Origin of the sequence: Pseudomonas brassicacearum subsp. brassicacearum (assembly GCF_008801605.1) — a bacterium.
Classification (GTDB): Bacteria; Pseudomonadota; Gammaproteobacteria; order Pseudomonadales; family Pseudomonadaceae; genus Aquipseudomonas; species Aquipseudomonas brassicacearum.
Window position 1 is genome coordinate 114854 of the sequence record NZ_VZPJ01000010.1, and the last position, 56320, is coordinate 171173.

At 61.6% G+C, this 56320-nt stretch carries 56 protein-coding genes (1 of these 56 only partly in view); 11 read left to right on the forward strand and 45 right to left on the reverse strand.

From position 1 onward, the window contains the following. Positions 1 to 343: 343 nt before the first annotated feature. Positions 344 to 1270: a GGDEF domain-containing protein gene (locus F7R20_RS21795; protein WP_003199217.1), complete on the forward strand. Its 927-nt coding sequence runs from the start codon at positions 344 to 346 to the stop codon at positions 1268 to 1270. Between the two features lie 139 nt (positions 1271 to 1409). On the opposite strand, the gene F7R20_RS21800 is transcribed toward F7R20_RS21795, so the two are convergent. The 7 genes from F7R20_RS21800 to F7R20_RS21830 all read right to left on the reverse strand — a co-directional run bounded on the left by F7R20_RS21800 (position 1410) and on the right by F7R20_RS21830 (position 9402). Next, positions 1410 to 2180: a TenA family transcriptional regulator gene (locus F7R20_RS21800; RefSeq protein WP_209311709.1), complete on the reverse strand. Its 771-nt coding sequence runs from the start codon at positions 2178 to 2180 to the stop codon at positions 1410 to 1412. 77 nt (positions 2181 to 2257) lie between these two features. Further along, on the reverse strand, positions 2258 to 4717 hold the full coding sequence (locus F7R20_RS21805; protein WP_003199213.1) for an EAL domain-containing protein: 2460 nt from the start codon (positions 4715 to 4717) through the stop codon (positions 2258 to 2260). Positions 4718 to 4907: 190 nt separating this feature from the next. Then, positions 4908 to 6734 (reverse strand): ABC transporter ATP-binding protein, encoded by a 1827-nt coding sequence (locus F7R20_RS21810; RefSeq protein ID WP_003199211.1) that lies wholly within the window; start codon positions 6732 to 6734, stop codon positions 4908 to 4910. Beyond that, positions 6727 to 7329 (reverse strand): DsbA family protein, encoded by a 603-nt coding sequence (locus tag F7R20_RS21815; RefSeq protein ID WP_172436066.1) that lies wholly within the window; start codon positions 7327 to 7329, stop codon positions 6727 to 6729. Before F7R20_RS21815 ends, F7R20_RS21810 begins: the two co-directional genes overlap by 8 nt. Before the next feature lie 36 nt (positions 7330 to 7365). Then, complete coding sequence (gene trhO, locus F7R20_RS21820) at positions 7366 to 8307, reverse strand: oxygen-dependent tRNA uridine(34) hydroxylase TrhO (RefSeq protein ID WP_003199207.1); 942 nt, start codon at positions 8305 to 8307, stop codon at positions 7366 to 7368. Between the two features lie 255 nt (positions 8308 to 8562). Then, positions 8563 to 8862: a BolA family protein gene (locus F7R20_RS21825; protein WP_003199206.1), complete on the reverse strand. Its 300-nt coding sequence runs from the start codon at positions 8860 to 8862 to the stop codon at positions 8563 to 8565. A gap of 12 nt (positions 8863 to 8874) precedes the next feature. Then, complete coding sequence (locus tag F7R20_RS21830) at positions 8875 to 9402, reverse strand: DUF2059 domain-containing protein (protein ID WP_003199204.1); 528 nt, start codon at positions 9400 to 9402, stop codon at positions 8875 to 8877. 191 nt (positions 9403 to 9593) lie between these two features. On the opposite strand from F7R20_RS21830, the gene F7R20_RS21835 reads away from it, so the two are divergent. Then, positions 9594 to 10988, forward strand: coding sequence for a class II fumarate hydratase (locus F7R20_RS21835; RefSeq protein WP_003199203.1), 1395 nt, complete (start codon positions 9594 to 9596; stop codon positions 10986 to 10988). Between the two features lie 93 nt (positions 10989 to 11081). On the opposite strand, the gene F7R20_RS21840 is transcribed toward F7R20_RS21835, so the two are convergent. Beyond that, on the reverse strand, positions 11082 to 12032 hold the full coding sequence (locus F7R20_RS21840; protein ID WP_003199201.1) for a DMT family transporter: 951 nt from the start codon (positions 12030 to 12032) through the stop codon (positions 11082 to 11084). Between the two features lie 190 nt (positions 12033 to 12222). On the opposite strand from F7R20_RS21840, the gene F7R20_RS21845 reads away from it, so the two are divergent. Then, positions 12223 to 12420 carry a DUF6316 family protein gene (locus F7R20_RS21845; RefSeq protein ID WP_003199200.1) on the forward strand — a complete coding sequence of 66 codons (198 nt, stop codon included), beginning with the start codon at positions 12223 to 12225 and terminating at the stop codon, positions 12418 to 12420. A 175-nt stretch (positions 12421 to 12595) separates the two neighbouring features. Here F7R20_RS21845 and F7R20_RS21850 read toward each other — a convergent pair whose 3' ends face one another. Both F7R20_RS21850 and pap read right to left on the reverse strand, forming a co-directional pair. Further along, on the reverse strand, positions 12596 to 13780 hold the full coding sequence (locus F7R20_RS21850) for a thiolase family protein (protein ID WP_003199198.1): 1185 nt from the start codon (positions 13778 to 13780) through the stop codon (positions 12596 to 12598). 103 nt (positions 13781 to 13883) lie between these two features. Continuing rightward, entirely contained in the window at positions 13884 to 15401 is a 1518-nt protein-coding gene (pap, locus tag F7R20_RS21855; RefSeq protein WP_003199196.1) for a polyphosphate:AMP phosphotransferase, read from the reverse strand. 150 nt (positions 15402 to 15551) lie between these two features. Here pap and mnmC point away from each other — a divergent pair, with 150 nt between their 5' ends. From mnmC to F7R20_RS21880, 5 genes are all read left to right on the forward strand, one after another. Continuing rightward, complete coding sequence (mnmC, locus tag F7R20_RS21860) at positions 15552 to 17534, forward strand: bifunctional tRNA (5-methylaminomethyl-2-thiouridine)(34)-methyltransferase MnmD/FAD-dependent 5-carboxymethylaminomethyl-2-thiouridine(34) oxidoreductase MnmC (RefSeq protein WP_003199194.1); 1983 nt, start codon at positions 15552 to 15554, stop codon at positions 17532 to 17534. Positions 17535 to 17817: 283 nt separating this feature from the next. Then, complete coding sequence (locus F7R20_RS21865) at positions 17818 to 19590, forward strand: N-acetylglutaminylglutamine amidotransferase (protein ID WP_003199192.1); 1773 nt, start codon at positions 17818 to 17820, stop codon at positions 19588 to 19590. A 3-nt stretch (positions 19591 to 19593) separates the two neighbouring features. Continuing rightward, positions 19594 to 21339: an N-acetylglutaminylglutamine synthetase gene (ngg, locus tag F7R20_RS21870; protein WP_003199190.1), complete on the forward strand. Its 1746-nt coding sequence runs from the start codon at positions 19594 to 19596 to the stop codon at positions 21337 to 21339. A gap of 201 nt (positions 21340 to 21540) precedes the next feature. Next, positions 21541 to 22731, forward strand: coding sequence for an osmoprotectant NAGGN system M42 family peptidase (locus F7R20_RS21875; RefSeq protein ID WP_003199188.1), 1191 nt, complete (start codon positions 21541 to 21543; stop codon positions 22729 to 22731). Positions 22732 to 22907: 176 nt separating this feature from the next. Continuing rightward, positions 22908 to 23135, forward strand: a complete 228-nt coding sequence (locus tag F7R20_RS21880) for a YheU family protein (protein ID WP_003199186.1) — start codon at positions 22908 to 22910, stop codon at positions 23133 to 23135. Here the strand turns inward: F7R20_RS21880 and csrA are convergent. The 3 genes from csrA to F7R20_RS21895 form a co-directional block, all read right to left on the reverse strand. Then, on the reverse strand, positions 23124 to 23324 hold the full coding sequence (csrA, locus tag F7R20_RS21885) for a carbon storage regulator CsrA (protein WP_003199177.1): 201 nt from the start codon (positions 23322 to 23324) through the stop codon (positions 23124 to 23126). The two genes, F7R20_RS21880 and csrA, sit on opposite strands and share 12 nt — an antisense overlap. Positions 23325 to 23474: 150 nt before the next feature. After that, positions 23475 to 23807: a YnfA family protein gene (locus F7R20_RS21890; RefSeq protein WP_003199175.1), complete on the reverse strand. Its 333-nt coding sequence runs from the start codon at positions 23805 to 23807 to the stop codon at positions 23475 to 23477. Between the two features lie 57 nt (positions 23808 to 23864). Continuing rightward, the gene (locus tag F7R20_RS21895) at positions 23865 to 24680 is read right to left on the reverse strand and encodes an SDR family oxidoreductase (protein WP_003199173.1); all 816 of its coding nucleotides are present in this window, start codon (positions 24678 to 24680) and stop codon (positions 23865 to 23867) included. A 232-nt stretch (positions 24681 to 24912) separates the two neighbouring features. Between F7R20_RS21895 and F7R20_RS21900 the strand changes: the two genes are divergently transcribed. Continuing rightward, positions 24913 to 25065: a DUF3309 family protein gene (locus F7R20_RS21900; RefSeq protein ID WP_003183939.1), complete on the forward strand. Its 153-nt coding sequence runs from the start codon at positions 24913 to 24915 to the stop codon at positions 25063 to 25065. Between the two features lie 63 nt (positions 25066 to 25128). On the opposite strand, the gene F7R20_RS21905 is transcribed toward F7R20_RS21900, so the two are convergent. From F7R20_RS21905 to ccmA, 11 genes are all read right to left on the reverse strand, one after another. Further along, positions 25129 to 27222, reverse strand: a complete 2094-nt coding sequence (locus tag F7R20_RS21905) for an LTA synthase family protein (RefSeq protein WP_003199171.1) — start codon at positions 27220 to 27222, stop codon at positions 25129 to 25131. A 326-nt stretch (positions 27223 to 27548) separates the two neighbouring features. Beyond that, complete coding sequence (locus F7R20_RS21910; RefSeq protein ID WP_003199169.1) at positions 27549 to 27956, reverse strand: hypothetical protein; 408 nt, start codon at positions 27954 to 27956, stop codon at positions 27549 to 27551. Positions 27957 to 27970: 14 nt separating this feature from the next. Then, positions 27971 to 29173, reverse strand: a complete 1203-nt coding sequence (ccmI, locus tag F7R20_RS21915; RefSeq protein WP_003199167.1) for a c-type cytochrome biogenesis protein CcmI — start codon at positions 29171 to 29173, stop codon at positions 27971 to 27973. Next, positions 29166 to 29639: a cytochrome c-type biogenesis protein gene (locus F7R20_RS21920; RefSeq protein WP_003199166.1), complete on the reverse strand. Its 474-nt coding sequence runs from the start codon at positions 29637 to 29639 to the stop codon at positions 29166 to 29168. The genes ccmI and F7R20_RS21920 overlap by 8 nt, the downstream gene beginning before the upstream one ends. After that, complete coding sequence (locus tag F7R20_RS21925) at positions 29636 to 30172, reverse strand: DsbE family thiol:disulfide interchange protein (RefSeq protein WP_003199163.1); 537 nt, start codon at positions 30170 to 30172, stop codon at positions 29636 to 29638. The genes F7R20_RS21920 and F7R20_RS21925 overlap by 4 nt, the downstream gene beginning before the upstream one ends. Continuing rightward, entirely contained in the window at positions 30169 to 32157 is a 1989-nt protein-coding gene (locus F7R20_RS21930) for a heme lyase CcmF/NrfE family subunit (RefSeq protein ID WP_003199162.1), read from the reverse strand. The genes F7R20_RS21925 and F7R20_RS21930 overlap by 4 nt, the downstream gene beginning before the upstream one ends. A gap of 3 nt (positions 32158 to 32160) precedes the next feature. After that, complete coding sequence (gene ccmE, locus F7R20_RS21935) at positions 32161 to 32616, reverse strand: cytochrome c maturation protein CcmE (RefSeq protein WP_003199160.1); 456 nt, start codon at positions 32614 to 32616, stop codon at positions 32161 to 32163. Further along, positions 32613 to 32789 (reverse strand): heme exporter protein CcmD, encoded by a 177-nt coding sequence (gene ccmD, locus F7R20_RS21940; protein WP_003199159.1) that lies wholly within the window; start codon positions 32787 to 32789, stop codon positions 32613 to 32615. Before ccmD ends, ccmE begins: the two co-directional genes overlap by 4 nt. Continuing rightward, a complete protein-coding gene (locus F7R20_RS21945) occupies positions 32786 to 33541 on the reverse strand; it encodes a heme ABC transporter permease (protein WP_003199153.1) in 756 nt (251 codons plus the stop codon). The genes ccmD and F7R20_RS21945 overlap by 4 nt, the downstream gene beginning before the upstream one ends. 94 nt (positions 33542 to 33635) lie before the next feature. Next, on the reverse strand, positions 33636 to 34304 hold the full coding sequence (gene ccmB / locus F7R20_RS21950; RefSeq protein WP_003199151.1) for a heme exporter protein CcmB: 669 nt from the start codon (positions 34302 to 34304) through the stop codon (positions 33636 to 33638). Next, a complete protein-coding gene (gene ccmA, locus F7R20_RS21955; protein WP_003199149.1) occupies positions 34301 to 34936 on the reverse strand; it encodes a cytochrome c biogenesis heme-transporting ATPase CcmA in 636 nt (211 codons plus the stop codon). The genes ccmB and ccmA overlap by 4 nt, the downstream gene beginning before the upstream one ends. A 198-nt stretch (positions 34937 to 35134) precedes the next feature. On the opposite strand from ccmA, the gene fliK reads away from it, so the two are divergent. Both fliK and F7R20_RS21965 read left to right on the forward strand, forming a co-directional pair. Beyond that, positions 35135 to 36706 (forward strand): flagellar hook-length control protein FliK, encoded by a 1572-nt coding sequence (fliK, locus tag F7R20_RS21960; RefSeq protein WP_003199148.1) that lies wholly within the window; start codon positions 35135 to 35137, stop codon positions 36704 to 36706. Beyond that, positions 36703 to 37032: an EscU/YscU/HrcU family type III secretion system export apparatus switch protein gene (locus F7R20_RS21965; protein ID WP_003199146.1), complete on the forward strand. Its 330-nt coding sequence runs from the start codon at positions 36703 to 36705 to the stop codon at positions 37030 to 37032. Before fliK ends, F7R20_RS21965 begins: the two co-directional genes overlap by 4 nt. Before the next feature lie 169 nt (positions 37033 to 37201). Here the strand turns inward: F7R20_RS21965 and F7R20_RS21970 are convergent, their stop codons facing one another. From F7R20_RS21970 to fliM, 21 genes are all read right to left on the reverse strand, one after another. Beyond that, positions 37202 to 37597, reverse strand: a complete 396-nt coding sequence (locus tag F7R20_RS21970; RefSeq protein ID WP_003183966.1) for a DUF2802 domain-containing protein — start codon at positions 37595 to 37597, stop codon at positions 37202 to 37204. Between the two features lies 1 nt (position 37598). Beyond that, the gene (locus F7R20_RS21975; protein ID WP_003199144.1) at positions 37599 to 38084 is read right to left on the reverse strand and encodes a chemotaxis protein CheW; all 486 of its coding nucleotides are present in this window, start codon (positions 38082 to 38084) and stop codon (positions 37599 to 37601) included. 72 nt (positions 38085 to 38156) lie between these two features. Beyond that, positions 38157 to 39032, reverse strand: a complete 876-nt coding sequence (locus F7R20_RS21980) for a CheW domain-containing protein (protein WP_003199142.1) — start codon at positions 39030 to 39032, stop codon at positions 38157 to 38159. A gap of 96 nt (positions 39033 to 39128) precedes the next feature. Next, the gene (locus F7R20_RS21985) at positions 39129 to 39920 is read right to left on the reverse strand and encodes a ParA family protein (RefSeq protein WP_003199140.1); all 792 of its coding nucleotides are present in this window, start codon (positions 39918 to 39920) and stop codon (positions 39129 to 39131) included. Between the two features lie 49 nt (positions 39921 to 39969). Beyond that, a complete protein-coding gene (motD, locus tag F7R20_RS21990; protein WP_003199137.1) occupies positions 39970 to 40854 on the reverse strand; it encodes a flagellar motor protein MotD in 885 nt (294 codons plus the stop codon). Positions 40855 to 40869: 15 nt separating this feature from the next. Further along, positions 40870 to 41610, reverse strand: a complete 741-nt coding sequence (locus tag F7R20_RS21995; protein WP_003199135.1) for a flagellar motor protein — start codon at positions 41608 to 41610, stop codon at positions 40870 to 40872. Next, positions 41610 to 42743, reverse strand: coding sequence for a protein-glutamate methylesterase/protein-glutamine glutaminase (locus F7R20_RS22000; protein WP_003199133.1), 1134 nt, complete (start codon positions 42741 to 42743; stop codon positions 41610 to 41612). Before F7R20_RS22000 ends, F7R20_RS21995 begins: the two co-directional genes overlap by 1 nt. Before the next feature lie 48 nt (positions 42744 to 42791). After that, complete coding sequence (locus tag F7R20_RS22005) at positions 42792 to 45053, reverse strand: chemotaxis protein CheA (protein WP_003199130.1); 2262 nt, start codon at positions 45051 to 45053, stop codon at positions 42792 to 42794. 30 nt (positions 45054 to 45083) lie between these two features. Next, complete coding sequence (locus F7R20_RS22010) at positions 45084 to 45869, reverse strand: protein phosphatase CheZ (RefSeq protein ID WP_003199127.1); 786 nt, start codon at positions 45867 to 45869, stop codon at positions 45084 to 45086. Positions 45870 to 45887: 18 nt separating this feature from the next. Continuing rightward, entirely contained in the window at positions 45888 to 46259 is a 372-nt protein-coding gene (locus F7R20_RS22015; protein WP_003199125.1) for a chemotaxis response regulator CheY, read from the reverse strand. 167 nt (positions 46260 to 46426) lie between these two features. After that, positions 46427 to 47170 carry an RNA polymerase sigma factor FliA gene (gene fliA / locus F7R20_RS22020; RefSeq protein WP_003199123.1) on the reverse strand — a complete coding sequence of 248 codons (744 nt, stop codon included), beginning with the start codon at positions 47168 to 47170 and terminating at the stop codon, positions 46427 to 46429. Then, complete coding sequence (gene fleN / locus F7R20_RS22025) at positions 47167 to 47997, reverse strand: flagellar synthesis regulator FleN (RefSeq protein ID WP_003184001.1); 831 nt, start codon at positions 47995 to 47997, stop codon at positions 47167 to 47169. Before fleN ends, fliA begins: the two co-directional genes overlap by 4 nt. A gap of 116 nt (positions 47998 to 48113) precedes the next feature. Further along, the gene (flhF, locus tag F7R20_RS22030; protein WP_003199121.1) at positions 48114 to 49463 is read right to left on the reverse strand and encodes a flagellar biosynthesis protein FlhF; all 1350 of its coding nucleotides are present in this window, start codon (positions 49461 to 49463) and stop codon (positions 48114 to 48116) included. An 11-nt stretch (positions 49464 to 49474) separates the two neighbouring features. Continuing rightward, entirely contained in the window at positions 49475 to 51604 is a 2130-nt protein-coding gene (flhA, locus tag F7R20_RS22035) for a flagellar biosynthesis protein FlhA (RefSeq protein WP_027912735.1), read from the reverse strand. 231 nt (positions 51605 to 51835) lie between these two features. Beyond that, a complete protein-coding gene (gene flhB, locus F7R20_RS22040) occupies positions 51836 to 52972 on the reverse strand; it encodes a flagellar biosynthesis protein FlhB (protein WP_003199117.1) in 1137 nt (378 codons plus the stop codon). A gap of 3 nt (positions 52973 to 52975) precedes the next feature. Then, positions 52976 to 53758: a flagellar biosynthetic protein FliR gene (gene fliR, locus F7R20_RS22045; protein ID WP_003199115.1), complete on the reverse strand. Its 783-nt coding sequence runs from the start codon at positions 53756 to 53758 to the stop codon at positions 52976 to 52978. A 4-nt stretch (positions 53759 to 53762) separates the two neighbouring features. After that, positions 53763 to 54032 (reverse strand): flagellar biosynthesis protein FliQ, encoded by a 270-nt coding sequence (gene fliQ / locus F7R20_RS22050; RefSeq protein WP_003199113.1) that lies wholly within the window; start codon positions 54030 to 54032, stop codon positions 53763 to 53765. Between the two features lie 23 nt (positions 54033 to 54055). Beyond that, positions 54056 to 54805, reverse strand: coding sequence for a flagellar type III secretion system pore protein FliP (fliP, locus tag F7R20_RS22055; protein WP_003199111.1), 750 nt, complete (start codon positions 54803 to 54805; stop codon positions 54056 to 54058). Beyond that, positions 54805 to 55242 (reverse strand): flagellar biosynthetic protein FliO, encoded by a 438-nt coding sequence (gene fliO / locus F7R20_RS22060; RefSeq protein ID WP_003199109.1) that lies wholly within the window; start codon positions 55240 to 55242, stop codon positions 54805 to 54807. Before fliO ends, fliP begins: the two co-directional genes overlap by 1 nt. Then, the gene (fliN, locus tag F7R20_RS22065) at positions 55243 to 55701 is read right to left on the reverse strand and encodes a flagellar motor switch protein FliN (protein WP_003199107.1); all 459 of its coding nucleotides are present in this window, start codon (positions 55699 to 55701) and stop codon (positions 55243 to 55245) included. It abuts the gene before it with no gap. 71 nt (positions 55702 to 55772) lie between these two features. Next, positions 55773 to 56320: the 3' portion of a flagellar motor switch protein FliM gene (gene fliM, locus F7R20_RS22070; protein ID WP_003199105.1), read on the reverse strand. 421 nt of this gene lie beyond the right edge of the window; only the last 548 of its 969 coding nucleotides appear in the window; its start codon lies beyond the right edge, outside the window; its stop codon occupies positions 55773 to 55775.

Below are 56320 nucleotides of genomic sequence, written 5' to 3' on the forward strand. Positions count from 1 at the left end.
GTGTCGCGACGATTTACCGTCGCGGTACGGGCCTTGGGTCGATGCCCAGCGAGGCGAACCGCCAAGTCCACGTCGCCAGGACTGCCGTATCTTTCTACCAATTCATTGATTTTCAATCGGTTTTTATTGAAGTGAACCGAATGGCACGACTTTCGCTCTAAACTTCCTCAAACATGCCATGTTCGGCAAGTAATGGACGTTGAGACGAGACTTATGCCTGCCAGGGAAAGCAGACTAAACTCAAATCAGTGTCCTACGGGACTGAAGGACCAGTACGACGCGCAGCCCAAAGCCGCCACACCCAACCTGCCAGGACAGATTTAGCTTAGGGGCTAACGCCAATATGAAAACGCCCACCCAGATCAACGCGATTGACTTCGACAGCGCCAAATTGCAGCGTCTGGGTCTTGGCCAGCCATCGCCGCTCGCGGCACGCTCCGTCAGTCTTTCGCAATTGCGCCAGCAACTGAGCCAGCAGCTGCAGACCAGCCTGGAGCCACAGCGAATCCTCGGCCTGTTTTTCCGGGAAGTCCAGCGGCTGGTGCCCCTGGATGCGTTGGCCTACCAGCACAAAGCCAGTGATCTGCGCCTGGAGTTCGGGCAACGCGGGCATCACACCCTCAGCTATAACCTCAGCCATGAAGGCGAACACCTGGGTGAACTGGTATTCCGTCGCAACCAGCGCTTCACTGAAGCGGAACAGAGCGACCTTGAATCCATCATGTCGACGCTGCTGTATCCACTGCGCAACGCACTGCTCTATCGCGCCGCGACCCAGAGCGCCCTGCGCGATCCGCTGACCGGTACCGGCAACCGCATTGCCATGGACCAGACGCTGATGCGTGAGATCGACATGGCCAAGCGTCATTCGCAGCCCTTGTCGGTGCTGATGCTCGACATCGACCATTTCAAGCGCATCAACGATAGCCATGGTCACGGCGTTGGCGACGAAGTGCTCAAGGCCGTGGCCGAGTCGATCAAGAGCCAGCTGCGCAACGTGGACATGGTGTTCAGGTTCGGCGGTGAAGAATTTCTGATCCTGCTGGCCAATACCAGCCGGGATGCTGCGGCCATGGTCGGTGAACGGCTGCGTTATGCCGCCCAGACCCAGGATTATTTCGCCGCAGGCACAAGGATCGAGCTGACGGTCAGCCTGGGTTGCGCCACCCTGCTACCAGGGGAATCATCGGAAAGCCTGCTGCGCAGGGCTGACAGCGCACTGTACGTGGCCAAGCGCGAAGGACGTAATCGACTGGCAATGGCAGGCTGAAAACAATGGTGGGAGCGAGCTTGCTCCGGGCGGCGATCCGACGATGACGATCTGGCTGTCAACCTCCCCGTTGACTGTCCAGACCTCTTCGCAAGCAGACTCGCTCCCACACTGGGTTACTTATTCGCAGCGATGCAAATCAGCTTTCCGTCAGTGCCAGGCGCTCGCGGGTGGATGAAGACTTGCTCACCGTCTCCGACTGCTCCAGTTGCATGCAACGCTCCAGGAACAGGTACATGTAGTCATAGCTCTTGCACACGGCCTGGCGCAGCTCCGTTTGCAGGGCTTTGCTTGGGTTCATCCCCGCCAGCGTACAGATGATTTCCAGGGCTTCCCAAGGATGGGCATCGTCGTACTGGGCATGCATCTTCAGCCACTTCATGGCCCGCTTGCGGTCTTCCTCGGCGAAAGCGGCCGCGTAGACACCGCTGGAACACACCAGCGCCGACCACTCTCCCGTGGCCCCCTCAATCGCATAGTTGGTCGCGGCGATGGCCACGATCAACGAATCCGAGGAACTGGTGTGCCAGCACCAGTGGCTCAAGGCATGCAGCTCAGGCGGCACATGCTGGGCTTGCAGGTCTTCCAGGGTCACGCCATGGGCGGCGCTCCAGTTGACCCAGTAGTCGGCATGGTTGAGTTCGACACGAATGTTGCGCATCAGCCAGCGACGCGCCATGTCCTCGCCGGGGTGGCGGGCAAAGCGGGTCTTGGTGAGGTTCTGTGCCATGTATAAAGCGAACTGTTCGACGACCGGCCAACCACCAATGAGGTAGTGGCGCATGGTCCTGGCGCTGAGCTTGTTGTCGCGCATGCGCTGATACAGTTCGTGTTCGACAACCCGGCGCTTGCTCTCGCTGCAATCGGTAATGAGCTGCTGTGCCCATTTCGGATAGCTCGTGGCGTCCATGAGCGGGCCTGTTCGGTTGAATGTGTCGATCACTGTCGGGCTCCTTTTGATTGTGATTTTCCGGATCAACAAGAGGTTCAGCGGAACGTGCCGGGGGCCTTGAATAACAACGGCTGGGGCCGGGCCGGCCGACATTGCAACGTGTCGCAGGTAAACAATTGCGGGCGTTCGATCACATACCCCTGAGCGTAATCCACCCCTATTTCCAGCAATGCCTGCTCGATCTGGGCGGTTTCAACAAACTCGGCAATCGTGCGCTTACCCATGACGTGGCCGATGTGATTGATCACTTCGACCATTGCACGGTTAATCGGGTCGTCCAGCATATCCTTTACGAAACTCCCGTCGATCTTCAGGAAGTCTACAGGTAAATGTTTCAGGTAAGCGAATGAAGACATTCCGGCGCAAAAGTCATCCAGCGAGAAGTAACATCCCAAGCTCTTGAGTTCATTGATAAAGCGGATCGCACTGCCCAAATTCGAAATAGCGCTGGTTTCTGTAATTTCAAAACAAATCATTTCCGGCGGAATCGAGTAGGCCGCGAACTGTTTACGCAGGAAATCGAGGAACGCCTGATCTCCGATCGTTGTGCCTGACAGATTGATCGCACACATCGCCATGGGCCCCTGTCGCGAATCATTCAGGCACTGGCGGATGATCTTGAAGACATTCTCCACCACCCAACGGTCCAGGGAGGTCATCAGGCCGTAGCGTTCCGCCGCGGGAATGAAGCTGTCCGGCAGGATCATCCGCCCGGCTTCGTCATGCAGGCGTAGCAGGATCTCAATGTGCCCGCCACCATGCTCGCCCGGGCCCAACGCGGCGATTTCCTGGGCGTAGAGGCAGAAGCGATTTTCCTCCAGGGCCATGTGCAAGCGCTGGACCCAGGCCATTTCGCCAAAACGCAGGGACAGCTCCGAGTCGTCGGCATGATAGACCTGGACCCGGTTGCGGCCCTTTTCCTTGGCCATGTAGCAGGCCATGTCGGCAGCCCGCAGGGACGCCTCGAGGGTCGTCGGCGTCTGGGCGATATGCACCAGGCCGATGCTCACGGTGGTCACGAACGGCCGGCCCTTCCAGACAAAGTGCAGGTTCTGCACGGTCTGGCGCAGCCCTTCGGCAATCTTTTCCGCCGCTTCCGGCGAACAGTTCTCCAGCAAGATCCCGAACTCATCCCCGCCCAGCCGGGCCAGGGTGTCGTTTTCCCGCAGCCCTGATTGCAGCAAGGCGCAGATATGGCGCAACAATTCGTCACCCGCTGCATGGCCGCAGGTGTCGTTGACCAGCTTGAACTGGTCCAGGTCGAGAAACATCAAGGCATGGCGCCCGACCTGGCGAGTGAGGTTGTGCAAGGCCTGCTCGAGGCGATATTCGAATTCCCGGCGGTTGGCCAGGCCAGTCAGGGCGTCATGGGTGGCCTGCCACGACAGGTTGGCGATGTATTGGCGTTCCTGGGTCATGTCATGCAACACCAGCACAGCGCCGCTGACCTTGCCCGCATGACGGATTGGCGCGCCCACCAGGGTGACCGACACGGTACTGCCATCCAGGCGCTGGATCAGTTTGGAATGTTCGCTGGCACCGCTGAGCCGACCGCTGAGGATGTGCTCGATCAGGGTCAACCCCTCGGTCTGGGCATTGTCATCGAGCAAATTGAACAGCGCCGCCAGGGGCAAGCCCGTGGCGTGTTCGGCTTTCCAATGGGTCATCGCTTCGGCAGCGGGGTTCATGTAGGCGATGGCGCCCTCGACGTCGGTGGTGATGACCCCGTCGCCAATGGATTGCAGGGTGATCTGCGCCCGCTCTTTCTCCATCTGCAGCGCGTTGGCGAACACCTGCCGCTGGGCGAGCAGTTTATGGGTGCGCAACAACGCCAGGACGATCAATCCCAGGGCAGTGGCGAAATTGGTCACCAGCAGGAGCCGCAGGATAAAACGCGAGCCCTCGCCCAGTGCGTCGCTGAATGCCTTGGCAGCCGGGGTAACGGAATCGTTGATCGCAAATATCTGGGCCTTCCAGCCGCGGATATCCACTTCCGACGCCTGGCCTGCGGCAATGCTGCTGTGCATCTGCCGGGCGACGTTATCCAGCTCGATCAGGTAGCCGTCGCCCACCGTCCAGAGATCGATGGCTTCTTCCAGGTAACTGAAGTGGCGAAAATTGAGGTACAACCAGATCACGCTGGACACGTCATCAGGATGGTTGCCACCTTGGAGAATCCCGGCCCGTGCGGCTTCGAGATCCGGCGGCTTGCGGTCCAGCGCCACCCGCAGTTCATGGCCGCCCTCGGGGACGGCGATGGCTTGCTGGTATTTGCGGAAAATCGCCTCGTCGCGGCTGTCGGCGTAGAGATTGAGGTAATAGATGGCGTCTTTCTGGCCCTTGGACCAGAGACTCTCCCCCGCCACATAGCCGCGAACGGCGGACAGCACGTAAAGGCTGACGCCGCCAAGCAATGCCTGAAATAGCACGACGGCGATAAAGGGCCAGACGATGCCCAGCAGCCGTGGTGTTCCGAGAGTCTGCTTTTGCTTCATGAGGTCCCTTGCACAGGTATTGCCGGATGAACACCCGCCAGAATTCCGCTCCTGACTCAATAGCCTAGGCTAGTTTTCGACCCTTCGAATGAATGGATGAACAGATCGACAGACTTTGCGTGGAATTCAGAAAAATCGGCGTGTTTGCCTGCTTTTTTTCCGATACTAAGCGCAGAAAAGCGCTAGAAACTCAAGGCTGCTGAATCTGTTGCAAATGACCATAGAGTCGGGCGTACAGGCCACCTTCGGCAATCAGCTGCAAATGGTCGCCGTCTTCGGCGATTTGCCCACCGTCGAACACCAATACCCGATCGGCCTGCTTCACCGCCGAGAGCCGGTGGGCGATGATCAGCGTGGTGCGTGCGCTCAAAAAACGCGCCAATGCCTGGTGAAGGTTGTACTCGGTGGCAGCGTCCAGTGCCGAGGTGGCTTCGTCGAGAATCACCACCCGCGGATCGGCCAATACCATGCGGGCGATAGCCAGCCGTTGACGCTGTCCGCCCGAAAGCCGCACCCCGGAACGTCCAACGACGCTCTCCAGGCCCTGGGGCAGCGCCCGTACGGTGGCATCGAGCTGGGCGATTTCCAGAGCCCGCCAGCAGTCGTCGTCACTGCACTCACGGCCCATGGCGAGGTTGGCCCGCACCGTGTCGTTGAACAGCGCCGGATGTTGCAACACCACCGCAACATTCTCCCGGATGGTCTCCAGGCCGATCTCCTGCTGCGTGGCGCCACCGAAACGAATGCTGCCCGATTGCGGCGTGTACAGCCCCAGTAACAACTGCACCAGGGTGCTCTTGCCGCCGCCGCTGGCCCCGACGATGGCGACTTTCTCGCCCGGCGAGATGGACAGGTTCAACTGGTTGAGCACCAGCTCCTCGCCGTAGCCGAAACTCAACCCCTGGATCTCGATGCCCACCGTGTCACGGCCCTTGAACGGATCGACAACGCCCGTGTACTGGGGCTCGTCGGCCCGGGCCAGCAGTTCATTGATCCGGTTCAAGGCACCGCCAGCGGCGTAATAGGCGTACTGCAGGTTCAACAGTTGCTCGACCGGCCCGATCATGAACCAGAGGTAGCTGAAGACCGCCAGCATCTGGCCGATGGACAGGTCGGAAAACACCACGGTGAGCATGGCCGCCGCGCGAAAAATATCGATGCCGAACTGGAACAGCAAACCACTGGCGCGGTTCGAGGCGTCGGTCTTCCACTGCGAACTCACGGCGTAATCACGGACCTCCTTGGCGCGCATTCCCAAGCGGCCAAGGAAGTAACCCTGGCGGTTACCAGCGCGCACTTCCTGGATGGCATCCAGGGTTTCGGTCAAGGCCTGGGTGAAGCGCGAGGTACTGTCGTTCTCCAGTTTCTTGAGGTGCTTGACCCGCTTGCCCAACTGCACCGTGGCGTAGATCACCAGCGGATTGAACAGCAGGATCAGCAGCGCCAGCTCCCAGTGCATCCACACCAGGATCCCGGCGGTACCCACCAGGGTCAGCATCGCCACAAGGAAACGACTGAGGGTTTCGCCGATGAATTTGTCCAGGGTGTCCAGGTCGGTGACCAGGTGGGCCGCCACGGTGCCGCTGCCCAGGCTTTCGTATTCGCCCAGGGAAATTCGTTTGAGACGTTCGATCAACCGGATGCGAATGCGATAGACGATGTCCTTGGCCAACCGGGCGAACAAGCGCGCCTGCACCACGTTGAACAGCAATGCGCCACAGCGCAGGGCCAGGGTTACCAGCAACATCAGCCCGATGTAGCCGGCCGCGCGCTGCCAGCCCATGGGCAACGCCTGGTTCATGACTTTCAGGGCCGCATCGCCATGCCCCAGCAGGACTTCATCCACCAGCAACGGCAATAGCAACGGGATCGGCACGCTGCACAGCGTCGCCAGCACGGCCACGCCGTTGGCGATCCACAGGGCTTTTTTATGCTTGAGGGCCAGGCGACGGATTTCCGCCCAACTCAACCGGTCGATGCGCTGCGAGGCCGATGTATCTGGCGGCCGGTCAGGCACAGGTCGCGCGCTCCAGCCAGCGGCCCAGCAAAGGCGACAGTTGGCTCAGGGGCTGGTAACCGTTGGTCAACAAGGCCAACTGCCCATCACGCTCGGCCAACAGTGTGGGGAATCCGGCAATGCCCAGGTCCTGTACCCAGGTGAAATCCGCAGCGGTGGCCGCATGTTGGTCGGCGCGGTCGAAGGCCGCGGCGAATTCGATGCGGGGCAGCCCGGCCTGTTCGGCCAACTCCACCAGCACGCTGGCGTGGGTCACGTCGCGGCCTTGCACATAAAAAGCCTGCTGGATCAACTTCACCAACTTCCAGGCCAGGTCCGGGGCCAGGCTGCGGGCCGTCACCAGTGCCCGGCAGGCAGGCTCGGTGTCGTAGACAAAACCGTCCGGCAATGCGCCTTCAAGCTTGAAAGGCTGGCCGGTGGCCTGGGTGACCGCCTGCCAGTGTTCAAGAATGTAGCGACGGGTGGTCGGCTCCAGCGCCGAACCGCTGCCAGTGCGCAAACCACCCACCACCAGGTGCAACTCCACCCCCGCGGCATGCGCCTGCTCTACCAACGCCTCGGCCACCGGCGCAAAGCCCCAGCACCAGGAGCACATCGGGTCCATCACATAGAGCAGGCGTGACGCCATGGTTCAAGCCTCTGAAGATGTTTGCTTGTAGTTGTAGCCGATCGGGTGCGGCATGTTGCGAGCCTTGGCCAACTCGATCTGCTTCTGCCGGTCGATGGCGCTGCGACGGGTCTTCTCGCTCAGTTTATCCCAGCAATGCGGGCAACTGATGCCAGGCACATAGTGCTCCGAGGCGCGGTCTTCTACGCTTACCGGGGTACGACAAGCGTGACATTGATCGTAGTCCCCTTCGCTGAGGTCGTGGCGAACAGTCACGCGGTTGTCGAACACGAAGCAGTCGCCGCGCCACTTGGTTTCTTCCTGGGGGACCTCTTCGAGGTATTTCAGGATGCCGCCCTTGAGGTGATAGACCTCGTCGAAACCCTGGCCGAGCATGTAGCTGGAGGCTTTTTCACAACGAATGCCGCCGGTGCAGAACATCGCGACTTTCTTGTGCCTGGCCGGGTCGAAGTTGGCCTTGATGTACTCAGGGAATTCACGAAAGCTGGTGGTCTTGGGGTCGATGGCGCCCTCGAAGGTGCCGATGGACACTTCGTAATCGTTACGGGTGTCGATCAACAACACTTCCGGATCGCTGATCAGCGCGTTCCAGTCCTGCGGTTCGACATAAGTGCCGACCTGCTTGTTAGGGTCCACGCCTTCGACGCCGAGGGTGACGATTTCTTTCTTGAGCTTGACCTTGGTGCGGTAGAACGGCTGCTCATCGCAGTACGACTCTTTATGGTCGATGTCGATCATGCGCGGATCGTTCTTGAGCCAGGCCAGCAGGCCGTCGATGCCTTCGCGAGTGCCGGAGACCGTGCCGTTGATGCCTTCTTCGGCGATCAGCAACGTGCCTTTGATGCCGTTGTCGAGCATGGCCTTGAGCAAGGGCTCACGCAGCTCGACATAATCTTCCAGGGTGACGAACTTATACAGTGCCGCCACGACAATGGGTTGTGCCATGGGTGTTTCTCCAGGTGGCTACCCTCGTAAAGGGTGAACCGGATGCGAAAAAAAACGCGCCGAGTGAGCGGCGCGTTGCGGATTCTAACAAAAAACAGGAGGGGTGCAGACAGCGATTGCTGTGCGCAACAGTGCCGTGAGGATCACTCTGTGGGAGCAAGGCCCTGTGGGAGAAAAGCTTTGCTCCCACAGGTGCTCACTCCCATAGGGCTTTGCTCCCACAGACTCAAGGCTTTGCCATCCACCGCAGCCCAATCAGTGCTTGCTGCCACCGGCACACGTCGGCGAAGCCGGGGCCGCGTCGATCTGCGCCCATTCTTCGGGGGTGTAGGTGTGCAGCGCCAACGCATGGAACTCACCCATCAGCTCGCCCAGCGTGCCGTAGACCTTCTGGTGGCGCTTGACGCGATTGAGCCCTTCGAACTGCTGGCTGACCACCACGGCCTTGAAGTGGGTCTGCAGGCCACGGCTGTGCATGTGGCTTTCATCCAGCACTTGCAAATACTCGGGCTGCAAGAGCCCGAGTGTCGATTCGATGCGTTGTTGCATGCTCATACCAGGCTCCGCTTACGGCTTTTTCTTGGCAGGGGCAGGGGCGGCGCCTTTTGGCTCGAGCTCGGCCGTCATGTCCGCCAGCAGCTTGTTGACCACCGGTACCGCGCTTTCAAGCTTGGCCTGGGTCAGTTGGGCCGATTGCTGGGTCAGCTGCGGCATTTTTTCCAGGACTTTCTTGCCCAGTGGCGATTGATAGAAAGCGACCAGGTCCTTGAGCTCAGATTCGCTGAAGTTGCTGGTGTAGAGCTTGACCATGTCCGGCTTGAGCTTGTTCCAGCCGATGGCTTGGTCCAACGCGGCATTGGCCTTGGCCTGGTAGGTTTCCAGGGTGGCTTTTTTCGACTCAGGGGCCTTGGTCTGTTCAAAGCGCTGGGCAAACATCTGCTGCACTTGCATGTATACCGGAGTGCCCAGTTTGTCAGCGTGCGCCAGGGTCAGGAACGCTTCGGCGCTGGCGTTGTGGCTGGCGGTATCGGCGAAAACAGGGCCGCTGGCACACACCAGAGCAACTGCGGTACAGATGGCACGAAGACGGGTCATCGAGTTTCCTTTCATTACAGGCGAGGTAAAACCCCAAGGGCGACCATTCTGCGCCTAAAAAACGCTGGGCCTCAACCCCGATGCTTGCCGGGTCCGATTGACGGGCCGAACCCATCGCTCCTAGATTGAGGGAACCGGCGCCGCCCATCTGGGCCTAAACTGCGCATTCAGCCCTTAAGGAGTTTGACCCGATGAGCCGTATCGAAACCGACAGCCTTGGCCAGGTTGAAGTCCCGGACGACGCCTACTGGGGCGCCCAGACGCAGCGTTCCATGATCAACTTCGCCATTGGCAACGAACGCATGCCGCTGTCGGTGTTGCACGCATTGGCACTGATCAAGAAAGCCGCCGCGCGGGTCAATGATCGCAATGGCGACCTCCCCGCCGACATCGCCCGCCTGATCGAACAGGCCGCCGACGAAGTGCTGGCCGGCCAGCATGACGACCAGTTTCCACTGGTGGTCTGGCAGACCGGCAGCGGAACCCAGAGCAACATGAACGTCAACGAGGTGATCGCCGGGCGCGCCAACGAACTGGCCGGCAACCCTCGCGGCGGCAAGAGCCCGGTGCACCCCAACGACCACGTCAACCGCTCGCAGAGTTCCAACGACTGCTTCCCCACTGCGATGCACATTGCTGCCGCCCAGGCCGTCCACCAGCAATTGCTTCCGGCCATCAGCGAGCTTTCCGGTGGCCTGGCGGAACTGGCGGCGCGCCACATGAAACTGGTCAAGACCGGCCGAACCCACATGATGGATGCCACGCCAATCACCTTCGGCCAGGAACTGTCGGCGTTCATTGCTCAACTCGATTACGCCGAACGGGCGATCCGCGCCACGCTACCGGCGGTCTGCGAACTGGCCCAGGGCGGCACGGCAGTCGGCACCGGGCTCAATTCACCCCATGGTTTCGGCGAAGCGATTGCCGCTGAACTGGCGGCGCTGTCGGGCCTGCCGTTCGTCACCGCGCCGAACAAGTTTGCCGCGCTGGCCGGCCATGAACCCCTGACGTCCCTGTCTGGCGCGCTGAAAACCCTCGCCGTGACCTTGATGAAGATTGCCAACGACCTGCGCCTGCTGGGCTCCGGACCACGGGCCGGGTTCGCCGAGGTGAAACTGCCGGCCAACGAACCGGGCAGTTCCATCATGCCCGGCAAGGTCAACCCGACCCAGTGCGAAGCCTTGTCGATGCTGGCCTGCCAGGTCATGGGCAACGACGTGACCATCGGTTTTGCCGCCAGCCAGGGGCATTTGCAGTTGAACGTGTTCAAACCGGTGATCATCCACAACCTGCTGCAATCGATTCGCCTGCTGGCCGATGGCTGCAGCAACTTCCAGCAGCACTGCATCGCCGGGCTCGAGCCGGATGCCGAGCAGATGGCCGCGCATCTGGAGCGTGGGTTGATGCTGGTGACTGCGCTGAACCCGCACATCGGCTACGACAAGTCTGCGGAAATCGCCAAGAAAGCCTACGGCGAAGGCTTGACCCTGCGTGAGGCGGCGCTGCAACTGGGGTACCTGACCGATGAAGAGTTCGATGCCTGGGTGCGGCCGGAGAATATGCTGGAGGCCGGTAGCCAGGGTTAACGCCAGTCCCCCTGCTCGCGATGGGGCCGGCAGGCTCGACATCTCTATTGCCTGTCAGGCCGCCATCGCGAGCAGGCTCGCTCCCACAGGGGGCTAATGCCCCACGCGCCGGGCCCTGAGCCCGGCGATCAGCGACGGGCCCAGGGCAACCAGCGCCGACCCCAGCACCACCAGCACCGCCCCGCCATACCCCAGCAGATTGATCTGCTCGGCATGGACATAATCAGGCCACCACCAAGCCGCCGTCGCCACTGCGGCGAACGTCACCAGCGGCGTGATCGCCAGGGTCGCGCTGACCCGCGACGCCTCCCAATGGGCCAAGGCTTCGGCAAACGCGCCATAGGCAATCAGCGTGTTGAGGCAGCATGCGAGCAACAGCCAGCCTTGCAATGGGCTCAATTGCTGCGCCTCCAACGGATGCACCCAGGGCGTGAGCAGCAACGCGCAGAACAGGTAGATCACCATCATCACCTGCAACGAATTCCACACCGTCAACAATTGCTTCTGGCCCAGGGCATAAAACGTCCAGACCGTCGACGCCAGCAACACCATCAGGACCCCGGCGGTGTAGTCGCTCAGGGACGTCAGCAACTCGCCCAGGCGCTGGTTGAAAAACAGCGTAAAACCGATCAGCAACACCAGCAGGCCGATGCCCTGCCCCACGCTGAAACGCTCCTTGAACACGAACAGACTGGCGACCAGCAACATGATCGGTCCCATCTGCACCACCAATTGTGCGGTGCCGGGGCTCAAGCGGTTCAGGCCCATCAGGTACAACACGTAGTTGCCCACCAGCCCGAGCACCGCCATCGCTACCAGCCAGCCGCCCCGTGGGCCCAGGACCTTGTGACTGGGCAGGCGCCGGGTGGCGGCCAAATAGATGAACAGCAAACCGCCGGACACCAGCAAGCGAAACCAGGTCACGGTGACCGGATCCATCACTTGCAGCACTTGCTTGAGCTTGATCGGCAGGATTCCCCATAGCAGGGCAGTCAACAGGGCGAGGAACAGGCCGTAGACCCAGCGACCGGACGATATGTGCATGCAACCCTCGAAGCCCAAGACAAAGGACGTCCATTCTAGGCGTCTATTGCGTCACGACACAGGGACAGTTTGGCAGAGGCCGCCCATGGGATTGTAGGGGTCGTAGCCGTCGATCGGTTGGACAGGCGGGAATCTGGGACAACACATATGCTCATTTGAAACAGACCTCGCTGCACTCTGGAGACCCGACATGCTTGGAAAACGCGCCTTGGATCCCGCCCCTACGACTATTTTTCGCAGTGACCGGATCTGCCGGGTTAACGGCGAGTTTTATTTCAATACACGTGAGGGCACCCAAGAGGGTCCGTTCGCCACCCGCGAAGCGGCAGAAGTGGAGATAGAAGCGTATATCCAGCGGATGCAGCAGTTGACTCAGGTTGCCAGCTAAACACTCTCACGGCTGGCGCAGCTCCTTGTGGCAAGGGAATTTACCTGTGGGAGCAAAGCTTGCTCGCGATGCAGACACCTCGGTTTGAGAGACCGCATCAACTTCATCGCGGGCAAGCCTTGCTCCCACAGAGACAAATCCCCTTGCCATAAATAATCCCCTCGTCAGCGCCCGGTTATCTCACCGCCTCAAACAACCCCGTAGCCCCCATCCCGCCGCCCACGCACATGGTCACGATGCCATAGCGCAGGTTGCGTCGTTGCAGCTCGCGCACCAGGTGCCCCACTTGCCGCGAGCCGGTCATGCCGAACGGATGACCGATGGAGATCGAGCCGCCGTTGACGTTGTATTTCTCGGGATCGATTTCCAACCGGTTGCGGCTGTACAGGCACTGGGAAGCAAAGGCCTCGTTGAGTTCCCACAGGTCGATATCGGCGATCTGCAAGCCCTTGGCCTTGAGCAGCTTGGGCACTGAAAACACCGGGCCGATGCCCATCTCGTCCGGCTCGCAACCGGCCACGGTGAAGCCGCGGAAAAACGCCTTGGGCTTGAGCCCCAGCGCCAGGGCTTTTTCCAGGCTCATCACCAAGGTCATCGAGGCCCCGTCGGACAACTGCGACGAGTTGCCCGCCGTCACCGAACCGTCTTCGGCGAATACCGGTTTCAGGCCGGCCAGGCTTTCGTAGGTGGTGTCCGGACGGTTGCAATCGTCGTGATCGACCACACCGTCGAGGATCTGGACAGCGCCAGTGTTCTTGTCCTCGACCCGGTACTTGACCGCCATCGGGATGATTTCGTCATTGAACAACCCGGCCGCCTGGGCCTTGGCGGTGCGCTGCTGGCTCTGCAAGGCGTAGCGGTCCTGTTCCTCGCGGCTGACCTGGTAACGACGGGCAACGATCTCGGCCGTCTGGCCCATGGGGAAATAGATCCCGGGCACCTGCTCCTTGAGCAGCGGGTTGATCAGATTGTCGGTGTTGACGCTTTTCATCGTCAGACTGATGGATTCCACGCCGCCCGCCACGATGATGTCGCTGCAACCGGAAGCGATCTGGTTGGCGGCGATGGCAATGGCTTGCAGGCCCGAGGAACAGAAGCGGTTGAGGGTCATGCCGGCGGTGCCGGTGCCCAATCTCGAGAGCACCGCCACGTTGCGCCCGATGTTGTAGCCCTGGGCGCCTTCATTGGACCCGGCCCCGACGATGCAGTCCTCGACACTGGCCGGATTGATGTCGTTGCGCGCCAGCAAGGCATCGACACAATGGGCCGCCATGTCGTCTGGACGGGTCATGTTGAACTTGCCGCGAAAGGACTTGGCCAGGCCGGTCCGTACGCTGTCGACGATCACCACTTCACGCATGGCTGTACCTCATTGTTGTAGCCGGTTGAGAGTGAATCGAGCATAAATCCACTGCATAACCGACCGCGACAATCATTCACCCCGCGTATGCGCACCCATCGCCCTAGCCCTTCTTTTTCTTGCGAGCCTGCTTTGCACTCCGCTCGAAAGCCGCCTCCAGCGCCTGGTTGAGAGTACGCAACACCTTGACCCGCGCCCAGCGCTTGTCGTTGGCTTCCACCAATGTCCAAGGGGAAATCTCGGTGCTCGTGCGGTCGACCATGTCGCACACCGCTGCGCGGTAAGCGTCCCACTTGTCGCGGTTGCGCCAGTCGTCCTCGGTGATCTTGAAGCGCTTGAATGGAATGTCCTCGCGCTCCTGGAAACGCTCCAGCTGGGTTTCCTTGTCGATGGCCAGCCAGAACTTGACCACCACCAAGCCGGCATCGGCGACCTGCTCCTCGAAATCGTTGATTTCTCCATAGGCCCGCAGCCAGTCGGCCTGGCTGCAAAAGCCTTCGACCCGCTCCACCAGCACCCGGCCGTACCAGGAGCGGTCGAACATGGTGAACTTGCCCCGCGCGGGAATATGCCGCCAGAACCGCCACATGTAGGGGTGGGCGCGCTCTTCTTCAGTGGGCGCGGCAATCGGCACGATGCTGTATTGACGCGGGTCCAGGGCTGCCGCGACCCGCCGGATCGCCCCGCCCTTGCCTGCCGCATCATTGCCCTCGAACACCGCCACCAAGGCATGCTGGCGCATGCGCTTGTCCCGCAGCAGGCCGGCGAACCGCGCCTGCTCGGTGATCAGCTGTTCTTCGTAATCGGCCTTGTCCAGGCGCAAGGTCATGTCCAGGCTGTCGAGCAGCGTGACCTGGCCGTCCAGCGCGGGCAGCGGCGCCACGCCGACCTTTTGCGGTTTGACCTTCGGACGGTCCAGGGCCTGGCGCAAGCCGTCGAGCAGGATCCGTCCGACGGTGAGGCTGCGATAACAGCTGTCCATCCCTTCGATCACATGCCACGGCGCGTAATCGCGACTGGTGCGGCGCAGCACGCGCTCACCGTATTTGACGAACTTGTCGTAGGTCTGGGACTGCTGCCAGTCCAGCGGGCTGATGCGCCAGCTGTGCAGTGGGTCATCCTTGAGCCCCTTGAGCCGGGCCTTCATCTGTTTCTTGGACAGGTGGAACCAGAACTTGAAGATCAGCGCGCCTTCGTCGCAGAGCATTTTTTCCAGGCGCTCGGCACCGGCAATCGCCTGGTCGAGCCGTGGGTCCTTGAACTCGCCATGGACTCGGCCTTGCAGCATCTGGCTGTACCAGTTGCCGAAGAAAATCCCCATGCGCCCCTTGGCCGGCAGCATCCGCCAGTAGCGCCACGCTGGAGGCCGCGCCAGTTCCTCGTCGGTCTGCTGGTCGAAGGTGCGCACTTCGATCAGCCGCGGGTCCATCCACTCGTTGAGCAACTTCACCGTCTCGCCCTTGCCCGCACCTTCGATGCCATTGATCAGCACGATGACCGGAAACCGGCCCTGCTGCTGCAACTCGAACTGCGCCTCCAACAACGCTTCACGCAGGGCCGGCACTTCGGCCTCAAAGGTTTCTTTATCGATGGCGTGACCGATTTCAGCGGATTCAAACATGGGCAGCTCCTTCCGGGGATGGGCCAAGACTAGCGGATTGGATGCGGCCCTGTGCAGCAGATTCCATCCAGATGCGCGCTCTGTTGCGATGGGTCAAGCAAGCCGATACCGATCGGCTAGAATGGCCGCTCAGTTTTGACCGAGCCAGCCATGACGCCCATCCAGCAACACGCCCAACTCGACTGGGATGATCAGGGTCGCCCGCGTTCGCGGGTGTTCGACGATGTGTATTTTTCCGACCAGTCGGGGCTGGAAGAAACCCGTTATGTGTTCCTTGAGCAGAACAACCTGGCCGAGCGTTTCGCGGCCCTGGCCGATGACGGGCGGCTGGTGATCGGCGAAACCGGATTTGGCACCGGCTTGAATTTCCTCTGTGCCTGGCAACTGTTCGAACAGTGCGCACCGGCAGGCGCCCGGCTGCATTTCGTCAGTGTCGAGAAGTACCCCTTGACCCCCCAGGACCTGGGCCGGGCCCTGGCCTTGTGGCCGCAACTGAGTCTTCAGGCGGAGCAATTGCTTGAGCAGTACGTGGCGATCCACCAGGGCTTCCAGCGCCTGGTCCTGGCGGACGGACGGGTGACGCTGACCCTGTTGATCGGCGATGCCCTGGAGCAGTTGCCGCAGCTGGACGGTCAGATCGACGCCTGGTTCCTCGACGGTTTCGCGCCGGCCAGGAACCCCGAGATGTGGACCGCCGAGCTGTTCGCCGAACTGGCCCGGCTGGCCGCACCTGACGCCACCCTCAGCACCTTCACCAGCACCGGTTGGGTCCGGCGATTGCTGAACGCGGCGGGTTTCAAGATGAAGCGCACGCCGGGCATCGGCCACAAGTGGGAAATCCTGCGCGGTGTGTTTCTCGGCTGGCCGGAGCAGACACCGGCCCCGGCCCCGGCAAAACCCTGGTACGCCCGCCCCGCCACGCTGACCGGCGAACGCCGGGCACTGGTGATCGGCGGCGGCCTGGCCGGTTGTGCCAGCGCTGCCAGCCTCGCCGCACGTGGCTGGCAGGTGACGTTGCTGGAGCGTCATGCCGGGTTGGCCGAGGAAGCTTCCGGCAACCCCCAGGGCGTGCTGTATCTCAAGCTGTCGGCCCACGGCACGGCGTTGTCGCAGATGATCCTCAGCGGCTTCGGCTACACCCGGCGCGTGCTGGAGCAACTGCAACGCGGCACTGACTGGGACGCCTGCGGCGTCTTGCAACTGGCCTTCAACAGCAAGGAAGCCGAGCGTCAGGCGCAACTGGCCGAGGCGTTCCCAAGGGATTTGCTGCATACCCTCGATCAGTCCGAGGCGCAGGTGCGGTCCGGCATCGGTCTGGCCTGTGGTGGTCTGTTTTATCCCGAGGGCGGCTGGGTGCATCCACCGGCGTTGTGTCGCTGGCAAGCCTCGGGGCCGGCGATTGACGTGCAGCCCCATCATGAAGTGCTGCAACTGCGCCGCGTGGACGGCCATTGGCAGGCGTGGGACGGCGAACGTTGCCTGGCCAGCGCGCCGGTGGCGATCCTCGCCAGCGCCGCCGAGATCAAACGTTTCGAAGCGGCCGCCGACTTGCCGCTCAAGCGCATTCGTGGGCAAATCACCCGGTTGCCACAAACCACCCGCAGCCAGAGCCTGGCGACCGTGGTTTGTGCCGAAGGTTATGCGGCCCCGCCGCGACTGGGCGAGCACACCCTGGGCGCCAGTTTCGATTTCAACAGCGACGACCTGACGCCCACGGCCGCCGAGCATGCCGGCAACCTGCAGATGCTTGAAGAAATTTCCCTGGACCTGGTGGACCGCCTGAATGCCGGCAGCCTGGATCCGGAACGCCTCGAAGGTCGCGCGGCGTTCCGTTGCACCAGCCCGGATTACCTGCCGATTGTCGGCCCATTAGCGGATCGTCAAGCCTTTACCGAAGCCTATGCGGCCCTCGGCAAAGACGCCCGCCAAGTACCGGACGCCCCCTGCCCGTGGCTCGATGGCCTGTACATCAACAGCGGCCACGGTTCCCGCGGCCTGATCACCGCCCCGCTGTCGGGCGAACTGATCGCCGCCTGGCTGGACAACGAACCCCTGCCACTGCCCCGCAGCGTGGCCGAAGCCTGCCATCCAAACCGGTTTGCGTTGCGAGCATTGATTCGGGGCAAGGCCTGACACAGATGGATGGCTCACCACAAATCCTGTGGGAGCTGAGCTTGCTCGCGATGGCGATGTGTCAGCCTACTTGGATGCCGACTGATCCACCGCCATCGCGAGCAAGCTCAGCGCCCACAGGTTCGCCCATCTTTGAAATCCCGTGGCAGACCATCCCCCCACGGGCCGGCTTATAACGCATCGATCTAAAACTCACAGCAATCCCTCCGGTCAGTTTCAGGGTACCCGCCCTTTTGGCGTGTGCGGCTTGACCCCTCCCCAACGGAAAAACCGGTAAGGACTTATGTGCGGATTAGCTGGAGAGTTACGTTTCGATCAACAACCTGCGGACCTTGCGGCCGTAGAGCGAATCACCCATCACCTGGCCCCTCGCGGCCCCGACGCCTGGGGCTTTCATAGCCAAGGGCCAATTGCCCTGGGCCATCGGCGCCTGAAAATCATGGACCTGTCGGACGGCTCGGCCCAGCCGATGATCGACAATCAGTTGGGCCTGTCCCTGGCCTTCAACGGCGCGATCTACAACTACCCGGAACTGCGCAGCGAGCTCGAAGGCCTGGGCTACAGCTTCTATTCAGGTGGCGACACCGAAGTGCTGCTCAAGGGCTATCACGCCTGGGGCGAAGCGCTGCTGCCCAAGCTCAACGGCATGTTCGCCTTCGCCATCTGGGAACGCGATGCCAAGCGGCTGTTCATCGCCCGCGACCGCCTCGGCGTCAAGCCGCTGTACCTGTCGCGCACCGGCCAACGGCTACGTTTCGCCTCGGCATTGCCAGCACTGCTCAAGGGTGGCGATATCAACCCGATGCTCGACCCGGTGGCCCTCAACCATTACCTGAATTTCCACGCGGTGGTCCCGGCGCCCCGCACCTTGCTGGCGGGTGTTGAAAAACTGCCGCCCGCCACCTGGATGCGCATCGAAGCCGACGGCAGCACCGAGCAGAAAACCTGGTGGACCCTGCCCTACGGACCACGGGCCGACGAACAGCACCTGAACCTGGAAGACTGGATCGACCGCGTGCTCGACAGCACCCGTGAAGCGGTTGCCATTCGCCAACGCGCCGCCGTGGATGTCGGCGTGCTGCTTTCCGGTGGCGTGGATTCGAGCATGCTTGTGGGACTGCTGCGCGAGGTCGGCGTAGAAGACCTGTCGACCTTCTCTATCGGTTTCCAGGATGCCGGCGGCGAGCGTGGTGACGAGTTCCAGTATTCAGACCTGATCGCCAAGCACTACGGCACCCGCCACCACCAACTGCGTATCGACGAGAAAGAGATCATCGAGCAACTGCCGGCAGCGTTCCGTGCCATGAGCGAGCCGATGGTCAGCCATGACTGCATCGCCTTCTACCTGCTATCGCGGGAAGTGGCCAAGCACTGCAAAGTGGTGCAAAGCGGCCAGGGCGCCGACGAGCTGTTCGCCGGTTACCACTGGTACCCGCAGGTCGATGGCGCCAGCGATCCGTACGCGGCCTATCGCGCCGCGTTCTTCGACCGCAGCTACGAAGAATATGCCGCCACCGTGCAGCCCAAATGGCTGATGGCCAACGACGCGGCCGGTGACTTCGTCAAAGAACATTTCGCCCAGCCCGGGGCCGATGCGGCGGTAGACAAGGCCCTGCGCCTGGACAGCACCGTGATGCTGGTGGACGACCCGGTCAAGCGTGTCGACAACATGACCATGGCCTGGGGCCTGGAAGCGCGCACGCCCTTCCTGGACTACCGCCTGGTGGAACTCTCGGCCCGGGTCCCAGCGAAGTTCAAGCTGCCCGATGGCGGCAAGCAGGTACTCAAGGAAGCCGCCCGGCGGGTGATCCCCGGCGAGGTGATCGACCGCAAGAAAGGCTATTTCCCGGTGCCAGGCCTCAAGCACCTGGAAGGCAATACGCTGGCCTGGGTTCGCGAGTTGCTGCTGGACCCGAGCCAGGACCGCGGCCTGTTCAACCCGGCCATGCTCGACCGCCTGCTGACCGACCCCAACGGCCAGCTCACGCCATTGCGCGGCTCGCGACTGTGGCAACTGGCGGCGCTGAACCTGTGGCTCAGCGAGCAAGGAATCTGATCGATGAAACCTCATGCAACAGTTCACAATCAACGCCTCTTGCGTGGCCAGGCGCCCTCCTACGAACGCCTGCAGGCACGCCTGGCCGAAGACGGCAGCGAGTTGGGTGCCGACCCGATCGCGGTGCATTGCGGCTGGGGCCGACTTTTGATCGGCCACACCTTCCCGGACCCGGCAAGCCTGGCCCAGGAACTGCTCAACGAACAACCCGGCGAACGCGACATTGCCTTGTACGTGGCCGCGCCCCAGCAAGTACTGGGGCTGGAACCGGCACAACTGTTCCTCGATCCGTCCGACACCTTGCGCTTGTGGTTCAGCGACTATCGCCAGTCCACCCGGGTGTTTCGCGGTTTCCGGATTCGTCGGGCCCAGAGCGAGACCGACTGGCAGGCCATCAACCAGCTGTACCAAGCCCGAGGCATGTTGCCCATCGACCCGCTGCGCCTGACCCCGCGCCATGAGGGTGGCCCGGTCTACTGGCTGGCCGAAGATGACGACACCGGTGCGGTGATCGGCAGCGTCATGGGTCTGAATCACCAGAAAGCCTTCAACGACCCGGAAAACGGCAGCAGCCTCTGGTGCCTGGCAGTCGACCCGCAATGTCCGCGGCCCGGTGTTGGCGAAGTGCTGGTGCGTCACCTCATCGAGCATTTCATGAGCCGTGGCTTGAGTTACCTCGACCTGTCGGTGTTGCACGACAATCGCCTGGCGAAAAACCTCTACGCCAAACTCGGCTTTCGCAATCTCTCGACCTTCGCCATCAAACGCAAGAACGGCATCAACCAGCCGTTGTTCCTGGGGCCAGGCCCCGAAGCGCAGTTCAATCCTTATGCGCGAATCATTGTCGAAGAAGCTCACCGCCGAGGCATCGACGTGCAGGTGGACGATGCCGAGGCCGGCTTGTTCACCCTGGTCCACGGCAGCCGTCGGGTCCGATGCCGCGAATCCTTGAGCGACCTGACCAGCGCCATCAGCATGACGCTGTGCCAGAACAAAAGCCTGACCCACAAAGTGCTGAAAAACGCCGGCCTGAACCTGCCGGCCCAACAGTTGGCGGGCAATGCCGATGACAACCTGGCGTTTCTCGACGAGCACGAACGGGTGGTCGTCAAGCCGCTGGACGGTGAACAGGGCCAAGGCGTGGCGGTAGACCTGCGCACCATCGAGGAGGTGCAGAGCGCCATCGAAGCGGCCCGGCAGTTCGATAGCCAGGTCTTGCTGGAAAGCTTCCACGAGGGACTGGACCTGCGCATTCTGGTGATCGGTTTCGAAGTGGTGGCGGCGGCGATCCGGCGCCCGGCGGAGGTGATCGGCGATGGCCGGCACACCATCGGCGCGCTGATCGAAGCCCAGAGCCGCCGACGCCAAGCGGCCACGGGCGGCGAAAGTAAAATCCCGATGGACGCCGAGACCCTGCGCACGCTCAGCGCGGCGGGGTTCGACTACGACAGCGTGCTGCCCGCTGGGGAGCACCTGTTCGTACGGCGTACGGCGAACCTCCATACCGGCGGCGTGCTGGAGGATGTCACCGGCATCCTGCATCCGACCCTTGTCGATGCGGCGGTGCGCGCCGCGCGGGCGCTCGACATCCCCATGGTCGGCCTCGACCTGCTGGTGCCGGCGGCCGATCAACCCGAGTACGTGTTCATCGAAGCCAACGAACGCGCAGGCCTGGCCAACCACGAACCACAACCCACCGCCGAGCGCTTTGTGGATTTGTTGTTTCCCCATAGCCAGACGGCGGCCTAGCAGAGGCGTAGTGCCTGAACAGATGCCATCGCGAGCAAGCTCGCTCCCACATGGGATTTCTGGTGTTTACACATTCTGTGTTCATCGTAGGACCTCTGTGGGAGCGAGCTTGCTCGCGATGAGGCCAGTTCAGGCACCGCCATCCAACAGTCGGACACACTCATCGAAACCATCGATGCGCTCAACCCATCAGGAGTTTCCATGATCAGCAAAATTCCCGAACCGGATCTCGAATACCTGCAAAAGGTCCTGCTGGAGATGCTCGCCATCCCCAGCCCTACCGGCTTTACCGACACCATCGTGCGCTACGTCGCCGAGCGGCTCGAAGAGCTGGGTATCGCTTTTGAAATGACCCGCCGTGGCACCATTCGCGCCACGCTCAAGGGGCGCAAGAGCAGCCCCGACCGGGCCGTGTCGGCGCACTTGGATACCATCGGTGCCTCGGTGCGGGCCATCAAGGACAACGGCCGCCTGACCCTGGCCCCCGTGGGTTGCTGGTCCAGCCGATTTGCCGAAGGCAGCCGGGTCAGCCTGTTTACCGACACCGGCGTGATCCGTGGCAGCGTGCTGCCGTTGATGGCATCCGGGCACGCGTTCAATACCGCCGTGGATGAACTGCCCATCAGTTGGGACCACATCGAGCTGCGCCTGGACGCTTATTGCACCACCCGCGCCGATTGCGAAACCCTGGGGGTGGGCATCGGCGATTACGTCGCCTTCGACCCCCTGCCGGAATTCACCGAAAGCGGCCACATCAGCGCTCGTCACCTGGACGACAAGGCCGGGGTCGCGGCGCTGCTGGCGGCGCTCAAGGCGATTGTCGACAGCGGCGAAGAACTGCTGATCGACTGTCACCCACTGTTCACCATCACCGAGGAAACCGGCAGCGGTGCCGCGGCCGCACTGCCCTGGGATGTCAGCGAATTCGTTGGCATCGACATCGCGCCTGTCGCGCCAGGCCAGCATTCCAGCGAACACACAGTCAGCGTGGCGATGCAGGATTCCGGAGGCCCCTACGACTATCATCTGTCGCGGCACTTGCTGAAACTGGCCAAGGAGAACGAGGTACCGGCACGCCGCGACCTGTTCCGCTACTACTTCAGCGACGCTCATTCGGCCATCACCGCCGGCCACGATATCCGCACCGCCCTGCTGGCCTTCGGCTGCGACGCCACCCATGGCTACGAACGCACCCACATCGACAGCCTGGCCGCCCTCAGTCGCCTGCTCGGCGCCTACATCCTCAGCCCGCCGGTGTTCGCCAGCGACGCGCAACCAGCCCAGGGTTCACTGGACCGTTTCAGTCATCAGATCGAACACGATACACAGATGGAAAGTGATACCCGGGTACCGTCGGTGGACAGCCTGATTGGGCAGCGCTCCGATAACTAACCCGACATTTCACTGTCTGGGCTATTGCCATCGCGAGCAAGCTCGCTCCCACAAGGTGCTCCATTGTGGGAGCGAGCTTGCTCGCGATGAGGCCAGGACAGGCTCCACAAAACCCAAGGCTAGCCGCAAAAGCCCATTGGCCGTAGCATCGCCCTATTGTCTAGCCGAGGTACCCCATGCTCATCCCCCACGACCAACTCGAAGTCGACACGCTCACCCGCCTGATCGAGGATTTCGTGACCCGCGACGGCACCGACAATGGTGACGACACGCCCCTGGAAACGCGGGTTCTGCGGGTCAGGCAAGCCCTGACCAAAGGCCAGGCGTTGATCGTCTTCGACCCCGAAAGTGAACAGTGTCAACTGATGCTCAAGCACGACGTGCCCAAACACCTATTCGACTGAACAGGCCTTGCGAGTGGCATGGGCCTTTTTCTTCTGGATCTTGTCGTAGATTTCGGAACGATGGACATCGACATGCCGTGGCGCTTCCACGCCAAAACGCACCGTGCCGCCGCTGACCGACAGCACACGGACGGAAATATCGTCACCGATGGAAATCAACTCACCTACAGCGCGGCTTAATACAAGCATGGTTCTTGTCCTTAAGAATGTCTGGACCCTGACCATGCCCGGCCTGTTTCCTGTTCTCAAGTCACCCACGAGAATTCAGTAAGGCCCTACAAGCAAAGTTCTTGTGACTGACGGAAACTTCCTGCAAAACCCTGTCGGACCGCCGGTATTTCAGGGCGCCGAGAACCGCGGGCCGAATAGAATCACACTCGCCCCCAACACGCAGAGCGCCACGCCAATCCAGTCGGACCCCAGTGGTCGCACCCGCTCAACCACCGCCAGCCAGCCGATCGAGGCAATGATATAGAGGCCGCCATAAGCGGCGTAGGCGCGCCCGGCGTACGTCGCTTCGATGCGGGTCAGCAACAGCGCGAACAGGGTGAGGCTGAGCACCGCCGGGGCGATCCACCAGGCGCTCTTGCCCTGGCGCAACCACATCCAGAATGCGTAGCAGCCAGCGATCTCAAACAGCGCGGCGAGAAAAAACCACAGGTAATTGAGCATGCAAATGTCCATCAGGAGGGCCGAATGGCGCCATCCTGAGGACATCGGGCATCCAGGTCAATTGAGGTTTTGCCGGGCCTTGGCGCGCATCTTGTCGGCCATGACGGTCATTTCGTCGTACAGCAACTGTGGGTTCTTCTGCTTGAGCGCCCAAGCCATGCGTCCCTGTTCGTGGGGCAGGATCATGAACTGGCCCTGGGCGACCTGCTGGTAGATGTAGTCGGCAATATCCGTGGCGCTGATCGGTGAGCTTTCCAGCAACTTGCCAACCTGGGCTTTCATGGCCGGGGTCGGGCCGCGGAAGGAGTCCAACAGATTGGTCTGGAAGAACGACGGGCACACCACGTGTACGCCAACTTCCTGCTGCGCCAGTTCCACCAGCAGGCTTTCCGACAGCGCCACGACACCTGCCTTGGCCACGTTGTAGTTGCTCATGGCCGGGCCCTGCATCAGGGCTGCCATGGAGGCGATGTTGATGATCTTGCCACGGCTTTTTTCCAGCAGCGGCAGGAACGCCTTGCAGCCCTTGACCACGCCCATGAGGTTGATCGCGATCTGCCAGTCCCAATCCTCCAGGGAAAGCTCGCTGAAGAAGCCGCCCGAGGCCACGCCGGCATTGTTGACGATGATATCGATACCGCCGAACTTCTCTTCGCAGGCCTGGGCGAACGCAGTCAATTGGCTGTAGTCGCGCACGTCGCAGCGCTGGATAAAGCCGTCGCCACCGGCACCACGCACTAGCTTGAGGGTTTCCACGAGGCCCGGCTCGCTGACATCCGATAAGGCCAGGCGCCATCCTTCGCGGGCCCAGCGCAGCGCGATTTCGCGACCCAGGCCGGAGCCGGCACCAGTGATCATCATGCGATTTTGCATAGCAGACAGCCTTGTTGTTCCGGGAGAGATAGGCCGAGTGTAGCGAAGGCATTCAGCGGACCCACGCTCCATCAGATTGCTGAATGGCGAGGGCAAACCGTAGGCGCTACAAAAACTTTGAATTTTCTACAAGGCGCGACGGTCGGACTTATTAAGCCGCCCGGATTTAACGCATGCGCGCTGGTAGTTGGAAGTTGCATCACTCCAGAACTGACCAATAAGGAAATCTACAATGGGCACAATACTTATCATTATCCTGATCCTCCTGCTGATCGGTGGTCTCCCAGTCTTCCCGCACTCCAGAAGTTGGGGTTACGGCCCGTCCGGTATCATCGGTGTGGTGTTGGTGGTGCTGTTGGTCCTGCTACTACTGGGCAAGATATAAACCACTAAGTAAGCGCAAAAAAAAAGAGGCCTTTGCAGGCCTCTTTTTTATGTGCGCCGTTTATCAGTCCGGCTTGCCGTCAACAACCCCGGCGGTGTTATCCAGCAGGCTCTTGGTCGCGGTTTGCAGGAAGGATTCGAGCTTGAGCTTCATCTCGGCAGCGTCGGGTGCATCCTGGATGATTTGCGCATGCGGATTGGCGCCCAGCTCATAGCGATACATCTTCGGCGCCATTTCCTTTTCCTTGGGAAGCATCAGGACGGTGTCACCCCGGATGATCGCGGTGGTCTGATCACTGCCCGACGGCTTGATCACACCAAAACCGGGATCGCCTTGCGGCAGGTTCAACAGGTCACGGCCCCAGCACTGGTTCCGTACTTGCCCACCGATCCGGCCCATGATGGTCGGCACGATGTCGACCTGGGTACCCACGGTGTGGTTACGCTGGCCGAATTTTTCCTGGACGCCCGGACCGATCAACAGCATCGGTACGTTGAAACGGCCCAGGTCCATCTCGGTGATCTGGCGTTCGTTGCCAAAGCCATGGTCGCCGACCACGACGAACAGGGTTTCCTTGAAGTAAGGCTCCTTGCGGGCCTTCTCGAAGAACTGGCCCAGCGCCCAGTCGGAGTAACGCATGGCAGTCAGGTGTTCGTTCAGGCTGCCACGGTCGGTGACCCGCTCGACCGGCAACGGCGTCGGCAGCGCATAAGGGGTGTGGTTGGACAAGGTTTGCAGCAAGGCATAGAACGGCTTGCCGTTTTCCCGCGCCTTGAGCTCGATCAGGCCACGGTCGAACATATCCTGGTCGGACACGCCCCAGGTCGGATCGGAGAACACCGGGTTCACGAAGTCGTTACGCCCGATGAATGTAGTCATGCCCTGGCTGCTGAAGAAACCCGACTGGTTGTCCCAGGCAAAATCGCCGTTGTAGACATACACGTCGTCGTAGTCACGGGCGCTGAGCAGTTGCGGCAGGCCCGACAGCTTGTGGCTGCCCTCCGGCGTCTGCATCAGGTACTCAAAACCGGGCAGGTTCGGGAAGCACGCCATGGTGGCGAACATGCCTTGGTGGGTGTGGGTACCGTTGGAGAAGAAACGGTCGAACAACAGGCCTTCCTTGGACAGTTTGTCCAGGTAAGGCGTGATGTTGCCCGGCGCGCCCAGGGCGCCAACCGAGTGACCGGCCATGCTTTCCATGAGGATCACGACCACGTTCTTGATCGGCAGGGTCTTGTCGGCCGGCGGCGTGTAGTCGCGGCGCACGGCGGCGGTCGCGGTGTCCACCAGTTTATCGTCAGGCATCACCAGCATGTCGCGCACAGTCTGCTGTGCCAACGGTTGCTCGAGGGTGGCTTTCCAGATGTTGTCGCGGTCTTCGGACATCCGGCTTTTCGCCGCGGCCACCAGCGACAAGGTACCGTTGAGGCCCAACTGGTTGGCGAAGTTCGAATCGGTGGTGTAGACGTCGCCCCAGCGCAGGGGCGGCCCTTGGCGCAAGGTGCCACGCGCGGCGGTCACAGCGACCAGCAGGCAAACGATGAACACCACGACACGCCCATACCACGGAGCGATCTGCCGGGTGCCGATGGTGCCGCCACTGAACGGCCCACGGGGACGCGTGGCGCGGTCGGCGCCCTTGAACGCCAGGCTGAGGATGATGGTGCCGCCGGCCCACGCCAGCAGGTAGCGCACCACCGGAAAACCGTACCAGAGCATGCTCATCACGGTTTTCGGGTCTTCCTTTACGTACTGGAAGACCAGACCGTTGAGGCGCTGGTGGAATTCACGGTAGAAATCCATCTCCATCAAGCCCAGGAACAGCGCGATGCTGGAAGTGACGGTCAGCCACAAACGAAAGAACCCACGGGCGGCCATGGCCCTGGCGCTGAACAACGCCAGCAACAACGGGATGCAGAGATAGACCACCAGGCGCAAGTCGAAACGCAGGCCATTGACAAAGGCTTCAACGAAGGTCGAGGCCGGGGTGTCGAGGATCATCTCGCGGTTATAGACCAGCAGCGCCACGCGCAGCAGGCTGAACATGACCATCATCACCAGGGCACAGAGCAACGTGTAGGCCAGGTGTGATTTGACGGTCGGTTGCAGCAGGCGATGCGTAGTACGCTGCTGACTCAGGGCGTCCGGGATTGCCATGTCGTTTAAGGACCCTATCGGAATTGGAGTGACAAAAAGAAACAACGGCGCGCCCTCTGTTGACCAAAGTCTGGCCTCGGGGCTTGCGCGAGTGCGCAAATGTTGCACGAACGGCTATGGCATTGCCATTAAATAACCGGCGGCGATATGAGCGCGGGGGATTGTCCGCAAGATTTTGTGAAAATTTCGTTCAAAGAATATTCAGAAACACAAAAAGCCCAGCCTGGCGATGCGGCTCAACCGAACGCTATGGTAGCAAGGGGATTTATCTGTGGGAGCAAAGCTTGCTCCCACAGATGCCCCCTTTCCTCCGGGGTTCCCGTTGCTTAATGGAATTGCCGCCCCAAGCCCGCTGGCACGCCTTCGATGCTGGTGTCTTCCCATGGACCATTCGGGCTGACGGAACGGCTCCAACCGTTGTTCCAGCGGTAATAGGTTCGCTGGCGATAGAACGTGTTCGTCTGGTTGTCCAGCACATAGACCCCAAGCTTGGCGTCCCAATGGCTGTTGCCACCTGGCGGTGGGGCGAAGCTGGCGGAGGTGCGCGGCAGCGGTTTGGCCGGCTTGTTCGGGATGACAGGTTTGCCCGGCGCTGTGGACGGGACCGGTTTGCTGGTCGGGGTCGACGGCGGGATCGGTGGCAGCGGTGCCGAGGGCTCCGACGGACGCTGGACCGCACAAGCGCTCAGGCCCATGACGAGCGTGAGCAGGGTGATACGAGCGATGGCGGTCATGGTGCGAATTCCTGTTATTTGTCCGGACTGTCGATGGTCAATTGTTGCTGCGCCGTGGTGGTGCTCGCCAGGGGCTGGCTGCGGCCGACCCACTCACCTGCGGTCGGCTGGCCGGCCCGGGAGATGCGCGCCACCAGTTGGACTTCGGGGAAGTTCGACAGTTTCAACTGCGGCATCATTGCGTCCGCGTCACCCAGCTCTACCGTGACCGGCAAATCGGCGACCGTCAGGCGCTTGGCGGCCAGTGGCGCAGGCGGGCCGGAAACGGCGCGGGCGAAGATGAACACGCTGTCGCCCGGCTGCACCTTGGCCTTGAGCGCCGGCGCCAGGTCGACGCGCACCTTGAGCAGTGCCGCAGCCTTGGCCACCGGCGCCTGGGCGACCTCGCCGCCACTGGCTTGCAGCTTCTCGGTGGCACGGGTAATGCCGCCCTGCAGCGCTTCACGGGACTTGTCGCCCTCGGGCAGTTCCACCAGCAGGCGTCCCCAGTAATCGATCGCGTCCTGATAGCGCTCACCCTCAAAAGCGGCGATACCCAACAGGCCGAGGCTGGTGACTTCCTTCGGATCGAGCTTCAGCGCTTCGTCGGTCAGCGCCTGGAGCTTGTCCGACCATTTCTTGCCATCGGCAAAATACTGCGCCTGGGCCCATTGGCCCAGCAGTTCGGGTTGGCGACCGGCCACCGCCACGGTGCGCTCGAAGATCTTTGCCGCGTCTGCGGGCCGATCCTGCGCCATGTAGGTACGCCCGAGGAAATACAGGCCCTCGGCGTTATCCGGTTGCGCCGCCACCGCACGTTCCAGGCGCAGGGTCATCTCTTCCATCGACTGCGGCGCCTGGGCGAATTCACGGGTCAGCTCGACCTTGTCGCTGGCACCGAAATGCAGGTACAGCGCCAGGCCCAACACCGGCACCAGCACAGCGGCGAGCAACGGCAACGGCTTGCCCAACCGGGATTCGCGTGGTGCATCGGCGCCCTCGGTGTCGGCGAGCAATTCACGGGCAGCTTCGGCGCGACCGGTGTCCAGTTGCGCGGCGTTGAGCACGCCCTCCTCCCGCTCGGCTTGCAGTTCGGCAACGCGTTCCTGGTACAGCGCCACGTTGAGCGCGGTACGGTCCTCCTCGCGTTGAGCGCGACGACCACGCAGGACAGGGATCAACAGAAAACTCAGGGCAACCAGAAGAAGCAGACCTGCGGCGAGCCAGAAATCAATCATGCTTGGTTTTATCCAACAGTTGGTCGAGGCGCTGGCGCTCTTCGACAGAAAGCGTGTCCGGGGCGGCCGTGCGCTGGACCCGGCGGCGGCGCACGATCACTGCAATGACGACGAAACCACCGAACAACAGCCCGGCGGGGCCGAACCACAGCAGCGCCGTCTTGGAGGACAGGGCGGGGTTGTAGCGCACGAACTCACCGTAGCGATCGACCATGAAATCGATGATCTGCTGGTTGTCCTTGCCCTCGCCGAGCATGCGGAAGATCTCCTTGCGCAAGTCGGCGGCAATCGGTGCGTTGGAGTCGGCGATGTCCTGGTTCTGGCACTTGGGGCAGCGCAGTTCCTTGGTCAGTTCACGAAACCGTTCGCGCTCGCCGTCGTTGGCGAATTCGTAGGTATCAATGGCGGCGTGGGCCACGCCGGCAAGGCTCAGGCCGAGGATGGCGGCGGCTAACCAGCGCTTCATGGCTTGGCCTCGTCCACCAGTGCCTGATACTTGGCGGCCAGTTTCTCGCGCCAGACCTGTTCGTCGATCACGCCGACGAACTTGTCGCGGATAACGCCCTTGGCGTCGATGAAGAACGTTTCCGGCGCACCGTAGACACCCAGGTTCAGGCCCAGGGAACCGTCTTCATCGCGAATGTCCAGTTGATACGGATTGTGGAACTCGGCCAGCCACTTCAAGGCGTCGACGTTGACGTCCTTGTAATTGACGCCGTAGATCACCACGCCGTTCTGGGCCAGTTTGTTCAACACCGGGTGCTCGACCCGGCAGGAGATGCACCAGGTGCCCCACACGTTGACCAGCGCCGGCTTGCCCAGCAGGTCGGCGCGGGTCAAGGTTTTATCACCCTGCACCGAAGGCAGGGAGAAATCCGGAAACGGCTTGCCGATCATCGCCGAGGGCAACTCGGTCGGATTCAGGTACAGCCCGCGGTACAAAAACACCGCCATCAACAGGAACAGCGCCAGCGGCACCAACATCAACCAACGTTTCATGCAGTGGCTCCCGTCGCGCCCAGGGCTTCACGCACCCGGGTTTTCACCTTGACTCGATAACGCCGATCCAGCGCCGCCAGCACCCCACCCAGGCCGGTGAGCAAGCCACCGAACCAGATCCAGCGCACGAATGGCTTGACGTGGACCCGCACCGCCCACGCGCCGTCGCCCAGGGACTCGCCCAGCGCCACGTAGAGATCGCGGGTGAAACCGGCATCGATGCCGGCTTCGGTCATCACCGAGTTCTGCACGGTGTAGAGACGTTTTTCCGGGTGCAGTACGGTGATTTCCTGGCCGTTGCGAAGGACTCGCACAGTGCCTTTGTCGGATGTGAAGTTCGGGCCCTCGAAATGTTTGGCGCCCTCGAAAACGAACTGATAGCCGGCCAGGTCCATGGACTCACCCGGCGCCAGGCGCAGGTCGCGCTCGGCGCTGTTCTGGCTGGACAGCACCACGCCCAGAGCGCAGACGGCGATGCCCAGGTGTGCGACCTGCATGCCCCAGTAACTGCGGGTCAGGGTCGGCAGCCCCTTGATCAGGCCTTTGTGCCGGGTCTTGTCGAAGATGTCCCGTACACCCGCCAGCAATACCCAGGCTGCCAGCACGAACGTCGCCAGTACCGCCCAGTTGAAATCGCCATACGCCACGCCGGCCACCACGGCCAGCGCGGCGGTGCCCAGCAGCACCGGGGTCAACATGCCCAGCAGCCACTTGACCGGGGTATCTTTCCAACGCACCAGCATACCGATGGCCATTACTACCATCAGGATAGCCATCAGCGGGATGAACAGCGCATTGAAGTACGGCGGGCCCACCGACAGCTTGGCACCGGACAACGCATCGAGCACCAGCGGGTACAACGTCCCCAGCAGGATCATCGACGCGGCCACCACCAGCACCAGGTTATTGCCCAGCAACAGGGTTTCCCGCGACCAGAGGTTGAAGCCAACCTGGCTCTTGACCACCGGCGCACGCAGGGCGAACAGCGTCAGCGAACCGCCGACCACAAATAGCAGGAACATCAGGATGAACACGCCACGCTCAGGGTCCGAGGCGAAGGCATGCACCGACGTCAGCACGCCCGAGCGCACCAGGAACGTCCCCAGCAGGCTCAGCGAGAACGCCGCGATGGCCAGCAGCACGGTCCAACTCTTGAACACACCGCGTTTTTCCGTGACCGCCAGGGAATGGATCAGCGCCGTGCCCACCAACCAGGGCATGAACGAGGCGTTTTCCACCGGGTCCCAGAACCACCAGCCGCCCCAGCCGAGTTCGTAGTAGGCCCACCATGAACCGAGGGTGATACCGATGCCGAGGAAGGCCCAGGCGACGATGGTCCACGGACGCGACCAGCGTGCCCACGCCGCATCGAGACGACCACCGAGCAACGCGGCGATGGCGAAGGCGAAGGCCACGGAGAAGCCGACGTAGCCCATGTAGAGCATGGGCGGATGAACGATCAGGCCGATGTCTTGCAGCAATGGGTTGAGGTCGCGGCCATCCGTCGGCATCTGCGGCAGGATGCGCTCGAACGGGTTGGAGGTGACGATCAAAAACAGCAGGAAACCGGTGCTGATCATGCCCATCACCGCGAGCACCCGGGCCAGCATCACCTGGGGCAACTGCCGGGAGAACACCGAGACGGCGAAGGTCCAGCCGGCCAGGATCAACGCCCAAAGCAGCAGCGAGCCTTCGTGGGCGCCCCACACGGCGCTGAACTTGTAGTACCAGGGCAAGGCGCTATTGGAGTTGCTGGCGACGTATTCCACGGAAAAATCGTCGGCCATGAACGCATAGGTCAGGCAACCGAAGGCGAACAGCATGAAGGCGAACTGCCCCCACGCCGCCGGCTGGGCCAGGCTCATCCACAAGCGGTCGCCGCGCCAGGCACCGAGCAAGGGCACCACGGCCTGTACCAGGGAGAAACACAGGGCAAGGATCATCGCCAGGTGGCCCAACTCGGGAATAAAGATGCCAGCAGTCATTGATCAGCCCTCCTTCACGGGAGCGGGCGCCGACTGACCGCTGTCTTTCAGCGCCTTGGTCACTTCCGGCGGCATGTATTTTTCGTCGTGCTTGGCCAGCACTTCGTCGGCCACCACTACGCCGTCGGCGTTGAGCTTGCCCAGGGCGACGATGCCCTGCCCTTCGCGGAACAGGTCCGGGAGGATGCCGCGATAGGTGATGGTCACGGTCTTGTTGAAGTCGGTGACATTGAATTTCACGTCCAGGGAATCCCCGGAGCGCTCCAGCGAGCCTTTTTCCACCATGCCGCCAGCGCGGATGCGGGTGTCCTTGGGCGCTTCGCCGTTGGCGATCTGGGTCGGGGTGTAGAACAGGTTGATGTTTTGCTGCAGGGCGCTCAGGGCCAGGGCGACCGCGGCACCGACACCCACCAGGATCGCAAGAATGATGACAAGACGTTTTTTGCGCAGCGGATTCACTGACCGTTCTCCCGGCGCAGACGACGCGCCTCTTGTTGCAGATACCGCTTGCGGGCCAGGATTGGCACCGCCACGTTGAGGGCCAGCACCACCAGGCAGATGCCATAGGCTGACCAGACATACAGGCCATGATGGCCCATGGCGAGGAAATCGCCGAATGAAGCGAAACTCATCGAGCGGCCTCCAGGCTGTTCTGTACTTCGGCCTTCACCCAACTGGCCCGGGACTCGCGCTTGAGCACTTCCAGGCGCATGCGCAGCAGCAGCACCGCGCCGAAGAAACAGTAGAAACCCAACACGGTCAGCAACAGCGGCAGCCACATTTCGACGGGCATTGCCGGTTTTTCGGTAAGCGTGAAAGTCGCCCCCTGGTGCAGGGTGTTCCACCACTCCACCGAGTACTTGATGATCGGGATGTTGATCACACCGACAATCGCCAGTACCGCGCAGGCCTTGGCGGCACTGTCACGATTGCTGATGGCGTTGCCCAGCGCAATAAGACCGAAGTACAGGAACAGCAGGATCAGCATCGACGTCAGTCGCGCATCCCAGACCCACCACGAACCCCAGGTCGGCTTGCCCCAGATGGCCCCGGTGACCAGCGCCACGGCAGTCATCCAGGCACCGATGGGCGCAGCGCATTGCAGGGCCACGTCGGCCAGCTTCATCTTCCACACCAGCCCTACCACACCGCACACCGCCAGCATCACGTAGACGGACTGGGCCAGCATCGCCGTGGGTACGTGGATGTAGATGATGCGGAAGCTGTTGCCCTGCTGGTAGTCCGGCGGTGCGAAGGCCAGGCCCCAGACTACGCCAGAACCAATCAACAACAGTGCAGCGATGCTCAACCATGGGAGCAGTTTGCCGCTGATGCCGTAGAACCACTTGGGTGAGCCGAGCTTGTGAAACCAGGTCCAGTTCATTGCTGTTTCCATCACGGTTGCGGCTCGCCGTCACGAACCGCCGGGGCAGCCTTTACTTCCAAAGAAGTGGTCAATTTTTGACCAGGCCTCGTTATTATTCGCCGACGCTGATCTTCAGGCCAGCGGCTATTGCAAAGGGTGTCAGGGTTATCGCCAGGGCGGTCAGGCTACCAAGCCACAGCAGATAACCGGTCGCGGGCATTCCTTGCAACGCCGCTTGCAAGGCACCACTGCCCAGGATCAGGACCGGGATATACAACGGCAGGATCAGCAGCGCCAGCAACAGGCCGCCGCGCTTCAACCCCACCGTCAACGCCGCGCCCACCGCACCGAGCAGGCTCAGCACCGGCGTGCCCAGCAGCAGCGACACCAGCAGCACCGGCATGCACGCGCCGGGCAGCCCCAGCATCATTGCCAGCAGTGGCGAGAGCAATACCAGTGCCAGCCCGGAAAAAACCCAGTGTGCCAGTACCTTGGCTAAAACCAGAAGGGCCAGGGGGTGCGACGAAAGGACCCACTGTTCCAGTGAACCGTCTTCGAAATCACTGCGGAAAAGCCCGTCCAGCGAGAGCAGGACCGATAAAAGCGCGGCGACCCAGACCAGTCCCGGAGACAAGGTTTGCAACAATTGAGTCTCCGGCCCGACCGCCAACGGGAACAACGCAATCACTATCGCGAAGAACACCAGCGGATTGGCCAATTCGGCCGGACGACGGAACAGCAGGCGCGCCTCGCGGGCAAGCAACAGGCCAAACACACTCATACGGCCCAGTTCCCCAGATCAATGTTGCGATAACCGGCCGGCATCCGCGCCAGCGTGTGGTGAGTGGTCAAGAGCACCATGCCACCGTTTTCACAGTGCTGGGCCAAGTGTTCCTCGAGCTGCGCGACACCCTGCTTGTCCAGGGCGGTGAACGGCTCGTCGAGAATCCACAGCGGCGGGCTGTCCAGATACAGCCGGGCCAGGGCCACGCGGCGTTGCTGGCCGGCGGACAAGGTGTGGCTCGGCACGTCTTCGAAGCCGCGCAGCCCTACCGCCGCCAACGCCTGCCAGATCGCTTCGCGGCCGGCCGGCGTATGCAATGCGCAGAGCCAACTGAGGTTCTCTTCGGGGGTCAGCAAATCCTTGATACCGGCGGCATGGCCGATCCAGAGCAGGTTGCGGGCCAGTTCGCTACGCTGGCTGTGCAAGGGCTGGCCATTGAGCAACACTTGGCCTGCGGTGGGTTGCATCAACCCGGCCAGCAGGCGCAGCAAGCTGGTCTTGCCGCTGCCGTTGGGACCACTGATTTGCACCATGTCGCCACGCGAGAGTCTCAATTCGAGATTTTCGAAAAGCAGTCGCAAGTCTCGCTCACAGGCGAGGCCGACGGTTTGCAGGAGAGGACTGGTCAAGGGATCGCGGGCCTTATACGGTTCAAGTCGGCGGTGCAGCGGCCGTTAAAGAGATGCAGCATAGATGCATTGACGAGCTGTTCCACAGAGCTGCGTCAAACAATTGCAAGGTTTTCGCCACTCCCTGAAAGACGGGCGGCATTATACATGCCCTAACCTCCTCTCAAGAGAGCTTATTTCCCCAAGGTAAGACCGCAAATGACAGGCGACATGAACATCCTGCCGCTGCCCCAGGCCACGGCAACCACGCGTATGCCAGCGGTCAATGGCGAGCTGCTCAAACTGCTGGTGCCGACCGAAGGCCTGATCAGCTCGGGCCAGACCGCCCAGGCCGAAGTGCTGTCGCTCAAGCAGGCCGACCAGACTTTCCAGCTGTTGCTCAAGGTCACCCTGGAGAGCGGCCGCCAGACCACCGTGCAGGCCACCAGCACCCAGCCGTTGCCCCAAGGCACCAGCCTGGCCGTGACGCAGCCGTCCGCCAGCAACCTGGCGATTGCCGTGCAACAGGCCGTGGCCTCCAGCGTCGCCACCCTCACCCGAATCGACACGGCGCAGTTGCCGGTCGGCACCCTGCTGCAAGGCAAAGTGCTGACCAGTCAGGCGTTGCCGCAGCTGCCGGGACAACCGGCGGTGTATCGGTCGTTGGTAAGCTTGCTCAATACCGCCCAGGCGGGTAGCACCCTGGACATCGACAGCCCGCAGCCGCTGCGCATCGGCACGCTGTTGAGTGCCCAGGTGCAAGATACTCAGACGCTGAAGTTCGTTCCGCTGAGCAACCGCCAGGAGCAATTGGCGGTGAGCCAGCAGTTGGTCACGCAAATGAGCCAGCAGGGCTCGCTGGACAGCCTGATCACCGCCCTGCAAAACCTTCCGGCCACCGACGACACCGGTGCCGAGCTGCGCGCCGCGGTGACACGCCTGTTGGCCAGCCTGCCGGATGTCCAGCAACTGAGTACGCCCAAGGGGCTGGCCCAGGCCATGGTCGCCAGCGGTGTGTTCCTGGAAAGCAAGTTGCTCGCCGGGCAGCCGCCGAGCCTGGCGCCGGACATGAAAGGCGACCTGCTGAAACTGATCGCCCAACTGACACCGGCCCTACCCACCTCCACCAACCTCAGCGCCATCATTGCCGCCAATACGTTGGCCCAAGTCCTGCCTAGCTTCGTACGCAGCGCCCTGGGGATGCTCGGCCAGGTCAGCGCCAAGCCACAACCCACCAGCTTCCCCCTGCCCTCGCGCCAGATGAAAGGCCAGGACGAAGAAGGCGACCTCGAACACCTGCTGCGCCTGGCCGCTGCCGCCGTGTCACGCCTGCAAAGCCATCAGTTGTCGAGCCTGGAACAGACCGGCCTGACCGACGACGGTCGGCTGATGAGCACCTGGCAATTGGAGATCCCGATGCGCAACTTGCAGGACATCGTGCCGTTGCAGGTCAAGTTCCAGCGTGAGGAAACCCCGCCCCGGGAGCAACCCAACGAGCGCCGGGAAGAACGCGAGCCAAAACAGCAGCTCTGGCGGGTGGAATTGGCGTTCGACATGGAACCGCTCGGCCCACTGCAGGTTCAGGCGCAGTTGCTCAGCGGCAGCCTGTCCAGCCAGCTGTGGGCAGAACGGCCGTACACCGCAAGCCTGATCGAAAGCAACCTGACAGCCTTGCGTGAACGCCTGGTGACCTGTGGCCTGAACGTCGGCGAGCTGGACTGCCACCTCGGCACCCCGCCCCAAGGCCCCAAGACTCGCCTGGAACAACGCTGGGTGGACGAAACCGCATGACAACCCATACCGAACCCCGCCAGGCCATCGCCCTCAAGTACGACGGCCACCACGCCCCGACCCTCACCGCCAAGGGCGACGAAGCCCTGGCCGAGGAAATCCTGCGCATCGCCCGCGAAAGCGAGGTGCCGATCTATGAAAATGCCGAGCTGGTGAAGCTGTTGGCGCGGATGGAGCTGGGGGACAGCATCCCGGAAGAGCTGTACCGCACGATTGCCGAGATCATTGCGTTTGCCTGGAACCTCAAGGGCAAGTTTCCCCAGGGCTACGACCCGAATGCGCCGAGTGTCGAGAAAGATGTGACCGACCGCGGCGACGACTACTGATCACAGCGGCGGTGCTTGGGCTGGAATGATCAGTGTGTGAGCGACAAAAAAAAACCTGTGGGAGCGAGCTTGCTCGCGATTGCGGACTCACATTCAACATCTCTGTTGACTGTCACACCGCTATCGCGAGCAAGCTCGCCCCCACAATTGGATCGGGGGGTGAAGGCGATCAGCCGCCCTTATGCAGCTTACTCATCAACTCCGCCTCGGCCTGGGTCAGGCCGCAGGCTTGGGTCAGTTCGTCGACACTGGCGCCCATGCCCACCAGACGGGCAGCCTGGGCGAAGGACAGGCTGGAGGGGTCGCGCTGTTCCAACTGGGCGAGTTTATCCGGCAACGGCGCGACCACGGCACGCAGCTCATGGAGTGCTTCGCCCATGCGCACGGTGCCGTTCTGGTAATCATCGACGCGCTTGGCCAGGTCCTTGATGCGCTGGTCGCGCAGCGCATCGCCCTGGGCCTGCTGAGCGGCGATCTGTCGCTGGCCACGTATGTACGCCAAGAACATCGCCAGCGTGCCTGCCCAGAAAAGGAACAGGACAATGACTGCTACCTCAAGAATCAAATCAGATACTCTCCAGTTCCGACCACTCTTCTTCGCTCATCATCTTGTCCAGTTCAACCAGAATCAACAACTCGTTGTTCTTGTTGCACACGCCCTGAATGAACTTGGCGGATTCTTCATTACCCACGTTCGGCGCAGTCTCGATTTCCGACTGGCGCAGGTAAACCACTTCGGCGACGCTGTCGACCATGATGCCAACCACTTGCTTGTCGGCTTCGATGATGACGATCCGGGTGTTGTCGCTGATCTCGGCATTCATCAGGCCGAAGCGCTGGCGGGTATCGATCACCGTGACCACGTTGCCACGCAGGTTGATGATGCCCAGCACGTAGCTCGGTGCACCCGGTACCGGGGCGATCTCGGTATAGCGCAGCACTTCCTGAACGCGCATCACGTTGATGCCGTAGGTTTCGTTATCGAGCTTGAAGGTCACCCATTGCAGAATCGGATCTTCAGAACCCTTTTGAGACGACGCCTTATCATTCATACCCTGACCCCTCGAAAAACCGCCTGTGGCGGCGTGTATTCTGTCCGACGACGCTGGGCGCCGCCGGTTATCTTATTTCGGTTTCTGGACCGGCTTCTTACTGCCACCCAGGTGTTTTGCCCCGCCGCTGGCGATCAGCTCCGCCAGCTCGGAAACGTCCAGCAAGGCGCACATATGCTCGATCACCGTACCGGCCAGCCATGGCCGTTGCCCTCGATGGCTGCGCCACTTGATCTCGTTCGGGTCCAGGCGCAGCGAACGGCTGACCTGATGCACCGCCAAACCCCACTCGTAACCCTGCACTGAAATCACGTACTGCAAGCCTTGGCGAAAATCATCGCGATAACGGTCCGGCATGACCCAGCGTGCCGTATCCAGTACCTTCAGGTTGCCGGCCTGGCTCGGCAGGATTCCGAGGAACCATTCCGGCTGGCCAAACAACGGCGTCAATTCCTGCCCGGCCAGGGAATAAATCGACCCCAGGCATACCAGCGGCACCGCCAGGGTCAACCCGGCCACATCAAACAACAGACACTCGAACGGCTCGGCGGCCCAGGCCGGACGGTCGTCGCCCGGCACCGGTGGCGGCGGATTGCTCGGCGGCAGGTGGATTTCCACCACCGGCGTCACCAGGCCTTGTAGCAGCGGGGCAACGGTCGAGACCGGCGCCAGGATCGGCGCAGGCGCGTCCATGACCGCCACCTGGGGCTTGATAAACGGTGCCTCGACCGCTGCAGCTATCACTGATTTTTGTGCGTCACGGGCCTGCTCTTCGAGCACGGCCGCCTGAAACTCATCCAGCACACCCTTGGCTTCGACGTTCTCGGGCAACGCCTCGATCACGCTTGGCTGTGGTGGCAATTCTTCGGTCGCTTCCTGCAGCAGCCCATCCAGATAGGACTGCAGGGCCATTTGCGGACGCGAGGTTGTCTTTATCGGGCGGCTCATAGGAACAGTGCGCCACTTGAAGAGGTTATCGGCATGAATGCGGCAGGACTTGAGCGTTCGCAGGCGAACACAATGCCAGTGGAAAGCCTCGTCACCTTAAGCCACCTGCTGCGGAACAAGCTGTTGGGTCAACAGGTGCTTGAGCAGCGCCCGATAGGCCAGCACTCCGCGGCTCTTGCCATCGAATTGCGACGGGGTCACACCGGCACGGCTGGCGTCCCGCAAGCGGGTATCAACGGGGATATAGCCTTGCCAGATGTCTTCCGGGTACTTGTCCCGCAACACCCGCAAGGTGCCCAGGGAGGCCTGGGTACGACGATCGAACAGGGTTGGCACGATGTTGAAGGCCAGCGTCTGCTTGCGCGAGCGGTTGACCATCGCCAGTGTATTGACCATGCGCTCCAGGCCCTTGACCGCCAGGTGCTCGGTCTGCACCGGAATGACCAATTGTTGGCTGGCTGCCAAGGCATTGACCATCAGCAAACCCAGCAACGGCGGGCTGTCGATGATCGCGTAATCGAAATCCTGCCACAGCTGCGCCAGACTCTTGGCGATCACCAGGCCCAACCCGCCCTGCCCCGGCGACTGTCGCTCCAGGGTGGCCAGGGCGGTGCTCGATGGCAGCAGGGAAATCCGCTCGTCGCTGGTGGACAACAGCAACTGCCCCGGCAGGCCCTCGGGCACAACGCCCTTGTGCAGGAACAGGTCGTAGTTGCTGTGCTCCAGGCTGTCGGGATCGTAGCCGAAATAGCTGGTCATCGAGCCATGGGGGTCCAGGTCGACAATGACCACGCGCTTGCCCGCCTCGGCCAGCAACCCGGCTAAAGCGATGGAAGATGTGGTCTTGCCCACACCACCTTTTTGATTGGCGACTGCCCAGACTCTCATTTGGATCGTTCCTCCCGGCCGAAACAGGCTCGACCGAGAAATAGCTCGGTTATAAAGCGGGTGACGGAGAATTGACGGCACTCTGTCTTCCCGGCGACTTGACCGGAGCCGGTGCAGTTTGTGTGCCAGCCCGCTTCAATGCCGCATCCGGAGTTGCTTTGGCCGTACCGGTACCGGTCAGGCTGCGACGCACATCGAGGTTGCGCGACACCACCAGCACCACCCGCCGGTTGCGCGCACGCCCCTCGGCCGTGGCGTTGTTGGCGACCGGCTGAAACTCGCCGTAGCCCACCGAGGCCAGGCGGCCGGGGTTCACGCCCTGCATCGCCAGCATGCGCACGATGCTCGCCGAACGGGCCGAGGACAGCTCCCAGTTGGTCGGGTATTGCGAAGTACGGATCGGTTGGTCGTCCGTGAAGCCTTCGACATGGATCGGGTTGTCGAAGGGCTTGAGGATCGCCGCGACCTTATCGATGATGTTGAACGCCATGTCGCTGGGCATGGCGTCGCCGCTGCCGAACAACAGGCTGGAATTGAGCTCGATCTCGACCCACAACTCGTTGCCACGCACGGTCATCTGGTTGGAGCTGATCAGGTCACCGAACGCCGCGCTGATATCGTCGGCGATGCTTTTCAACGGATCGCTACCGCCGGCGATACCGGCATCGACCTGTTCGCTGTCCTTGACCAAGGGCTTGGCCGGCGTGGTGGTCTTGGGGCGCTCATCGCCGATGGGAATCGGTTTGAGCGCGCGGTCGGAATCCGTGAAGACGCCGATCAACGCCTCGGAAATGACCTTGTACTTGCCTTCGTTGACCGACGAGATCGAATACATGACCACGAAAAAGGCGAACAGCAGGGTGATGAAGTCGGCGTAGGAAACGAGCCAGCGTTCATGGTTGACGTGTTCTTCGGTGTGCCTGCGACGTGCCATATTCCTTGTCTCCCATCAGTCCATGAAGCCCTGGAGCTTCAACTCAATGGAGCGCGGGTTTTCACCTTCGGCGATCGACAGGATCCCTTCCAGCAGCATTTCGCGATAGCGCGACTGGCGCAACGCGATGGACTTGAGCTTGGCCGCGATCGGCAGCAGCACCAGGTTGGCACTCGCCACGCCATAGATCGTGGCGACGAACGCCACGGCGATGCCGCTACCCAATTGCGACGGATCGGCCAGGTTGCCCATCACATGGATCAGGCCCATCACCGCACCGATGATGCCGATGGTCGGCGCGTAGCCGCCCATGCTTTCGAACACCTTGGCCGCTTCGATATCGCGGCTTTCCTGGGTGTAGAAATCCACTTCCAGGATGCTGCGGATGGCTTCCGGCTCGGCGCCGTCCACCAGCAATTGCAGGCCTTTGCGTGAGTAGCTGTCGGGCTCGGCATCGGCCACCCCTTCCAGCCCCAGCAGGCCCTCCTTGCGAGCGGTCAGACTCCAGTTCACCACACGATCGATACCACCGGCCAGGTCGACACGGGGCGGGAACAGAATCCAGATCAGCACTTGCATGGCGCGCTTGAAAGCGCTCATGGGCGACTGCAACAGCGCCGCGCCAATGGTGCCACCGAGCACGATCAACGCCGCCGGGCCGTTGGCCAGCGCGCCCAGATGACCGCCTTCCAGATAATTGCCGCCAATGATGGCGACGAACGCCATGATGATGCCGATCAGGCTGAGTACATCCATTACAGGCAGGCCTCGACCAGGTGTCTACCGATGTCGTCCAATCCGTACACTGCGTCGGCGAGATCGGCTTTTACGATGGCCATTGGCATGCCGTAGATCACGCAGCTGGCTTCGTCCTGGGCCCAGATCGCACTGCCGCCCTGCTTGAGCAGGCGCGCGCCTTCGCGACCGTCGGCGCCCATGCCGGTGAGCACCACCGCCAGAACTTTGTCACCGTAGGACTTGGCCGCGGAACCGAAGGTAATGTCCACGCAAGGCTTGTAGTTCAGACGCTCGTCGCCCGGCAGGATTTTCACCGCGCCGCGGCCATCGATCATCATCTGCTTGCCACCTGGCGCCAACAACGCCAGGCCTGGACGCAGGATGTCGCCATCCTCGGCTTCCTTGACGCTGATGTTGCACAGCTTGTCCAGGCGCTCCGCGAAAGCCTTGGTGAACGCCGCCGGCATGTGCTGGATCAGCACGATGGGGGCCGGGAAGTTGGCCGGCAACTGGGTCAGGACCCGTTGCAGCGCCACCGGGCCACCCGTGGACGTGCCAATAGCGACCAGCTTGTAGGCTTTGCGCTTGGGCGCCGGCGACGACGCACTGGCGGGCACCGGGCGAGCCGGCGCAGGGGCTGGTGCCGGTGCACTGCGTACCGGTGCCGGATTGAAGCTGCTCGATGCAGTCGGCGCCGGGCTTGGCGCCGCAACAGGGGCTGGCGCCGGTGCGCTGTAGGCACCGACACGACGATTGCTGCGGGAAATGCTGTGGACCTTTTCGCACAGCAACTGCCGGACTTTGTCGGGGTTGCGCGAAATGTCTTCGAAATTTTTCGGCAGGAAATCCACCGCCCCGGCGTCCAGCGCATCGAGGGTCACTCGGGCGCCTTCATGGGTCAGGGACGAGAACATCAATACCGGGGTCGGGCAGCGCTGCATGATATGCCGCACGGCCGTGATGCCATCCATCATCGGCATCTCGTAGTCCATGGTGATCACGTCCGGCTTGAGTGCCAGGGCCTGATCGATCGCCTCTTTGCCGTTGGTCGCGGTACCGACGACCTGAATACTCGTGTCCGCCGAAAGAATTTCCGAGACGCGGCGGCGGAAAAACCCCGAATCGTCCACCACCAGGACTTTAACTACCATAAACACTCCGTTAGACGAGGCGCGGCCCTGGGCCACGCCCCTCCAGAATCAAATACGCCGGGCGGCGTAACGCTTGAGCATGCTTGGCACATCGAGAATCAACGCGATGCGGCCGTCGCCGGTGATGGTGGCGCCGGACATGCCCGGGGTGCCCTGGAGCATCTTGCCCAACGGCTTGATGACCACTTCTTCCTGGCCCACCAACTGGTCGACGACGAAGCCGATCCGCTGGGTGCCCACCGAAAGGATCACCACATGGCCCTCACCCTGCTCCACATGAGCGGCGGAGCTGACCAACCAGCGCTTGAGGTAGAACAGTGGCAGTGCCTTGTCCCGTACGATCACCACTTCCTGGCCGTCCACCACGTTGGTGCGCGACAGGTCGAGGTGGAAGATCTCGTTGACGTTGACCAGCGGGAAGGCGAAGGCCTGGTTGCCCAGCATCACCATCAGGGTCGGCATGATCGCCAGGGTCAGCGGGACCTTGATGACGATCTTCGAGCCCTGGCCCTTGGTCGAGTAGATATTGATCGAACCGTTGAGCTGGGAAATCTTGGTTTTCACCACGTCCATGCCCACGCCACGGCCCGACACGTCGGAAATCTCGGTCTTGGTCGAGAAACCCGGGGCGAAGATCAGGTTGTAGCACTCGGTGTCGCTCAGGCGGTCGGCGGCATCCTTGTCCATCACACCGCGTTTCACCGCGATGGAACGCAACACGTTCGGATCCATGCCTTTGCCGTCGTCGGAGATCGACAGCAGGATGTGGTCGCCTTCCTGCTCGGCGGCCAGGATCACCTTGCCGCTGCGGACCTTGCCCGAGGCTTCGCGCTCTTCCGGCGACTCGATGCCGTGGTCGACCGCGTTGCGCACCAAGTGGACCAGCGGGTCGGCCAGGGCCTCGACAAGGTTCTTGTCGAGGTCGGTCTCTTCACCCACCAGTTCCAGGTTGATTTCTTTCTTGAGCTGGCGAGCCAGGTCGCGAACCAGGCGCGGGAAGCGCCCGAAGACTTTCTTGATCGGCTGCATCCGGGTCTTCATGACTGCGGTCTGCAGGTCCGCCGTGACCACGTCGAGGTTCGACACGGCCTTGGACATGGCTTCGTCCTGGCTATTGAGGCCCAGGCGCACCAGACGGTTACGCACCAGCACCAGTTCGCCGACCATGTTCATGATCTCGTCCAGGCGTGCGGTATCGACCCGAACGGTAGTCTCGGCTTCGCTGGCCGGTTTTTCCGCTGGCGCAGCCGCCGCAGCACGGGCAGGTGCCGGGGCCGCAGTGGCAGCAGGCTTGGCGGGTTCGGCCTTCGGTTCCGGTGCCTTGGCAGCGGGTTTGGGCGCAGCCTTGGCTGCTGGAACAGCAGTGGCGGTAGTGCCGGCAGCAGGAGCAGCCGCAGCCTTCCCGACTTCTGTAAACTTGCCTTTGCCGTGCAGTTCGTCGAGCAGCGATTCGAATTCGTGATCGCTGATCAGGTCGCTGCCAGCCGCGGCGGCAGCCGGCTTGGCTGGCGTCGGCGCGGAAGCGATGGCCGAATCCAGCGCGTCAACGGCAAACGTGCCCTTGCCGTGCAACTGATCGAGCAAGGCTTCGAATTCGTCGTCGGTGATGTCGGAGTTGTCGCCCGCCGCTTTCGGGGCAGCCGGAGTCGCCGCTGGCGTGACCGCATCGGGAGCGAACTGGCCTTTGCCATGGAGCTGGTCGAGCAATGACTCGAACTCGTCGTCGGTGATTTCATCACTGGCGTCAGCTGTTGCATTGGCGGGCGGCGCAGCAGGTGCCGCCGGCGCTTCGGCTTGGGCCTTGACGGCGTTCAGCGAATCCAGCAGTTGTTCAAATTCGTTATCGGTGATGTCGCCCGACTCTTCGGCGACCGGCTCTTCAGCCACTGCCTCGGCAACCGGAGCCGCTTCATCAGCCGATTGCGGCTCCGCCAGGCGTGCCAGCGCGGCGAGCAACTCAGGCGTGGCAGCGGTGATCGGCGAGCGCTCACGCACTTCGCTGAACATGCTGTTGACCGCATCCAGCGCTTCAAGCACCACGTCCATCAGTTCCGAATCAACGCGACGCTCACCCTTGCGCAGGATGTCGAACACGTTTTCGGCAATGTGACAGCACTCCACCAGCTCGTTGAGCTGGAGGAAGCCGGCGCCTCCTTTTACAGTGTGGAAACCGCGAAAAATTGCATTGAGCAGATCCGCATCATCTGGTCGGCTTTCCAGCTCGACCAGCTGTTCGGACAGTTGCTCTAGAATCTCGCCGGCCTCAACCAGGAAATCCTGAAGGATCTCTTCATCGGCGCCGAAGCTCATTAATGGCTGCTCCTAAAACAGGGCTAAAACTCAGAATCCAAGGCTGGACAGCAAATCGTCCACATCGTCCTGACCGGACATAACGTCTTCTCTTTTATCGGCATGAATCTGCGGACCTTCACCCTGAGAGAGATGTTTTTGTGGATCTTTTTCAGCAAGCATCGCTTCACGGTCGTGTTCGATGCCTGCAAAGCGGTCTACCTGGCTGGCCATCAACACCAGTTTGAGCAGGTTACTTTCCACTTCGGTGACCAGTTGGGTCACACGCTTGATCACCTGGCCGGTCAGGTCCTGATAGTCCTGAGCCAGCAGAATATCGTTGAGGTTGCTTGCCACCGCGCGGTTCTCGGTGCTGCTGCGCGCCAGGAAACCGTCGACCCGACGGGCCAACTCCCGAAACTCTTCGGCGCCGACTTCGCGCCGCATGAACCGACCCCAGTCGGTGCTCAAGGCCTGGGCTTCTTCGCTCAGGCCGTTGACCAGGGGCGTTGCGCTTTCCACCAGGTCCATGGTGCGGTTGGCCGCGGCCTCGGTCAGCTTGACCACATAACCCAGACGCTCGGTGGCGTCGGTGATCTGCGAGACTTCCTCGGCCTGCGGCATATTCGGGTCGATCTGGAAATTGACAATCGCGCTGTGCAATTCACGCGTGAGCTTGCCCACCTCCTGATACAGACCGCGGTCACGGGTCTGGTTGAGCTCATGGATCATTTGAACCGCATCGCCAAAACGACCTTTTTCAAGGCTGTCGACCAGTTCGCGGGCATGTTTTTTCAGGGTCGATTCGAAATCACCCATTGAAGATTCGTTATCCATAGCTCCCCCGTGGCGCCGTTAACCGATGCGTTCGAAGATTTTTTCAATCTTCTCTTTCAACGCCTGGGCCGTGAAGGGTTTGACCACATAGCCGTTTACACCGGCCTGGGCCGCTTCGATGATCTGCTCGCGCTTGGCTTCGGCAGTGACCATCAGCACCGGAAGATGCTTGAGTTTTTCGTCGGCACGCACCTGGCGCAACAGGTCGATACCGGTCATGCCCGGCATGTTCCAGTCGGTGACCAGAAAATCGAAGTTGCCACTGTGCAACATCGGGAGCGCAGTGGTCCCGTCATCTGCTTCGGCCGTGTTGGTGAACCCAAGGTCACGCAACAGGTTTTTTATGATCCGCCGCATCGTTGAGAAGTCATCAACGATGAGGATTTTCATGTTCTTGTCCAATTCGACCTCCAAGCAGTCTTAAACGCGCCCAGCACCTGGACGCGCCATTTCAATCAATCCGGCACAACACTCGACAACGGTCTGGAGCACCACGGATGGAGACTGGCACAGCACCTGCCAGGCCAGCCTCGTTCGCAGTGTCCCCACACTGCCTGTCAACGCGCTCGCCACTCCCCCAAACGCCCCCGCAAACGGGCCGCGCACTGGCTGTGTAACTGGCTGACCCGCGATTCGCTGACCCCCAGGACCTCACCGATTTCCTTGAGGTTCAGCTCTTCGTCGTAGTACAGCGCCAAGACCAGCCGCTCACGCTCCGGCAAATTGGCAATCGCTTCCGCCAGCGCGCTCTGGAAACGTTCATCTTCCAGGTCACGCGACGGCTCCATGTGAGCACTCGCGTTATCCTCGTGCAGCCCTTCATGTTCGCCGTCCTGCAACAGGTCGTCGAAACTGAACAGGCGGCTGCCCAAGGTATCGTTCAAAATCCCGTAATAATCGTCGAGACTCAACTGGAGTTCGGCCGCAACCTCGTGATCTTTAGCGTCACGCCCGGTTTTAGCTTCAATTGCCCGAATTGCATCACTGACCATGCGGGTATTGCGGTGTACCGAACGCGGCGCCCAATCGCCCTTGCGGACTTCATCGAGCATGGCACCGCGAATGCGAATACCGGCATACGTCTCGAAACTCGCGCCCTTGCTCGCGTCGTATTTGTTCGACACTTCGAGCAGGCCGATCATGCCCGCCTGGATCAAGTCTTCAACCTGGACACTGGCCGGCAACCGCGCCAGCAAGTGATAGGCGATACGCTTGACCAGTGGCGCGTAACGCTCGATCAATTCGTATTGGGCGTCCCGTGCCGATTTTTTATAGAGATGGTTGTAACCGCTGGCTGTCATAGCACGGGCCCTGCTGTTTGTTGCACAAGACGCTCGACGAAAAATTCCAGATGCCCGCGAGGGTTGGCCGGCAGTGGCCAGGTATCGACCTTCTGGGCGATGGCCTTGAACGCCAGCGCGCATTTGGAGCGTGGAAAGGCTTCATAAACGGCACGTTGCTTCTGGACGGCCTTGCGTACGCTTTCGTCGTAAGGCACTGCGCCGACGTATTGTAGGGCGACGTCCAGGAAGCGATCCGTGACCTTTGTCAACTTGGCGAACAGGTTGCGTCCTTCCTGCGGGCTCTGGGCCATGTTGGCCAGGACGCGAAAGCGGTTCATGCCATAGTCGCGGTTAAGCAACTTGATCAGGGCATAGGCGTCGGTGATGGACGTCGGTTCGTCGCAGACCACCAGCAGCACTTCCTGGGCCGCGCGGACGAAACTGACGACCGAGTCACCGATACCGGCTGCGGTGTCGATCACCAGCACATCGAGGTTGTCGCCGATGTCGCTGAAAGCCTGGATCAGGCCCGCGTGCTGGGCCGGGGTCAGGTGAACCATGCTCTGGGTGCCTGAGGCAGCCGGCACGATGCGAATCCCGCCCGGCCCCTGCAACAACACGTCACGCAGCTCACAGCGCCCTTCAATCACGTCCGCCAGCGTGCGTTTGGGTGTAAGCCCCAACAACACGTCGACGTTCGCCAGGCCCAGGTCGGCGTCCAGCAGCATGACCCGTCGGCCAAGCTCTGCCAGAGCCAGGGACAAGTTCACTGACACGTTAGTCTTCCCGACGCCACCTTTGCCGCCGGTCACCGCGATCACCTGTACGGGATGCATGCTGCCCATGTTCGTTCTTTACCTTGTCTTACTTAGACGGAGGCCACATTACTGGCTGCGCGTTCGCATACGGAACAATGCATGGCAGACCATCGATGTAGGTACAAAAAATATTCATGATTACCTCAGCCGACCTGCTTGGTCGGGCTGTGGTAGATATCAGCGAACATATCAGCCATGGCTTCTTCGCTGGGTTCTTCCTGCATTTGCACACTCACGGCACGACTGACCAGTTGATGACGGCGCGGCAGATGCAAATCATCCGGGATCCGCGGCCCGTCGGTCAGGTAGGCCACCGGTAATTCATGACCGATCGCCAGGCTCAACACCTCGCCCAGGCTTGCCGTTTCGTCCAGCTTAGTCAGGATGCAGCCGGCCAGCCCGCAGCGTTTGTAGCTGTGGTATGCGGCGGTTAGAACCTGTTTCTGGCTGGTGGTTGCCAACACGAGATAATTTTTTGACTTGATACCGCGTCCGGCCAGGCTTTCGAGCTGCATGCGCAGGGCTGGATCGCTGGCTTGCAGGCCTGCGGTATCGATCAGCACGACGCGTTTGCGCAGCAGCGGCTCCAGCGCCTGGGCCAGGGACTGGCCCGGATCCACATGGGTCACCGACACATTGAGGATCCGGCCGAGGGTCTTGAGTTGCTCCTGGGCACCGATGCGGAAACTGTCCATGCTCACCAGGGCAATGCTCTGGGCGCCGTACTTGAGTACATAACGGGCGGCGAGCTTGGCCAGGGTGGTGGTCTTGCCCATGCCGGCAGGACCGACCATGGCAATTACCCCGCCTTCTTCCAGCGGCTCGACTTCCGGGGTCGCGATCATCCGCGCCAGGTGCGCCAGCAACATGCGCCAGGCCTGGCGAGGCTCTTCGATACCATTGATCAGCGCCAGCAGGTCCCGGGACAACGGGCCGGACAGGCCGATGCGTTGCAGGCGACGCCACAGGTTGGCCTGGGCTGGACGGCTGCCTTGCAGCTGGTTCCAGGCCAGGGAGCCGAGCTGGACTTCCATCAGCTCGCGCAGGCTGTTGAGTTCAAAGCGCATCGAGTCCAGGGCGCGCGGATCGACACCCCGGGCAGGCGCCGCGGGCGCCGGCTCAGGACGACGCGGTTCGGCGTGGGCCTGCTCGATCAGCGGTTCGGCAGCCGTCAACGGCAGGCCGGCCGTCAGCGGCTGACCGGCGAACAATTGACGATTGGTGCCTGCCGCGGCCTCGCCTTCACTGCTGCGCAGGCTCAGCTCGGCCTGGGCGCTGGCGATGCGCGATTGAGTCTTGCGCAGCTCATCTTCGAGTTCCATGTTCGGAACCCGCGGGGCCAGCGCAGACAGTTTGTAATCCAGGGCCGCCGTCAGCTCGACACCGCCGGCGATACGACGGTTGCCAATGATGGCTGCTTCAGCGCCCAGCTCGTCACGAACCAGTTTCATGGCCTGACGCATGTCGGCGGCGAAAAAACGCTTCACTTGCATAAACCACTACCTCAGCCGTTGGGCCCTACTGTCGCAACGATGGTCACTTGCTTGTTGTCCGGTATTTCCTGGTACGCCAGCACATGCAACCCCGGGACCGCGAGGCGCCCGAATCGCGAGAGCATCGCGCGAATCGGGCCGGCCACCAGCAGGATCACTGGCTGGCCTTGCATCTCTTGCCGCTGGGCTGCTTCGATCAGCGAACGCTGCAGCTTCTCGGCCATGCTTGGCTCCAGCAGAACACCCTCTTCCGAGCCTTGTCCTGCCTTCTGCAGACTATTGAGCAATATCTGTTCCAACCTTGGTTCCAAGGTGATCACAGGCAGCTCAGACTCAGTGCCTACAATGCTTTGGACGATTGCGCGGGACACGCCGACCCGAACCGCAGCCACCAGGGCGGCGGTATCTTGACTCTTGGAGGCGTTATTGGCGATAGCCTCGGCGATACTGCGTATGTCGCGCACGGGCACCTGTTCGGCCAACAGCGCCTGCAGCACCTTGAGCAACTGCGACAACGAAACCACACCCGGCACCAGCTCTTCGGCCAGCTTCGGCGAGCCTTTGGCCAGTACTTGCAGGAGTTGCTGGACTTCTTCGTGGCCAATCAGCTCGCTGGAGTGCTTGTACAGGATCTGGTTCAAGTGGGTCGCCACCACCGTACTGGCGTCCACCACGGTATAACCGAGGGACTGGGCCTGGGCCCGCTGGCTGATTTCGATCCACACCGCTTCCAGGCCGAAAGCCGGATCCTTGGCGGTGATGCCATTGAGGGAGCCGTAGACCTGCCCGGGGTTGATCGCCAGCTCGCGGTCGGGGTAGATCTCGGCTTCGGCCAGGATCACCCCCATCAGCGTCAGGCGGTAGGCGCTCGGCGCCAGATCGAGGTTATCGCGGATATGCACGGTCGGCATCAGGAAGCCCAGGTCCTGGGACAGCTTCTTGCGCACCCCCTTGATCCGCGCCAGCAATTGCCCACCCTGGTTGCGGTCGACCAATGGAATCAGGCGGTAACCGACTTCCAGGCCGATCATGTCGATCGGCGTCACGTCATCCCAGCCCAGCTCCTTGGTTTCCATGGCGCGGGCCGGCGACGGCAGCAGTTCCTGCTGACGCTTGACCTCTTGCAGGGCCTGGACTTTCTGCACGTTCTGCTTCTTCCAGAACAGGTAGGCTCCGCCTGCAGCCATGGCCGCCATGCTCAGGAAGGAAATGTGGGGCATCCCCGGCACCAGGCCCATCACCGCCATCAGGCCGGCGGCAACGGCCAGGGCCTTGGGCGAGGCGAACATCTGCCGGCCGATCTGCTTGCCCATGTCTTCGGAGCCCGAAGCACGGGTCACCATGATCGCGGCCGCTGTAGATAACAACAGTGATGGCAATTGCGCCACCAAACCGTCACCGATGGTCAACAAGGCGTAAACCCTGCCAGCGTCGCCAAAACTCATGTTGTGCTGGAAGATACCGACAGCCATGCCGCCGATCAGGTTGATGAACAGAATCAACAGGCCGGCGATGGCGTCACCGCGCACGAATTTGCTGGCACCGTCCATGGAACCGTAGAACTCGGCTTCCTGGGCCACTTCCAGACGACGCAGCTTGGCCTGGCTCTGATCAATGAGGCCGGCGTTGAGGTCGGCGTCGATCGCCATCTGCTTGCCGGGCATCGCATCGAGGGTAAAACGCGCGCTCACCTCGGAAATCCGCCCGGCACCCTTGGTCACCACGACGAAGTTGATGATCATCAAGATGGCGAAAACCACGATACCGACCACGTAGTTGCCGCCGATCACCACCTCACCAAAGGCCTGGATCACCTTACCGGCGGCGGCGTGACCGTCCTGGCCGTGGAGCATGACCACCCGGGTGGACGCCACGTTCAGCGCCAGGCGCAACAGCGTGGCCACCAGCAGGATGGTCGGGAATACGGCGAAATCCAGCGGCCGCAGGGCGTAGACGCACACCAGCAGCACGACGATCGACAGGGCGATGTTGAACGTGAAAAACACGTCCAGCAGGAACGGCGGCACCGGCAGCATCATCATGGCGAGCATGACCAGCAGCAACAGCGGCACGCCCAGATTACCCCGGCTGAGGTCTACGACATTACTGCGCGCGGTGCTGAATAACTGAGAGCGATCCACCAATATTCCCCGTTCCTGTGAAGCAAACTTTTGACGCCCGGAGGGGGCGCAGACGGGGTATTGCAAGAAGCCTTCCAACTTTTGTCGGAGGCTGAAATAGAGGGGTTGAAGGGACGCTGACCTGTGGGAGCGAGCTGGCTCGCGATAGCGATTTGTCAGTCACACCCATAGTCGACTGAACCAGCGCAATCGCGAGCAAGCTCGCTCCCACAGGGTTTTGTGCCAGCCGACTCAGGAATCACGCCGCAAATCCGGCGGGATCGGCAGGTCCTTGAGCGGTTCGGGGCGTTTGCCCTTGCCGGCGCGGTGCTGGCGGATCTGGTAGACGTAGGCCAGCACCTGGGCCACGGCCAGGTACAGGCCGCCAGGGATTTCCTGGTCGAGCTCGGTGGAGTAGTAAATCGACCGCGCCAGCGCCGGGGACTCGAGCAGCATCACCTCATTGGCCACGGCGATCTCACGGATCTTCAGCGCCAGGAAGTCACTGCCCTTGGCCAGCAACACGGGAGCGTTGCCTTTCTCGGGGTCGTACTTGAGCGCCACGGCATAGTGGGTCGGGTTGGTGATGACCACATCGGCGTCTGGGATCGCTGCCATCATCCGCCGCTGGGACACCTCGCGCTGCAACTGGCGAATCCGCTGCTTGACCTCCGGCTTGCCCTCCGAGTCCTTGTGCTCGTCGCGCACTTCCTGCTTGGTCATCATCAGCTTCTGCTTGCTCTGATACAGCTGGATCGGCACGTCGATGGCAGCGATCAGGATCAGGCCGCAGGCTATCCACAACGTGCTCCAACCCACCAACTGCACACTGTGGATGATGGCCTGCTCCAGCGGCTCGTGAGCGATGCGCAACAGATCGTCGATATCGGACTGCAACACCGTCAGCGCGACAAACAGAACCAGCAGGAATTTCCCGAAAGCCTTGAGCAGTTCCATCAGCGCCGAGGTCGAAAACATGCGCTTAAGACCAGCGGCGGGGTTCATCCGACTGAATTTGGGGGCCAGGCTACCGGCGGCGAACAACCAGCCGCCCAGGGAAATCGGGCCGATAACAGCGGCCAGCAACAGGAAGATCAGAACCGGCTGTATCGCCAGAATCGCGATTTTGCCTGAGTGCAGCAGATACTGGGCCATGGACCCCGGCGTGAGCAGCACCTCACGGGGCAGCGAGAAATTCAGCCGCATGATTTCCAGCAGGTCCAGGGCCAACCCGCCACCATAAATCAGCAACCCACCCGCCCCGGCCAGCATCACCGCCAGGGTATTGAGCTCCTTGGAGCGGGCGGTCTCACCCTTTTCCCGGGATTCGCGCAGGCGCTTTTCCGTGGGGTCTTCTGTCTTGTCCTGGCCACTCTCGCTCTCGGCCATGGTTCAGCGTGCCTGTGCCATGTCGCGTAGCAGTTGCAAGGCCTGGATGGCCAGCGGCTGATACTGGTTGAGGATATCCCCCAGGCTGATCCAGAAAATCACCATGCCCAGCGTGAGGATCAGCGGGAAACCGATGGAGAAAATGTTCAACTGCGGCGCCGCCCGGGTCATCACGCCAAAGGCGATGTTGACCACCAGCAACGCAGTGATCGCGGGCAATACCAGCACCATCGCCGCACCCAGGACCCAACCGAGCTTGCCGGCGATTTCCCAGAAATGATTGACCAGCAACGCACTGCCCACCGGCATGGTGGTAAAACTCTCGGTCAAGACTTCGAACACCACCAGATGCCCGTTCATGGCGAGGAACAACAGGGTCACCAGCATCGTCAGGAACTGACCGATCACTGCCGTCGTCACGCCATTGGTGGGGTCGACCATGGACGCGAAGGCCATGCCCATCTGGATCGAAATGATTTGCCCGGCCACCACGAACGCCTGGAAGAACAGCTGCAGCGAGAACCCCATCAAGGTGCCGATGAGGATCTGCTCGGCCACCAGCATCAGTGCGCTGAGGTCCAGCGCATGAACCGATGGCATCGGCGGCAGCCCGGGCGCGATGACCACCGTGATCGCCAGGGCGAAATACAAGCGCACGCGCCGGGGCACCAGGGTCGTGCCGAAGACCGGCATACTCATGAGCACCGCGGTGACGCGAAACAGTGGCAGGACGAACGATGCCACCCAGGAACTGATCTGGGTGTCCGTCAGCGCGAGCATCGACATGAGGTCAGCCGATCAACTGCGGAATACTGCCGTACAACTGCAGGATGTATTCCATGAAGGTTTGCACCAGCCAGGGCCCGGCGACGATCAGCGTCACCAACATCACCAACAGGCGCGGCAGGAAGCTCAAGGTCTGCTCGTTGATCTGGGTCGCGGCCTGGAACATCGCCACCAGCAACCCCACCAGCAGGCTGGGGATCACCAGGATGGCGACCATCGTGGTCGTCAGCCAGAGCGCTTCACGGAACAGGTCTACCGCTACTTCAGGCGTCATATCGTCCTACCCGCACAAAAGGCCTAAACACCGCCGAAACTGCCCGCCAGGGTACCGATAATCAGCGCCCAGCCATCCACCAGCACAAACAACATGATCTTGAACGGCAGGGAAATGATCAACGGAGAGAGCATCATCATGCCCATGGCCATCAGGATACTGGCGACCACCAGGTCAATGATCAGGAAAGGGATGAAAATCATGAAGCCAATCTGGAAAGCGGTCTTGAGCTCGGACGTCACGAACGCCGGCACCAGGATGGTCAGCGGCGCCTGATCGGCACTGGGGATATCGGTGCGCTTGGACAGGCGCATGAACAGCTCCAGGTCGCTGCTGCGAGTCTGGGCCAGCATGAAATCCTTGATCGGCACTTCAGCCTTGGCCACGGCATCCTGGGCGGTGATTTTTTCTGCCAGGTAAGGTTGCAACGCATCCTGGTTCACCCGGTCGAACACCGGCGCCATGATGAACATGGTCAGGAACAGCGCCATGCCGGTGAGGATCTGGTTCGAGGGCGTCTGTTGCAGGCCCAGGGCCTGACGCAGGATCGAAAAGACAATGATGATCCGGGTGAAGCTGGTCATCAGCATGACGAACGCCGGTATGAAACTCAGCGCCGTCATGATCAGCAGGATCTGCAGGCTGACCGAGTATTCCTGAGCCCCTTCGGCGTTGGTTCCGAGAGTAATCGCCGGGATCGACAGCGGATCGGCGGCGAACGCCAACGGTGCGGCCAGCATCAGGGCCAATGCCAACAGGATGCGCAACGGCATTACTTTTTATCCTTCTGGTCTTTACCCAACAGTTCCATGAGGCGCTGGGCAAATTCGGGGCTGGCCTGCTCGGCGGAAGGCACCTGCACCGGCTCCTTGAGGACGTGCAAGGCGGTGATGGTGCCCGGGCTCAGGCCCAGCAGGATCTGCTCATTGCCGACCTGCACCAGCACCAGCCGGTCGCGTGGCCCGAGCGCGCGGGAACCGACGATGTCGATGACCTGCCCCTTGCCAGCCGGCCCCGCCTGCTGCACACGCCGCAACAGCCAGGCGAGAAAGAAGATCAAGCCCAGCACCAGCAGCAAGCCGAGCACCAATTGCGCCAATTGCCCGGCGACACCACTGCCTGCTGCCGGCGCGGCGGCGGCCGTGGCAACCGGTTCGGCCGCCAGCACACTCAACGGCAGCATCGCGGCTGCTGCGAAGAAACCTTTCACTTAGCGCAACTTCTTGATGCGTTCGCTCGGGCTGATCACGTCCGTCAGGCGAATGCCGAACTTCTCGTTGACCACCACCACTTCGCCATGGGCGATCAAGGTGCCGTTGACCAGTACATCGAGCGGCTCGCCGGCCAGGCGGTCCAGTTCGATCACCGAGCCTTGGTTGAGCTGCAGCAGGTTGCGGATATTGATGTCGGTGCTGCCCACTTCCATGGAAATCGACACCGGGATATCGAGAATCACATCCAGATTCGGGCCATCGAGCGTCACCGGTTCATGACTCTTCGGCACGCTGCCAAATTCTTCCATCTGCAGGCGGCTGGACGCATGGGCGCCAGTGTCGGCCGCCAGCAAGGCGTCGATGTCGGCTTGCCCGGCATCGCCGGTTTCTTCCAGGGCCGCAGCCCATTCATCGGCCAGCGCCTGGTCATCCTGGGTATTCATATCGTCAGCCATCATGTGTCCTCGGCGGGCAAAATTCAGTTAGAAGCAAAAATCCGTTACAAACTTAAGGTGTTCGACACCGCTCAGCGGCGTTCGATCGGCTCGATCACCTGCAACGCCAGGTTGCCTTTGTGAGAGCCCATCTTGACCTTGAAGGCCGGCACGCCATTGGCGCGCATGACCATGTCTTCCGGCATCTCGACGGGGATGATGTCCCCCGGCTGCATGTGCAGGATGTCACGCAGACGCAGTTGGCGCCGAGCGACTGTAGCGCCGATCGGCACGTCGACATCCAGCACGTCCTGGCGCAAAGCGTTGATCCAGCGTTCGTCCTGGTCGTCGAGGTCCGACTGGAAACCGGCGTCGAGCATTTCACGCACCGGCTCGATCATCGAGTACGGCATGGTCACGTGCAGGTCGCCACCACCGCCATCGAGCTCGATGTGGAAAGTCGAGACCACTATGGCCTCGCTTGGGCCGACGATGTTGGCCATGGCCGGGTTCACTTCCGAGTTGATGTACTCGAAGTTCACTTCCATGATCGCCTGCCAGGCTTCCTTCAAGTCGACGAAGGCCTGCTCCAGCACCATGCGCACCACCCGCAGCTCGGTCGGGGTGAATTCCCGACCTT

Excerpts from the sequence above, each read along its gene's own strand:
- fleN (WP_003184001.1), bottom strand. The coding sequence starts at position 47,997 with ATGGGCAGCATGCATCCCGTACAGGTGATCGCGGTGACCGGCGGCAAA.
- mnmC (WP_003199194.1), top strand. The coding sequence starts at position 15,552 with ATGACGCCCATCCAGCAACACGCCCAACTCGACTGGGATGATCAGGGT.
- F7R20_RS21830 (WP_003199204.1), bottom strand. The coding sequence starts at position 9,402 with ATGACCCGTCTTCGTGCCATCTGTACCGCAGTTGCTCTGGTGTGTGCC.
- F7R20_RS21920 (WP_003199166.1), bottom strand. The coding sequence starts at position 29,639 with ATGAAGCGCTGGTTAGCCGCCGCCATCCTCGGCCTGAGCCTTGCCGGC.
- F7R20_RS21985 (WP_003199140.1), bottom strand. The coding sequence starts at position 39,920 with ATGAGAGTCTGGGCAGTCGCCAATCAAAAAGGTGGTGTGGGCAAGACC.
- F7R20_RS21895 (WP_003199173.1), bottom strand. The coding sequence starts at position 24,680 with ATGCAAAATCGCATGATGATCACTGGTGCCGGCTCCGGCCTGGGTCGC.
- F7R20_RS21975 (WP_003199144.1), bottom strand. The coding sequence starts at position 38,084 with ATGAATGATAAGGCGTCGTCTCAAAAGGGTTCTGAAGATCCGATTCTG.
- F7R20_RS21850 (WP_003199198.1), bottom strand. The coding sequence starts at position 13,780 with ATGCGTGAAGTGGTGATCGTCGACAGCGTACGGACCGGCCTGGCCAAG.
- F7R20_RS21840 (WP_003199201.1), bottom strand. The coding sequence starts at position 12,032 with ATGCACATATCGTCCGGTCGCTGGGTCTACGGCCTGTTCCTCGCCCTG.
- F7R20_RS21965 (WP_003199146.1), top strand. The coding sequence starts at position 36,703 with ATGACAACCCATACCGAACCCCGCCAGGCCATCGCCCTCAAGTACGAC.
- F7R20_RS21930 (WP_003199162.1), bottom strand. The coding sequence starts at position 32,157 with ATGACTGCTGGCATCTTTATTCCCGAGTTGGGCCACCTGGCGATGATC.
- F7R20_RS21815 (WP_172436066.1), bottom strand. The coding sequence starts at position 7,329 with ATGTGCTCCTGGTGCTGGGGCTTTGCGCCGGTGGCCGAGGCGTTGGTA.
- fliP (WP_003199111.1), bottom strand. The coding sequence starts at position 54,805 with ATGCCGTTGCGCATCCTGTTGGCATTGGCCCTGATGCTGGCCGCACCG.
- fliA (WP_003199123.1), bottom strand. The coding sequence starts at position 47,170 with ATGACAGCCAGCGGTTACAACCATCTCTATAAAAAATCGGCACGGGAC.
- F7R20_RS21825 (WP_003199206.1), bottom strand. The coding sequence starts at position 8,862 with ATGAGCATGCAACAACGCATCGAATCGACACTCGGGCTCTTGCAGCCC.
- F7R20_RS21925 (WP_003199163.1), bottom strand. The coding sequence starts at position 30,172 with ATGAAACGTTGGTTGATGTTGGTGCCGCTGGCGCTGTTCCTGTTGATG.
- F7R20_RS21875 (WP_003199188.1), top strand. The coding sequence starts at position 21,541 with ATGATCAGCAAAATTCCCGAACCGGATCTCGAATACCTGCAAAAGGTC.
- F7R20_RS21980 (WP_003199142.1), bottom strand. The coding sequence starts at position 39,032 with ATGAGCCGCCCGATAAAGACAACCTCGCGTCCGCAAATGGCCCTGCAG.
- motD (WP_003199137.1), bottom strand. The coding sequence starts at position 40,854 with ATGGCACGTCGCAGGCACACCGAAGAACACGTCAACCATGAACGCTGG.
- ccmD (WP_003199159.1), bottom strand. The coding sequence starts at position 32,789 with ATGAGTTTCGCTTCATTCGGCGATTTCCTCGCCATGGGCCATCATGGC.
- F7R20_RS21900 (WP_003183939.1), top strand. The coding sequence starts at position 24,913 with ATGGGCACAATACTTATCATTATCCTGATCCTCCTGCTGATCGGTGGT.
- F7R20_RS21945 (WP_003199153.1), bottom strand. The coding sequence starts at position 33,541 with ATGAACTGGACCTGGTTTCACAAGCTCGGCTCACCCAAGTGGTTCTAC.
- F7R20_RS21835 (WP_003199203.1), top strand. The coding sequence starts at position 9,594 with ATGAGCCGTATCGAAACCGACAGCCTTGGCCAGGTTGAAGTCCCGGAC.
- F7R20_RS22000 (WP_003199133.1), bottom strand. The coding sequence starts at position 42,743 with ATGGTAGTTAAAGTCCTGGTGGTGGACGATTCGGGGTTTTTCCGCCGC.
- F7R20_RS22015 (WP_003199125.1), bottom strand. The coding sequence starts at position 46,259 with ATGAAAATCCTCATCGTTGATGACTTCTCAACGATGCGGCGGATCATA.
- F7R20_RS21910 (WP_003199169.1), bottom strand. The coding sequence starts at position 27,956 with ATGACCGCCATCGCTCGTATCACCCTGCTCACGCTCGTCATGGGCCTG.
- F7R20_RS21805 (WP_003199213.1), bottom strand. The coding sequence starts at position 4,717 with ATGAAGCAAAAGCAGACTCTCGGAACACCACGGCTGCTGGGCATCGTC.
- flhF (WP_003199121.1), bottom strand. The coding sequence starts at position 49,463 with ATGCAAGTGAAGCGTTTTTTCGCCGCCGACATGCGTCAGGCCATGAAA.
- F7R20_RS21905 (WP_003199171.1), bottom strand. The coding sequence starts at position 27,222 with ATGGCAATCCCGGACGCCCTGAGTCAGCAGCGTACTACGCATCGCCTG.
- ccmB (WP_003199151.1), bottom strand. The coding sequence starts at position 34,304 with ATGAGTGTGTTTGGCCTGTTGCTTGCCCGCGAGGCGCGCCTGCTGTTC.
- F7R20_RS21880 (WP_003199186.1), top strand. The coding sequence starts at position 22,908 with ATGCTCATCCCCCACGACCAACTCGAAGTCGACACGCTCACCCGCCTG.
- F7R20_RS22010 (WP_003199127.1), bottom strand. The coding sequence starts at position 45,869 with ATGGATAACGAATCTTCAATGGGTGATTTCGAATCGACCCTGAAAAAA.
- fliK (WP_003199148.1), top strand. The coding sequence starts at position 35,135 with ATGACAGGCGACATGAACATCCTGCCGCTGCCCCAGGCCACGGCAACC.
- trhO (WP_003199207.1), bottom strand. The coding sequence starts at position 8,307 with ATGGCACAACCCATTGTCGTGGCGGCACTGTATAAGTTCGTCACCCTG.
- flhB (WP_003199117.1), bottom strand. The coding sequence starts at position 52,972 with ATGGCCGAGAGCGAGAGTGGCCAGGACAAGACAGAAGACCCCACGGAA.
- F7R20_RS21890 (WP_003199175.1), bottom strand. The coding sequence starts at position 23,807 with ATGCTCAATTACCTGTGGTTTTTTCTCGCCGCGCTGTTTGAGATCGCT.
- ngg (WP_003199190.1), top strand. The coding sequence starts at position 19,594 with ATGAAACCTCATGCAACAGTTCACAATCAACGCCTCTTGCGTGGCCAG.
- fliQ (WP_003199113.1), bottom strand. The coding sequence starts at position 54,032 with ATGACGCCTGAAGTAGCGGTAGACCTGTTCCGTGAAGCGCTCTGGCTG.
- fliN (WP_003199107.1), bottom strand. The coding sequence starts at position 55,701 with ATGGCTGACGATATGAATACCCAGGATGACCAGGCGCTGGCCGATGAA.
- csrA (WP_003199177.1), bottom strand. The coding sequence starts at position 23,324 with ATGCTTGTATTAAGCCGCGCTGTAGGTGAGTTGATTTCCATCGGTGAC.
- F7R20_RS22005 (WP_003199130.1), bottom strand. The coding sequence starts at position 45,053 with ATGAGCTTCGGCGCCGATGAAGAGATCCTTCAGGATTTCCTGGTTGAG.
- F7R20_RS21845 (WP_003199200.1), top strand. The coding sequence starts at position 12,223 with ATGCTTGGAAAACGCGCCTTGGATCCCGCCCCTACGACTATTTTTCGC.
- ccmI (WP_003199167.1), bottom strand. The coding sequence starts at position 29,173 with ATGATTGATTTCTGGCTCGCCGCAGGTCTGCTTCTTCTGGTTGCCCTG.
- F7R20_RS21795 (WP_003199217.1), top strand. The coding sequence starts at position 344 with ATGAAAACGCCCACCCAGATCAACGCGATTGACTTCGACAGCGCCAAA.
- F7R20_RS21995 (WP_003199135.1), bottom strand. The coding sequence starts at position 41,610 with ATGGATGTACTCAGCCTGATCGGCATCATCATGGCGTTCGTCGCCATC.
- F7R20_RS21865 (WP_003199192.1), top strand. The coding sequence starts at position 17,818 with ATGTGCGGATTAGCTGGAGAGTTACGTTTCGATCAACAACCTGCGGAC.
- F7R20_RS21800 (WP_209311709.1), bottom strand. The coding sequence starts at position 2,180 with ATGGACGCCACGAGCTATCCGAAATGGGCACAGCAGCTCATTACCGAT.
- fliR (WP_003199115.1), bottom strand. The coding sequence starts at position 53,758 with ATGTCGATGCTCGCGCTGACGGACACCCAGATCAGTTCCTGGGTGGCA.
- pap (WP_003199196.1), bottom strand. The coding sequence starts at position 15,401 with ATGTTTGAATCCGCTGAAATCGGTCACGCCATCGATAAAGAAACCTTT.